The sequence below is a fragment of the Shewanella vaxholmensis genome, assembly GCF_031932135.1.
In the GTDB taxonomy this organism is placed as follows: Bacteria; Pseudomonadota; Gammaproteobacteria; order Enterobacterales; family Shewanellaceae; genus Shewanella; species Shewanella hafniensis.
The window spans coordinates 1-57,671 of sequence record NZ_JAUOEV010000013.1 but is presented as its reverse complement, the minus strand read 5'-3'; the positions used below and the strand labels follow the sequence as shown (position 1 = coordinate 57,671).

Genomic DNA, 57,671 nt, shown 5'->3' with positions numbered 1-57,671 from the left:
TTTACCGATCGTCAAGGTAAAAACAGACAGACTTTTTCAAAACGTACAGAAGCCATCAGCTTTATGAAATGGTTATTGTCCGCAAACAAATAAGTCAAAAAATAAATTAGACGATAAGTTAGAAATAAGTACTGTAATACCCCGTTTGCTCAAGTGTATTTAATCGGTTTCCATTCTCTTCGCAGTACCGAACACTTAAGTAAACTGATAGCCGAATGTCACGAACACGCTATCCTTTTTTACGTCATCATGACGAACACATTTGGTTCAGGCTGTATCTCTCTCACACAGATACCTGCCGAACCAAATGAGTCAAATCCAGCTTAGATCACCCACTTCCACTGCAGCATCCGCTAATATTCATTCCCATGAATACTGTTAAGTACCTCTTCTATGCCAAAACCCAATACCCAAATCGCCATGCAAAGCTTGATAAACCAGATCAAAGCGACTATTCCACTCAACTTAGAAGAAGCACAATTGTGCCAGGGACAATGTTTAGGTTGTTCGAAAAAAATGCTTGAAATGCTCGATGCAGAAATCAGCTATTGGCAATATTCAGATGCGATACCCAGCCTAAAAGATTTAAAAAACCTCGAAAAGATAGGCCAACGTACCTATAAAATCCTTAAGCGAAACCAGTTGCTGCCTTAATCGCTTGTATTTGCATTTAACTATTGATGGGGCGTTTTACTTATACGACTGAACATAAATTCATAACTGAACTGAACTGAACTGAACTGAACTGAACTGACAATATGATCCTGATAGAAATCACATTGCCAGTTTTATCTTAGCTATTGTCTATAGCCGTTAAAAATTACAACTCTATAGGCTCAACGTCTGGACTCTGCCAACCTTGCGCGAATATCTGCCAAAGAATATTCAGTTAAGAGTTCACCATCGGCAAATACGGGGACAAACTCGCAATTGTTAACATCTTGCCAGCTCGCTTGATCTTTAAGATAAAATTGCCCTTGCTCATCTTTAAACACCGCAACCAGTCCCTTAGCTGATTTTTTAGTACCGTCATCGGTTTTAGGATCTTTAAATATTTCTCTGTCTTTACCATCAACTTTCGCAAAGGTCGCTTTCACCGCGTAACCGTCGGTATCTCGGGTCACGTGTTGATAGGTAAAACTGCCAATCCCAAACACAATATTGGTTGACGCAAAACCTTTGGCCTTTAAGCCGGCACAAATGGCTTCAGCCCGCTCAATGGTGATTGAATCGCCATAAATCAGTCCGACATGGCTATCGAGTAATTTGTAACCTTTTGCAGTTGTGCTGCCCCCAAAGACATCCCACAAACACTCGATAGCGCCTTTATACTCAGGGCTCCCCACAGCTGCTTGTGGATCACCACAAATGATCTTCACCGGACAACCCGTATCAGGCCTAAACACCACTTTGCCCTCACGCGCAAGAATACGGTCTTTTAAGGCAACGGTGAACTCTGTCATCACCTGCCAAAAATCCCAAGAATCAGAAACGATACTGACAATGCCGCTAGGATAAATATCTTCAATCAGACGGCGGAACGTCTCTAATTCATTCTCCATACCACCCGCACACATCACACTGTGCTCCGTTGCGGCCACACTGCCACCGACAAGTTCATGATCACTATCGGCACGGTAATATTGCTCAAGAAAATCAATCGCGGGAATGGTATCTGTACCCGTAAAACTGAGTAAATGGGCGGCGCCGCTCATTACCGCAGCCTCTGCACCATACATGCCGCGGAAACTAAAATCATGGCCCTGCCAATCAACAAATGCGATGTCACCATCGGTTTCTAGCGCGTAAGTCTCAAATATTTTGCGGTATTGCAGCGCGGTTGTAGCACTGGTACACATACCCCACACATTCGCGGAAAGGATGGTTTCGAGGTAATTGGTCAACCAAAAGAACCGCTCATCGGTATTGTACAAAACCAAGCAAGGCACTTTTAGTGGATACACTGAGCCTTCAGGTAATGCCATGATTTTTACTGGTAAATAACCTAAATCATGCAACTCCTCAATATGCTGAGTACCGACATTATTTGGCCCGAGATAGTTATTGATACGGCGGGAGAATTGGCGAATGATCTGATCCTTGGGTTGTTGAAAGAAATCACGGTTCCAATTGTCGATCAAGAAATGCTTGATAAAATACTGCAAGCCAAAAAACACCATTTGGTCTGTATAACCACGACGGGATTTACGGGCGGTCAAGTTACTAAAAATCACTTGAGTATTATCGGGATACTGACGACGGTGGTCGACTTTGTAGCCATCAATGGCGGTAACGGGATTCAAGTACATAATATTTTCCTTAATGATTCATATAACTCAAAACAGCATGGCAATCACAGAACTCGCTCGAAATATGTGCAGGGACACCTAAACTATCGGTACAAAATAATCTGTCGATGCCCGCCTCGCGCAGAGCCGATTCGCTGGCCTTATCTTCATAATGTGACACGATCAAAATGACGCTTTGGGCCCCCTTTTGCTTTAACTTGATGGCAAGTTCGATAAAGGTTCTGCCACCAGCACAAATGTCATCGACGATTAAGCAGGTTTTGCCCGATAAATCATCACAGAACACTTCAGTAGCGATAATATGACCATTGACCACATCACGATGCTTATCGGCCCTGATCACCGGCATTCCCTGTAACGCTTTAGCTAAGCCGAATACTTTCTTATTCGCCCCCGCATCGGGTGAGACTAACACTAGCTCACCCGATAATTGAGCTGCAATCGCGGCGACAAAGCTGTGGTTGTCAATAACTTGCACTCGGTCTAACAATGCGGCGGTGACATCGCTGTGCGGGTCAAAAATGCTGACTGAAGCATATTGCTGCTGATTAATCAGGCTGGCATAGACTTTTACCGATAAGGCCTCGCCCACATTACACACTCTATCTTGGCGGGCGCCCGGCATATAAGGCAGTAACAGATCGATTTGCTCTGCACCGCTGCGGCGTAATGCATCAGTTAACAACAAGAGCTGCATGATGGAATGATCGCCACGATAGCCGAAGAAAAGTGTGACGCGTTTCGCTGGAGGAACCAGTAGTTGAACATGATTCTCCCCCGCGCCAAATTGAAATAAACGGTAATGAGCCTCATCACTAGCTGCGGGTAACTGATAAAAATCGGCTTGCAGTTGTTGAGTGTTAACTGTGCCTTGATACGCTTGAATGCTTTTAGATGCTTGAATACGTTGAGACATACTAACCTCCTGTCTATGGCAAGATTACCGCAATTAACGGCGCCCTTGTTGTCTACAGAACCAATAGTGTCTTAAAGACATTATTATGTAAAGTTGATTTTTAGACTATTTATGACGAAATAAAAGCCATTGATATACCTAAATTGCATATAGTGTCCTTTAGACACTATATGCAATTTAGGTAACTGAATAGGAAAAAAGCTGTTGAGTAATATCAAAATCTAAAACATAAGCAGTTGTCATTAGCCCCATGAAAACGCGTTTCAATCTGCAACGACTTTGATCAACATTCTAAATTTCTTAAGAATCGGTACGATGCGGTATCGGGTTTCAAGCGGTATAAATTCGCAGGACGCCCCCGTTCAGTGCGCTTTAATCCGGTATCGATCAATAAATCGGCCTGTTCAACCCGCCGACGAAAAGATTTACCTTGGATAGGCTTACCCAGTAAAACTTCATGTACATGCTGCAGTTCTGGCAAGGTAAAAGGTTCAGACAGTGCAAAGCCTGGCACTAAAGAATATAAGGCTTTCTGTGTTAAGCGTTCCCGCGCTTGCTCAATTAACTGCAGATGATCAAACGCTAAGGTCATCTTTAACACATCCTCTAATGGCCACCACTTAGCATCACTCACTGAATCAATCTGGATTTGGCAGGCTTGATAACTCATCAAGGCGGTGTAACACACTGTCACCGACCAACCTCTCACATCGCGACAGCTATTACCCACAGTGCAAAGCTGCTCAATATAAGGTGGCACTACCGCGGTTTTCTCATGCAGTTTACGTAATACGGTTTGTTCTAAGGATTGATCGCAATTTTCATCGATAAAGCCTCCGGGTAATCCCCACAAACCTAAAAAAGGATGGTTTGAACGTTGCACTAAGAGTACTTTAAGCTGCTGATCATGGTAGGTAAACAATACGGCATCCACTGTCAGTAGCTGAGCCTTGAAAGCCTTAGGATCGTAATTGGCAAGATATTCCGCTTCAGTCATGAGTATTCCCCATCATTCAATATCATAAGCTTAACTTAGGCATGACACAGCTTCAAACACATTATGTCTTAGCGTCACTAAGTAAATATCCTGCACCGTGAGCATAGCTACTTTGGCCAAATTTACGCTGATAACGCGGCAACATAGTCTCGTTCCCCAATAATCCGCCTTGATGCAAATACATCACATGACCTGGTTCACTACGCTGTAAATAATCCTCAAGCACAATAAAACCTAAGGGATCGTAGAGTAATTCAAATTGAATACCTGAGGCACAAACGCGCTGCCACATGGCATAGAATTCAGGGTAGAGTTTACCAAAGTGATATTTTTTGCCGACATTCACTATCTGTGGATGCTCGAGAGTATTTGGATTAAGCATAGAGAATTGCAAACGTAAATAATCATCGCCGCCCACCACGGCGCAAGTCACGACACGAATCGCCGTTTGCTGACGAATAAAGTACTGATTTAAAAATAACGCCGTCGTCCCCGTCCCCGACGGTAAAAATACCGTTAAATCGACTAAATCATTCGCCTGCGCAAATTGCACTATTTCTTGCGCTAATACATTTACCCCGTATTCAGCGTAGGAACAACGCCCGCCCTCTGGGATAAAAAGCGCCGTCGGCTCATTCGCGAGTACCTGAGTCTCAATATACTCTTGGCAACTCAGTCGCGCACTACCCGTTTGCAAAGCAGGTTCACAACTAACGTTGTGGCCAGATAAAACCTGAGGTTCACCCTGCGACTGAGTAAACGCCAGCTTTTGCGCCATTAACTCACTTAAGTCGATAATATTGGCGCCATTTGCCAATGCCGCAGCGTAATTCCCCGTGGGATGCTTAACAATCTGGCTGGCAATATGGTCAACATAAAAATCACACTGCCAGCCTTTCATCTTGGCCAATGTAGATAGGGAATACAAAGAGTTTGCTAAGGGTGAGCCATGACCTATCACCTTGTTGATGCCTGCAAACTCATGATCTAAAAAGTAGCCGAATTTACGCGCTTTATTGCCGCTAAACGCTGGATGCAATAAATCATCACGTTTTAGAAATATTTCTCGACCAGCAAAGGCAAAAATATCGACGGGGGAATTTGCAAACATCAGGCTACTCAAACGATTAAATACTCAGGCTTTTAAGCCATTGGATGGAATGGCTAGTGTAACGCCGCCTTTGCTCTTCTGCTCTTAAGAAATTAGCAATTTAGCGAAGAATTAGTAAAAATCACAAATGAAGCTTAAACAGGCGGATGTAAGATATTGATTTTTGAAAATAAAATAATTGGCACGTTTCTCGCTTAGTCATTGGCATATATTCAGTTTATCAAAGCTAACAGCATTCATTACAGCTAACGATAATGGCTAAAAAAGTAACATAAGGAGTTTTCAATGGCAGTATTACGCTTAATATTCAACATAGCTTGGTTTGTGCTCGGTGGATTTGTAATGGGACTCGCTTGGTGGCTCGCAGGTATCCTGTGTTTTATCAGCATTATTGGTATTCCCTTTGGCCGCGCCTGCTTTGTTATCGGTGAAATGACCTTCTGGCCCTTTGGTCAAGAACAAATCAGCCGTCGTCACTTAACCGGACGTGACGATTTAGGCACAGGTGCCCTAGGCATGGTGGGAAATATTATTTGGTTCTTGCTGTTTGGGATCTGGTTAGCCATAGGCCACCTGGTCCATGCCTTAGCCTGTTTTGTGACTATTATCGGTATTCCCTTTGGAATACAGCATCTTAAACTGGCATTACTCAGCCTAACACCGATAGGACAAACCGTCGTGGCTAAAGCCTAATCGGCAGTGAGTTATCCGTCTTAGCGCTGTTCATTGCCGATGATTTACTGTCGATGATTTACTGTGGAGAATGGATAGGGCTTTTTCATCCCACACTGAAAATATCGCCTCGTTAAAGGCCATTTCTTCCTCCAGTAAATCGTTGCAACTGTATTGAGTATGGACATATTGCGCATGGGCAGGTTCATCATCCTCTTGAACCTCAGTTTGCGACTTAGTCGGCGCCACAATTGCCAACAGATAATGTGCCAGTTTTGCAGGGGCATCAATGGCCGCATCATGGCCGCAATACGCTAATACTATCAAATCCGTGTGAAAGTGCTGTGCCAAGGCTTTGCTCGATGCCATGCTCACCAACGCATCACGGTCGCCACAGAGTACACTTATCGGCACTTCCACGGTCAATGGACACTGATATTGAAAAGCCGCCCACAGTTGCCGCCAGGCGTTACGAATAGTTGGCGACGATTGGCGGCGAAATTCACTCCATTCGGCAATTAAACTGCAGTCTCGCCGATGACGAAAACTGGTTAAACGCACTATCGTCGACTCGATGGGATGTAAGGCTTTACCTCGAGCCCGCAAGAAAAACGCCTTCAATGCATTCAGTGGATTAAATCTTTGATACCAAGCCGATAAATTAGCCGCACTGCTGTTTAGTACAAATACATGCCTTATCTGCCAAGGTCGCTGACGCGCCATTTCCAGTGCCAACATACCGCCCATAGACAAACCGAGAAGGTAAATGCCTTCTCCTTCTTGTACCTGCTCATCCAATTGCTGCCACACTGCATGGGCATAGTCAGCAATCTTAAGCGGACTGGCCTCGGTTGATAGCGTTCCATTGCCCGGCAAGTCAGGAGTCAGTACTCGCAGCCCCTTTTGTCGCAGTCGCTGATCGAAGCCATTCCAGTGGCGCTGATCACGCATTAATCCCCGCAATAACACCCAAGTTGTCATGACTGTGGCTCCCGATACCAATACTGCCGCGCGCACTCAGTGAGTTCAGCCAAACGTTCAGGCGTTAACTGCTCTAACGATTGGGCGTAGGCCGCTTCCATCATAAATTGCATCAGCACTGTGTGCCTGCGTAAAATTCTGTGATGACGATGTGTTTTCTGCGGATTGAAAAAACCTGCAAAATTAAATATTTGTCTGGGATTTTTCTTAATCCAAGCCCAGGATCCCATCTCTAATGTCAAAGGCAGAAACGGTACCTGCGCATGGGGATCGGCCACTTGATGTTGGCGATAGAGGTAATCCCAAATATCCCCATGGGTGCGATAAAACTGACTCTGGGGTGCGAGCCGATAATGGCCATGATGGGGATAACTCTGTTCAAATAATTGTTTTAGATGAAAAATATAATTGGCATTTTCGAAGGCGGTACGCGTATGGGCGTAGGGGAACCAAATATGATCACTCAAGCCAAAGCCTGAGTGAGCATCGAGGGAAATCAAACTAGTGCTGCGGCTCAGCAATTGCTGTACATAGGCAACTAAGCCAGTAGTTTCAAGCTCCATTCCCCCCATGCCGCGATACCAAGGCAGCCGCGACGATATCCGCTGCCCTCCCACCATAAAGGAGACTTTTTCGCTGGATTCTATCGGGGCGTTACGCATCAAATCCACTTGATTGCCATTACCCCGCGTTCCCATAAATAAACCAACGGGATTCACCACAGGCACAAAAGCTAACCGCACGCCCGTTAACATCTGTTGTAGATGTTTATCCCACACCAGCCGCTGCAACAAACTGTTCAGCAATGCCAAGATGACTTGAGAGCCAATACGTTCAACCCCATGCACGCCGCCCACAAAGAGTACTGTCGGACAGGGCTTATCTCCCCCGCCCAGTTCAACACTGTAGAGAGGAAAATGTTCGTGACGAAATGGGATGTCGGCAAGAATTTGATACTGCAACTTAAGATGATGAGTATCAATGAGTTGTTGCAGCGTATCTAACTCAAAGGGAAGTTTATTCATGTCACCTTAAACAATAAAATGAGAAAGCAACTCATGCCGTTAAGGTGATGCTAATAGTGAACAAAGACAGAATGATGACAAGCGGAATATCTGATGTAATTTTGAGAGGAATTGGCTGAAAATAGAGGAAAAAATAAGGGGTAGAATAGAGAGTTCACTAACCTAAATCATGCATTAGTCTTCACGATACAGTAGCTCTCCGATGATGGTTTCGACGTCTATTTGCGCCAAGCCTTGGTCGAAAATATCCCGCCAACGTCTGCCTTCTTCGGTATTACGAAACGCGATATAAAGCTGCTTATTCGCTAAAATTTGGCGGTTGATTTGCAGTTTGTCCGCCAGCGGTTGTAAAGGCTTTTGCTTAAGTAAATAGTGCAGCACGTTGACATCGATTACCGCCGCATCAATACGGCCGGCGGCCACTTTCTTAATATTGTGCTCATCTGAAGTAACGGCTTCAGTCGGCTGAACGCCTGTGGAAATCATGCGATCTAACGCCTGAGTATTCACATAATCTTTCACCACACCTAAGGTATAGCGATTCAGATCTTCGACATAATTCCAACTCACAGGATGGGCTTTTTGCTCCACCAGTCCCAAAGGACCGTCGCCAATCGATTTAGAAAAAACAAACTTTTCAGTCTCAAAGTAATACTCAGGGAAATAACCCAGATAGTCAGAATTAGGCATACTGGCGAGCTTTACAGCGCGGCTCCATGGGTAAAAATCCACTTCTAATTGGTGCCCCATCACTTTGAGCGCCGCCCGTGCCACAGCAATACTCGCGCCCTGCTCGGATAATTGCTGCCCAGAATAAGGCGGCCAAAGTAAGGATGTCAGCATTAAGGTATCCGCTTTCGCTGTGCTCAATCCCATGGAGGAAAGGCAACACGCAAGGAGCATTGAACGCCATCGAACCATTTGGGACTCCTTAGCCTGCAGAATGGATTGACTACTAAATCATCGACAAATTGAGCTTTAGTTTTTATCTGCCAAGATTTTTTCTCTGGTTTTAGTATAGCCATGAAGCCACTGCGGGGAAGTGAAGTTTTGTTACAATTAGGCTGACGACATAAGCTGCCAATAAATGAGCAAAGGATTAGACTGAAAACTGATATACAGTTAGCACACAACTGATAGTCAGCTGACAGTAGATCTTGATTCAATTAACTCACCATGAGGCCAACTCCTATGCGCAAAGTTACCTTTTTCAATCTCGCGCCGTCCTCCCATGCAAAAGGCGCGATAACTAAAGCAGGGATCACTGTGATTGGCGCAGCTTTAACCTTGCTCGGGCTGGTCTTTTTACTCTTACCTGGCCCAGGTTTACTCTTGTTCATCTTAGGGTTAGCGCTGCTCAGCACACAATATGCCTGGGCAAAGCTGGCGCTACGTCGCAGCCAGCGAAAGTTAACTCAAAGTGCGGCTTGGCTTGATGGCATGACTCGTCGACTCTTCCGTTAACTCGTTAACTTGTCGGTTAAACGACACCTATAGACTGAATAAAATTCAAGCCGCATTGTGCGGCTTGAAGTCAAAAAAGCAGGCTCGCCAAATCACATCACTTAAGCATTAATATCTTCATATAACTCTTGATACATCAGCTCGCGCATTTTGAATTTCTGAATTTTCCCCGTCACAGTCATTGGGTACTGATCCACAAACTTGATGTAACGCGGTACTTTAAAGTAGGCAAACTTCTCGGTGAGGAAATGGCGAATATCTTCCTCGGTAATCGTCGCGCCAGAGCGGACTTTAATCCAAGCACACACTTCCTCCCCGTATTTATCGCTTTGAACACCAAAGACCGCCGCATCCTGCACATCTTTATGGGTGTAAAGTTTCTCTTCAATCTCACGGGGATAGATATTCTCGCCACCGCGAATGATCATATCTTTAATGCGACCCACAATTTGCACATAACCTTGCTCATCCATTTGGCCGATATCGCCCGAATGTAGCCAACCCGCACTGTCTATGGTCGCCGCTGTTTTTTCTGGATCGTTCCAATAGCACTGCATTATGCAATATCCCCGACTACAGACTTCACCGGGTTGATTAATTGGTAACACTTCACCAAATTCATCGACAATTTTCACTTCGGTATGGGGCAAAGCACGGCCAACAGTGAGCACCCGTTTCTCAACTGGCGAATCGATTTCGGTAATATGATTGAGCGGACTGCACTCAGTCTGACCATAACCAATCAGTACTTCCTTCATATACATGAGATTTTGTACTCGGCGCATCACTTCTTCTGGGCAAGTAGCCCCCGCCATCACGCCGGTTCGTAAAGAACTCAAATCAAAACGCGTAAATTCAGGATGCTCAAGCTCGGCAATAAACATGGTCGGTACGCCATGTAAAGCGGTGCACCGCTCTTGTTCAACTACTTGCAATGTCGTCAAAGGATCGAAGGATTCGCCGGGGAATACAGCCGCTGCGCCTTTGGCTAAGCAGACTAAACTGCCGAGCACCATGCCAAAACAATGGTATAAGGGCACAGGAATACAGAGTTTATCGTGGCAGGTAAACTTCATCGCCTCTGCGACTAAATAACCATTATTCAAAATGTTATAGTGGGATAAGGTTGCACCTTTAGGGCTACCCGTAGTGCCAGAGGTAAACTGGATATTAATCGCATCATACGGGCTTAATGCTGTGCCGATCTTCTCGAGTGTTGCCTTATCATCGGCGGTCACATCGACGAGCAGGTCATCAAAATTCAACATACCGACGGATTTTTCAGCGCCCATGCGGATCACAAATTCGAGCTCAGGAACGGCCTTCGCCTGTAATTGACCAGCAGGGCAAGAAGTTAGTTCAGGTGCCAATTCGTATAACATTTCGAGGTAATTGCTGGATTTAAACTTGTCGGCACAAATTACCGCGCGGCAACCCACGTTACTCAGCGCATATTGCAATTCTTCAGGCCGATACGCAGGGTTAATACACACCATGATGGCGCCAATTTTAGCGGTCGCATATTGGGTTAAACACCACTCGATATTGTTAGGAGACCAAATACCCACCCTATCACCGGGCTGAATGCCAAGCTTCAATAACCCTGTGGCGAGCGCCTCTATTTGATCTAGATATTGGCGGTAGTTCCAGCGGATATGTTGATGATGTACGACAACGGCTAATTGGTCGGGATAGGTTGCCGCAATCTCATCAAGATATTGACCTATGGTTTTCTCAACGAGTTTCGGTGATAACTCGCCTCTAAACTCGCTGACGTTGAGCGGACTGATAACTTGGCTTGTTGGAACAGACATTAAGGCCTCCGTGCATTTATTATTATGATTAGCGAGGTCCAAACTAACCAATCCACGGATCATGTCACAAGCAAAAAAACACTTTATTAGACTAAAGAGTAAGATAATCGATTAGATAACAATCCATTAAAGTGCGGGGTTAGCGGCTGATAAATTCAAGATGAGTGCTCGACTTAGGCACATTTAAGCTTTGCAAGCGCTCAACAATGGCCAGTAAAATCCCTTGGCGGCGCATATTTTCTAATACGCCAGGACTAAAGACCTCAAGTCGCGTCATGGCGGTCAGCAGCAATTTGCATTGTGCTATGCTCGCTTCACGAATGTAGGCGGGTTTATCGACTAAGTAACTGTTGTTATACCAATAGTCCCAAGTGAAATTTGCCAATAACCAACCTTGGGTTGTCAGGTCATTAATAAATTCCAGCATCCGCTCATGGCTTAGGATCACATCACCCGCTGTAAAATCCTTAAGATATTTAGTGTATAAACCACAGTCGGACGTCATTGTTGAAGTTCCCATAACACACCTCACAGGTTTTGATTGCCACTGCTGCCACAACTTATAGGGCACCAATCACAAACCGAGATCGAATTTGACGCTTTGCCTTAGAAACGAGAATTTGCATAAGGCATACCAAATAAGATTGCTGCCCACAGGCTAAGCCACCTTATCTGAACCGAAACTTAATCAAACTCACAATGCTTGATCTGAGTGACGAACTGGGGTGTTCGATAAAATTAAGATAAACTCACGGATATTGAAGCGCTTAACGGCCACTATGAATTAAGGAAACCCAATGAACTACTGGCTTATGAAATCGGAACCCGACGAATTTAGCATAGATGATCTTAAGGCTTGCCCGAACCAAACCGAAGCTTGGCATGGAATACGTAACTATCAGGCGCGTAACTTTATGCGCGATGCGATGCAGATTGGCGACAAGGTATTTTTTTACCATTCAAGCTGCAAAGTACCCGGTATTGTCGGTATCGCAGAAGTCGTGACCAATGCGTATCCCGACAGCACGGCCTTCGATCCCGAATCAAAATATTTCGACCCTAAGTCAGATCCAACTAAACCAAGATGGTTACGAGTAGATATCCGCTTTGTCGAAAAATTTAACGATATTATCCCCTTAAGCTTGATTAAAAACCTGCCGCAATTAGCTGACATGTATTTAGTGACTAAGGGTTCAAGGCTAAGTATCCAACCTGTGACCGCCGAGCAATGGCAAGCTGTGCTAATGTTAACCCCTTGAGTTAGCATCTCAACGTAAAACGTTCAGCTAAGGTTCATTTAAGAGACTCTATTGTCACAGCATCGACTAAACACCTTTTGGAGCACAGATGAATAAATTCACGTCAATGGTTGTCGCAGGGCTAGTGCTCAGCTTAATGGCGCCTATCTCTGTTTTTGCTAAAGACGACCAAGAGCATAAACACCATAAAAATGATAAAGATTTACCACCGGGATTACAGAAAAAAGTTAACCGTGGTCAACCACTGCCACCCGGCTGGCAGAAAAAACTCCATCGTGGTGATGTGCTTGAGCATGATATTTATGACCGCGGCCGTATCATTGTGCCCTTAGACAAAGATGGGATTATTAGCATTCAAGTTGAAGGCGCATTGATCAAACTCGATAATAACAGCCGTAAAATCCTCGATATCGTCAATATTATTACCGAATAGTCACGCATAACATGTGCGAAATGGCTAATCACGGCAGTTTTATTAGCACGCCCAATTCTTATTAGGGCGTGCAAGCATTCAAAACCATGATGCTTGCACAGCTCGCTCCCTTATCTGAACTGCTATTTATCCCGCAATCGCTAGCGAATTAACGGCCGCAGTTACAATTAAGCAACATACTGATATTTATCATATCTTTACTCTCTGATGCTTGGTCACTCATGAGCTGAATGCTAGACTCAGCCAGTGCTAATATGTGTGTAAACTCAGATAAAACTTCTTCGGTGAGGTGAGACGTTATAGTCGAGACTGAAAACTAAGCTCCTGACATCGAAGTATTGATACCAAGTGCTCTGCATAAACTCATACGTATAATTTTGAGTAAGTTAAGCGTTATCAAAGCTCTCTTACAACTAAAGCAGCCAAAGCAGCGACTAATGCATAACCTTAACGCCACCCATAGCATATCTATTATTACTCTCCAATGACCGTAGACTGACGCTGGATTTTTGAAAATGAAACACACCTCACTTCAACGGGTTAAGCAGGCGATTATTGCGGGGTTCTGGGCTTCACTTGCCAGTATTTCTGTGGGTTTTCTTTTTAAGCTTTGGTTAGCACAATGGGTTGCCAAAGCCGATCTTGCGCTCTATCACACGGTTATCGATATCATCTCACTGTCGCTGATCCTGATGACAGGATTTCGCTCCTCTATGGTGGTGACCTACTCCCAGACCAAGCAAGATGTGGATATCACTAATATATTCCGCTACAGCTTAATTGCTATGGTGCTACTGACTTGGGGCTTAGTTTTGCCCTACATCAAACACAAACTTCAGCTCAATGTAGAATATTTTCAATTGGTTGGCATTATTTTGAGCATGGGGCTCAAAGTGTATTTTACCAATCAAATTGCTATGTACCGACTATACACCATCTCCAATCGAGTCACTTGGTTAGAGCCGCTCGCGCAAGTGACTAGCTTTTTCTTGTGTTTCTATGCGTTAAAACAAACGGCCATAGCGTCACTCTTTTACAGCATGACATTGTCATCGCTCATCGTTGCCTTATATATGTACTTAAAACGGCGCAAGGATATCGCCACTCCGCCCTTAAGTGCGGTGCATTTTGATACGGGTTTACGCAGTTTTATGAAGAAAAGCCTGACGGCGTCTATGGAGGCTGGCGCCAGTATCTTGATGATTTACATCACAGTACTGCTGACCATTGCCTATTTCAGCATAGATGAACTGGGTGATTTCCAAGTGGTGGTGCGGCCGATGATCACTTACCTCACCTTGCTGTTTGTCTTCCCCATCTACCGCTTTGTGCTGCCCGAAGTCGCGGTGTGTGTACGAGAAAAACGCTTTGACGAAGTCCAACAAATTAAGTCATGGCTGACTAAAGTTTCTTTGTGGATCAGCGGTATTTTTTTTGTCGTTATGGTCTTTGCGAGCAAGCCATTAGTCGCTTGGCTATTCCCCGAGCAATACATAAAAGCGGCCCCAGTATTAATGCATTTCTCCATGTTTTTTATATTCATGATGCTCAATGGCTATCAGTTGGCCTATATCAAAGCTCACGGCTATTTTACCCAAAGCCTGCTCATTCGCCTCGCCGGTATCGCAGTGCTAGTGGGTACTTTCTACGCTTATCGCCTATATACCGAGAATGTCGTCGCAGTGATTTTAGCCTTGGGCACAGGCTATTTGATGATGTATCTGATATCAAAAATTATAGAGAGGAAGATAAAATTAATGACATGAGTAATGATGTATCAATTTAAAAATAGCCTCTTACAGAATCAATCAGCATATAATTAAAACTTACAGTTAATACTTTTTAACGATTGACCTAGGAAAAAAAGGAAATATTCAATTAACATTTCCTATAACCAAGGAAATAAATACAAAATAAATACTCAGTTACAATTAACAAGTAACAGAAATAATTAAAATACCAAGTCAAACAAAAACTCAATAAAATCAATGTAAATAAAATAATCGATAGAAAGTACCGGCTGAAAAACGACATAAAATGTTATTAACAGTGAACAAAATTGTTACACAAAAGTTTAAATAAAGATAAATTATTAACCCAACCTTAAATACCTCACCTCTTAATTAATCATTAAAAAAACCAAACGTTGACATCTACGCAACTTTTAAATAAATATATGGATGATGTTGTTAAATAAGCATCATTTTTAAACCATAAATTTAACTAACAATAAATATAAATATGAAGGAGAGATGTATGAACTCTTTGTCACTAACGGCAAAAGCGGTTCGCTACGGTATATTTGCCGCAGCAAGTCTAACAGCTTCCACGTTTGTTTATGCCCAAGCTGAAGAGCAAACTGAAACGTTTGAACGAATTGAAGTTACAGGCTCAAAAATTAAGCGCATTGGTGAACTCACTCCTACGCCCGTGACAGTTATCTCTGGTGACGGATTAATTGATGCAGGTGTAGTGAACGTTGCTGATTTATTGCACAAAATGCCTAACACATTAGTAGGTTTATCACCTGAAACAACAAATAATACTGTATTTGCTAGTGGCTTGAATAATACAGATTTAAGAGGGTTAGGCTCTGACCGTACACTCGTTCTTGTGAATGGCCGTCGATTTGTTGCAGGCGCACCTGGCTCAGGCTCTGTAGATCTTAACAATATACCTACTGCAATGGTTGAGCGAATTGAAATCACAACTGGTGGTGCATCTGCAGTATACGGTTCTGATGCAATTGCTGGTGTTGTGAACATTATTACAAAGAAAAGCTTTGACGGCATTTCAGTAGACGTTTCGACTACGCAGCCAACAGAGGATGGTGGTGAAGAAAAATACGCTTCGATAACATTCGGCTCCGAAATAGGTAAAGCTAATTTTGTTACTAACCTTAGTTGGGCACGTCAGGGACAACTATCCTTTATGGATAGAGAGTTTCTTCGTGAAGCGCCTATTGTTGTACGTAACCAAAATGCAACGGGTCCTGATGATCCACAAGCTGTTGTATGGGGATATGGTCAGCAGGTTTTGGCTTCCTATAGCAAAACAGGGACATTTGTTTCGAAAGGGACTCGTTATTCATTCGATGAAAATGGCAATGTAAGACCGATGGAGTTAGGACAAGCTTTACCTCCTTTGACATCTGGTCGTGTCGATTATCTAGGTGGTGAAGGTTATAATTTTGCAGAAAACTCATTCATCAAAACGCCACTAGATCGTATTAACTTTTTCTCCGTAATGAGTTACGACATCAATGAAAACCATAAAATGACAATGGAAGCTAGCTTAAGCAAATCAGATGCTTATGGCGAAAGTTCTCCAGCATTTTTGAACTTTAAGTTACATGAAGATAATGGTTTCCTATCACCAGAAGCAGCAGCTTTAGTTGCGGCAGGTGAGTCAAAACCAGGAGCTGGAGTGACTCTTGGCTACTTAGCATCTGACTTTGGTAATCGAAAGTACAGCCAAGAACGCACCACAGCTCGAGTAGCACTAGGCTTTGAAGGTGAAATATCTGAAAATTGGACCTATGATGCCTATGCAACAGTAGGACATGTTCAAGCTGACACCGAATGGTACGGTGAAATGTTTGAACAACGCTTCTACGATGCTGTCGATACTGTCAAAGACGATAATGGTGATGTTGTTTGCCGTAGTGAAAGTGCACGAGATAATGGATGTCTTCCGCTCAACGTATTTGGGCGCAGTATTTTCGATAAAGACGCCTATGATTGGGTTAGTACAGATGCAATTCGTCGTTCATCTATCACTCAGTCAGCATTAGGTGCCTCCGTCAGTGGCGATCTTTTCGAATTACCTGCAGGTTTCGTATCCAGTGCATTCTCTCTCGAATATAGAAAAGAGCAAGCAGACACTTTACCAGATCCAGCGATGCGCGAAGGCTTACTATTCAACAACCAATCTCAGCCACTTAAAGGTGAGTTTGATGTAACAGAAGCTTCCGCAGAATTGTCAATTCCACTACTAAGTGACATTACATTAGTACAAGATCTAACATTGGAAACAGCTTTCCGTTATATGGATTACTCGACATCAGGTTCTGATACTGCTTGGAAAGTAGGCTTAAACTGGGCAGTTTTCGACGATTTGAGAGTCAGATTAAACCGTTCAAAATCTGTTAGAGCTCCCAACATAGGTGACTTGTATAGCCCACCTGGACAAACATTTAGATCTATGAAGGATTATTGCGCAACTAGCTACCGCAACCAAATCAATCCTGAATATCTAGACAATGTCTTGGCAAACTGTGCTGCACAGGGCATTCCTACCGATTTTGAACCATCTCAAGAGTGGTACGGTTCAACTCGTCCAGGATTTATAGTAGGAAACGAGGACTTACAAAACGAAGTGGCTGATGACATTACTATCGGTTTTGTCTACACACCGAGTTATATTGAAAACCTAAGCTTCACAGTTGATTACTGGAAATTTGACATGAAAAATGTCATTAACAGTTTTACTGGCCCAGATGTTGTGAAGTACTGCTACCAATCAAGTACTCTGGACAACCCATTCTGTCCATTGCTTGAACGTGATCCAAATACGCATGAGATCACCAACTACTATGAAAAACCAGTTAACTCTGCAACCAGCATTACTTCCGGTGTAGATATTGAAGCTAACTATAAGTTTGAAAGTAGCTTTGGTGATTGGGGCTTCCGTCTGTTCAGTACTTACCTTGAAGAACGTTCATTTAATTCAACAGGTTTTGCTGAAGATGTAGTTAAAGAAACTGGTGAGCAAGAGCGACCACGTTGGCGTCATCGTTTTACCACTGATTACACCTACGGAGATTTCTCTGCAGTACTCACAGCGAACTATCGTAGTAACACAGTACTAAGTAACGATTGGTCACCGAATCAAAACAACTATAATGATATTCCATCATATATAACGTTTGATTTAACCAGTCGCTATAACATCACTGATGCACTACAAGTTCGTGCGGGCATTCTCAACATGTTTGATGAAACACCACCTCGCCAACCAGGTGTGTATAACCAAGGTGCTTACTATGACATTTTGGGACAACGCATTACTGTAGGTGTTAACTATAAGTTCTAACCGACTCTGTTTGAGTTAATTTAAAATCTCCCATTTAAAGTGACATATCATCAATCTCGATATGTCACTTTTTTTTCATTAATATGAATTGTTTTATTATAAAACAATTCAATTAACGCCCATCAAGCATGCGACCAATACCACCTAGCACTGAGCCTTCACCGCGATCACTGCCACCCGCAGATGGGGCATGGGCGATAATGCGATCCGCCATACGTGAGAACGGCAAGCTTTGCAGCCAAACCGTGCCGTGACCTTTTAACGTCGCTAAAAACAAACCTTCACCGCCAAATACCATAGACTTTAACGAACCTGCGCGCTCGATGTCGTAATCTATCCCTGGCGTAAATCCAACCAGACAACCTGTATCAACCCTTAAGGTTTCACCTCGCAGCTCTTTCTTCACTAAGGTGCCGCCAGCATGGATAAAAGTCATGCCATCGCCTTGTAGGCTTTGCAGAATAAACCCTTCGCCGCCGAAAAAGCCCGTGCCTAAACGGCGATTAAATTTCATCGTCACCCGTGTACCTAAAGCCGCCGCTAAAAAACTGTCCTTTTGACAGATAAGCTCGCCGCCATACTCGGCTAAGTCGATCGCAAGGATAGTGCCCGGATAAGGTGCAGCAAAGGCGACTTTACGCTTTTGGTTGCCTTGATTGGTAAAGTGAGTCATAAAAATGCTCTCACCCGTCAGCACCCGCTTACCTGCGCCCATCAACTTGCCAAAAAAGCCGGACTCTGGTTCAGAGCCATCGCCCATTTTGGCCTCAAAGCTAATATCTTGCTCTAGGTAGTTCATCGCGCCCGCTTCGGCGACCACGGTTTCGTTAGGATCGAGCTCCACTTCAACCAACTGCATACTGTGTCCGATGATTTCATAATCCACTTCATGACAACGTCTAGACATACTGTTCCCCTTAACTGTCAGTTCCTTGTTACTAGCCTTTAGATTGACCACGATGGACGACTCTTTACCTATCGCGGCTCAATTTCACGGTTAATCTAGCGCTTAATCTATGACATAAAATGTCAAAATGCGATTATTTTATGCGATGACTTGTATCAAAAGATGACAAACGGCGACTTATCAACCTAAACCCACGCCATTAAACTGCTCAGCCTTAGCAAACTCTTCTAATATCAACTCGGTAAAAAGTTGTCCCGCACGGCCTAGCGGCCGCTCTAAGGTCGAGACGAGCTGTGGTATAAAGGTAAAACGGCTGCCACCGACAAAGTCGATTTCAACTAACTCCCCCTTCGCCAACTCTTCTTGCGCTAGAAAATCCGGCAACCAGCCAAAACCTAAACCTTTTAACAAGGCGTTCTTTTTCATGATAAAGCCTGAAAGATAAAACACTTTATCGCCGCCAAATTGCATTTCATCGCGGTAACTTTTATTGGGTGAAGAGTCTTCGATAGTCAATTCCACGTGTTGCTGCAGTTCAGACAAACTAATTTCGCGAATAAATGACAAAGGATGCGAAGCACTGGCCACCAGCACGCTAGTGATGGCTGGCAAAGGTTGCGGATGATAATAAGGACCTGTGCGATAATCTTTAACTAACATCAAGTCGGCATTATCCCGCTCGAATCTATGTTGTACGCCGCCTAAAAATTCCATATTGAGCTGAATTTTAGTGGGGATTTGATGTTCAGCCATACGCTTTAAAGCCGTCATAATTGGCTCCATTGGTAAGGCTCCGTCTATCACTAGCTCTAGCTTTGGCTCCCAGCCTTCACTGAAACGGCTGGCAAGATGTTCAATGTTTGCAAGGTGTTGCAACAATCTTCGCCCCTCGGCCAAAATCACCCGGCCCTCTTGCGTCAACTCTGCACGATATTGCTCACGGCTAAAAAGCTGCACGCCTAAGTGTTCTTCTAGCTTTTTAACTTGATAACTCACCGCCGATTGCGCCTTGTGTAACCGCTCCGCCGCCTTGGCAAAACTGCCCTCTTCCACCAGCACTTGCAGCACATTAAAAGCATCAATATCGATGCGCATGGTCACTCCTTGGCTCTTATGAACATGTCACGGAAACACTACGATTCGTAAAGATTAGAATACCATCTAATTTTTAGATTGAGATAACGGATTTATTATTCTTTTTTTTGTTCATTCAAGCAACTAAATTGATAACAAGATCACACTAATGCAACTTGCAGCATAACGACCAGCGATGTAGGTAACCCTGCAACGCAATATTGAAGGAATAACCATGCCATTTTATGTGAAACAAGGCCAGATCCCCCATAAGCGCCATATCGCATTTGAAAAGGAGAACGGCGAGCTTTACCGTGAAGAGTTGTTCTCAACCCATGGTTTTTCCAATATTTATTCCAATAAATATCACCACAACATGCCAACCAAAGCGTTGGAAGTAGCGCCCTATAGCCTAAGCCATGGTGCCAATTGGGAAGACTCGCTGGTCCAAAACTATAAACTCGATTCCCGCGATGCCGACCGTGAAGGTAATTTTTTCAGCGCCCGTAACAAGATTTTTTATAACAATGACTTAGCACTTTATACCGCCAAAGTCAGCGCCGATACCGACGAGTTTTACCGTAACGCCTATGCCGATGAGGTGGTTTTTGTCCACGAAGGCGAAGGCACACTCTACAGCGAGTACGGCACGATTAAGGTCCAAAAGTGGGACTATCTCGTGATCCCACGCGGCACGACTTATCAACTTAAATTCAACGATTACAGCAATGTGCGACTGTTCGTTATCGAGTCATTCTCTATGGTGGAAGTGCCTAAGCATTTCCGTAACGAGTATGGCCAACTGTTAGAATCGGCGCCATATTGCGAACGCGATTTATGCGTGCCCACATTGCAAGATGCTGTGGTTGAGCGCGGCGCCTTCCCCTTAGTGTGTAAGTTTGGCGATAAATACCAACTCACCACACTTGAATGGCATCCCTTTGATTTAGTGGGTTGGGATGGCTGTGTTTACCCTTGGGCATTCAACATTACTGAATACGCGCCAAAGGTGGGCAAAATCCATCTGCCGCCTTCTGATCACTTAGTCTTTACCGCCCATAACTTTGTGATTTGTAACTTCGTGCCGCGTCCCTACGATTTTCACCCGAAATCGATTCCAGCGCCTTATTACCACAACAACATCGATAGCGACGAAGTTTTGTATTACGTCGATGGCGACTTTATGAGCCGCACGGGCATTGAAGCGGGTTACATGACCTTACATCAAAAAGGCGTGGCCCACGGACCACAACCGGGCCGCACTGAAGCCTCGATTGGCAAGAAAGAAACCTATGAATACGCAGTGATGGTGGACACCTTCGCCCCACTTAAATTAACCGAACATGTACAAAATTGCATGAGCAAAGACTACAACCGCTCTTGGCTAGAAGACTAGCCCCAAGCCACCAGCACTCCCATGCGGAAGTCATTAGAGTGACGGCGTGTTGCACTAAAATAACGAGGAAAACAACATGGCAAGCGAACTAAATCCACTGGGCTTATTAGGTATCGAATTCACTGAATTCGCCAGCCCTGATACTGATTTTATGCACAAAGTCTTTATCGACTTTGGTTTTTCTCTGCTGAAAAAAGCCAAGAACAAAGACATCCTGTACTACAAACAGAATGACATTAATTTTCTGCTCAACACTGAGCGCGAAGGTTTCTCAGCTAAGTTTGCTAAATCCCACGGCCCAGCCATTTGCTCTATGGGCTGGCGTGTAGAAGATGCCGGCTTTGCCTATCGCGTTGCCGTTGAACGTGGTGCAAAACCCGCCGATGATGCCAACAAAGATCTGCCTTATCCTGCGATTTACGGCATTGGTGACAGCTTAATTTATTTCATCGACACCTTTAGCACAGATAACAATATCTATGCCGCTGATTTTGAAGATTTAGACGAGCAAATTATCACCCAAGAGAAAGGCTTTATCGAGGTCGATCACTTAACCAACAACGTCTACAAAGGCACAATGGAACATTGGGCTAACTTCTATAAAAACATTTTTGGTTTTACTGAAGTGCGCTACTTTGACATCAGCGGCGTACAAACCGCGCTAGTGTCCTACGCCCTACGTTCGCCAGATGGCAGCTTCTGTATCCCAATTAACGAAGGTAAAGGCAGCGATAAAAACCAAATAGATGAATACCTGAAGGAATACAATGGCCCAGGTGTGCAACATTTAGCCTTTAGAAGCCGCGATATCGTTAAATCTCTGGATGCGATGGAAGGCAGCTCAATCCAATGCCTAGACATCATCCCTGAATACTACGACACTATTTTCGATAAGTTACCTCAGGTCACAGAAAATCGTGAGCGCATTAAACATCACCAAATTCTGGTGGATGGTGATGATACAGGCTATTTATTGCAGATATTTACTAAAAACCTGTTTGGACCGATTTTCATCGAAATCATCCAACGTAAGAATAACTTAGGTTTTGGTGAAGGCAACTTTACGGCCCTGTTTGAATCAATTGAACGGGACCAAATGCGCCGCGGCGTACTATAAGTATTCATCCAACTAATAAAAAACGGTACGCACTGCGTACCGTTTTTGTTTCTACGATTATCTACATCGTCATCAGCTTTGACACCAATCACTCGGCTTTAACTTTCCTGCGCTAGTCCACATCGATAGGTTTGATAACCTTACAAGGGTTCCCCGCCGCCACACAGTTCGCGGGAATGCTCTTATTCACGACACTACCAGCACCAATGACACAATTATCGCCAATGGTCACACCGGGCAGTACAGAGACGTTTCCACCTAGCCAGACATTATTGCCGATTTGAATTGGCGCTCCGTATTCCGTCGTTTGCCGCGCAATGGGATTAATAGGATGCGTTGCGGTAGAAATCATCACATGGGGGCCAAACATCACGTTATCGCCAATCGAGACTGAGCAAACATCTAATATGGTTAGATTATGATTGGCGTAAAATTGTTTGCCAATATGGATGTTATAGCCGTAATCGCAAAAGAAATTAGGCTCAATATGAGCGCAGTGTTGAATATCAAGCAGGCCACGAAGATGCTCCATACGCGCATCAAGCTGGGTCGGTTCGGCCAGATTAAACTGATGACAAATGGATTTCGCCCGCATCCGCTCAGCCAATAACTCATCATCCCAAGCCTTATAGGGCTGGCCCGCCAACATTTTTTGTTTCTCAGTCATCGTATTGTCAACATTCCGTCCATGATGACCTAACCCTAACAATCGATTGATGAAAGTTCAAGAACTGCCTTATATGCTCTTGAATGAACTATCCGTCTTGCTGACAGAACATTTAGCTAACAGCCAATGTGAGTCACATTCAAGCATTCAATCTCAATCGAGACAAAGGTCATTGCCTTTGTTCGTCATCACAATAGAGTTCTGCAAATAAATACACTAGACACAAACTGTTAAGCGGCATGACCGGATTTGTCCAAATCATCCGGCTGTGACGCCCTGCTTCACCGAAGATTTCAAGCAATAAATCCGAAGCCCCATCGAGTGCTTTAGGATGTTCAAAGCAAGATTGATGCACATTTAGCACCCCTTCCAAGCGGTAAATTTGTTTTATCCGCGAAAGCTCACCGCAAGCCTGTTTCAATTGGGCAATGGCATTTAGGGTCGCAAGACGACAGGCAGCGTAGCCTTCGCTCACAGTATGATCGGCGCCCAATTGTCCTTGATACTGAAGCTCGCCCTCTAAATAGGGAAACTGACCCGAGGTCATTAACTGACTGCCAACAATTGAATAGGGTTCGTAATTCCCAAGAGCCGCAGCAACCTCAGGTAGTTCAAGCCCAGCGGCCACTAGCCGCGATTCAGGTGTGCTCATCATAATGTCACCTCCTGAGAGGAGGCATTCGCAGGATTAAGCAGCGGGGCTAACCAGGTCGTCAAATGCTGAGGATTGACTGTCAGCCAGTTCGCAGCGGCCTCATCTTCCGTCATTCCTTGTCGATTAACCGCATAATCGAGTTCTGCAACCATTTGATTCGATAATACTATGTTATCAAGCACCTGAATTTGTGCGGGCGAGAAATTAACCGCTAACTCGCGTTCACGGGCGAGCAATACCGCTTTATCTTTTCCCCCGAGTAAACCTTTAGGGTCCTGAAGATCGCGAATACCGTATTGATGGTGTAAAAATTGTGGATGCCACAAAGGAACGATCACCCACTCGTTTACCGCTACGGCAGACTCAAAAGCGGCGACACAGTCGGCCTGAGTGCCTGTTCTAAATTGATAACCCGCCACCGTTAATCCATATTGCGCCATAATATTTTTAGAAAATCGCGTGATCCCCGCCCCCTCACCAATCCCTTGAATGATGGGCCGCATACGTTGCTGCACGTCAGGTTTGAGTAAATCCTCAATGCTCGACACTTGCTCAGCAGGCACATAATCGGGTACGCCCCAGAGCGCATAGGGCTCATAATGCAGCCCGAGTTGCCGCGTAGCGACTCGCTCTTCGACACCTTGTCGATAAATCCCATGGCTATGGGGCAGCCATGCTGAACACAGCATATCCACTTTGCCTTCACCTAGCTGCTCAAAATTAGCCTCGTGCAATGCATAGCTTCGTTGCACCTCTTTGCCCATAATCCCTATCACATGGGCCACCACAGCGGCGGTGACGCGATGAAAACTTAAGTCTGTCACTCCCATGCGAATCATCGGCTTACCCTGTGAGCTCTCCATATTTGTACTCGTATTCAATGAATTCATACCTATCACACCTCGAGGAAATAATGCCAATGATGCCAAACTGCCCAATCCCAGCGTTTGCAATAATTGCCTTCTGAAGACATTAATCTCCGCCATGTTCAGGCTCCTTGGTGTCTAAAATAGTGAGCCTATCCATCACAATTCCAACAATGGCGTTGTCCTTTGCATAGGGAAATATCATCTCTACTTTGATGCCATTCGGATCTTCAAGGAACAACTGATGCTCACCAATCTCAGGCACAATTCGTTCCTGAAAAATCATCCTCTGCTGGCATAAATGCTGCTGCATCTGGTGTAAATCCGTACCACGAAACGACAAATGGTCAACACGTCCCGAGCCATAAATATTTCGGCTTTCCCCTAAGTAGGCATCTAGCGCCTGATCGCCCGCTTCCACCAAATGCAAAATGGGCTTATTTGAGGCATAAAGCCAATGTCCAGGAAAACCAAACTGTGGCCGCCACCCTAATTTCAATCCAAGGATGACTTGATAAAACAACAGCGTTTCAACCAGCTTGGGCGTTCTGATGGTAAAGTGATCCAATCCGATTATGTTCATATTGTCATCCTCTGGCAGTACTGACTCGGTATAACCAAGTGCGAATCCAAACCGTTTTAATCCGCAAAAATCGTGTGAATAAATTCAGTTCAGATAAGCACTTGCCGTAAGGTTATAAAATTAATTGATGAGATTAATTGTTCGGATTAATTACCACGAACGCCCGCCGCTAACGGCTTAAAACGGAAAATATAATAAGGTGGACTGTTTTCAGCTTTGCCATTATTTAATGGTGCCGATAACGGTAATTGCGCAGCCCCAGAGTACAAATAACCTTGCTTGCCATAACTCACACCGTCGGGCCAAACCATACGTTCATCATGGACATAAGTGCGATACTGGCGAGAATCTGCAGGGATCACGCCAATGGCCCGCTCTCCCACTTCCGTTAGATACAAATTATTCGCTTCATCAATACTTAAGCCACCGTTGTCGGGCTTATCGGCATAAGCTTCCACTTTGGCAGAGAGTGCCGCAGGCGTTAACGAAGGATTGATGAGATCTGTCATCCGCACACGGTAAACTTTGTCTTTATTCATCGGGGCAAAGTAGAGCCATGTTTGGGTTTTATCTAAAGCTATGCCATCGGCACCCACATAAACTTCAATCTGCTTTCTACCTTTTGAGTCTTTATCGATAATCAGTGGCCGCTGTAAGTCTGGCATCACACTGTTATCACCCTGTAATAGGCGCCGACTTTTCCCTGTATTTAAGTCCACAACCACCAGCGCAGCCTTTTCACCAATGGGACCCGTGCCAATCCCCTCATCAGCAATCACAATCGCTTGATGTCGAGATGAGATTACAAAGTCATTATGTTGTGACTCAGGAAGAGAGACTGGCGCGGGCAAATGAATAATGCGATCTAATTGGTTTTTCTTGGTATCCCATGCCACTAATTTAGGCTCAATACGTGGCGCCTGCTGGCCAGAATCTAATAGCCACACTCTGTCTTGATCGTCGGTTCGCAGCCCCAACACCCAATTAAGGCAAGTATCAGGTTCTTTCGCTTTGCCCTGCGGATCATGGCATTGCTGCCAATCCGAATTAGGAAATGGCTTAGTACTACCATCCGCTAAAAGTTCAGCCACCTTAATATTAGGTTGATAGAAAGGGTGATAACTGAAAATCAATCGTTCATCTGATGTGAAAGTAATACCGCCCACAGCCCCATCAAGTTCGGCAAAGACTTCCATTTTTGCCAGCGGCTCAGTCTGTGTCGCCCATGAGTGAGAACACAACAAACTGGTTGCCAGTAGAGTAAAAGCCTTTGATAACATTGGGTATGTAATGCGCGTAGATAATATGGTCATCTTCATTCCTCCTAACGTGGGCCAGCTAAAAGCGTTAAACTTGCTTCGCCTAATCTATGCTGCCAAAGATAGAATCCCACCAAAGCGGGTGTTGATCCCTTGTCTATCGGCAACTGCGCCACATCCAAAGCATGCACTGTCCATACATAGCTGTGTTCACGTCCCTCTGGTGGACAAGGTCCAAAGAATCCAGGTTTACCTAAATCGGTATTAGCTTCAATGGCACCACTGGGTAGTGCTCCGCCATTCACACCACCTGCGAGAGTCGACACCTGTGCCGGAATGTCATACACAACACGGTGCCAAAAACCACTGCCAGTAGGCGCATCTTTGTCATATAAAGTGACAGCAAAGCTCTTGGTACCGGCAGGTACATTTTGCCAAGTTAATCGCGGCGCAATATTTTCGCCCGAACAACCAAATTGATTCCAAAAATACTCAGGAGGGAAGCTTGAATTATCGGCAAGATTACTTTGTAAACTAAACACTTTGGTACTGTTGTCAGCCATAACGTTATTAATGCTGGCAGCCAAAATAACACTCAGTAAGAAGGTATATTTACTTGCGGATAGAGATGATTTGATCATATGCAGAATCCATTATTAAACTGTTCTATAACAGTTATTGATAATTAATTTAAGAATGGGGTTAGCATATCAATCAAATAAATATTGATAAGTCGTGTCTCACTGATATGAGTTTCAAAAATTATTAGATAATCTAAACATGCTTCAGCGTTATTTTTCGATTATAGTATTGGCGGCACGAGTGAATGAATAACGGTAAGCCGCAAGATAACGATAATTAAGCGAGTAACCTAATGACCGAACAAGAATGCGCTATGACTCAGACAAGCTATCAGCCTTGGTTCCCCGCAGAAAGAAAGCTTAAACCCCATCCTGATTTGAGCTGCAGATTAGAGGGATTATCGTTGACCTTACTGTGGCAAGAGCCTAATGACAGTGCGTTCTCGATGGAAATTCACTTCCCAATGATCGCAGGAATTCTGGTGATTGATGAATCAAGTTATCAAACTTGTTCAAATAGCATCCATGTTAATCTTAATGATGATTTAGGCAGTAATATCAATAATGAAAAAATCAATACGCCATTCCCTATCGATACCGATTTAAATATGACAAACCCATCCAGGTCCGATTATTTTTCTTTACCTTGGCCAATATGGAAGTCGGTAAAAAATGCACGTCGTCCTTATTATGGCGAATTAGGCGAACATATTTACCAGAGTCTATACAGTTATTATATTGTGGGTGCCGATAGCGTGTATTTGATCGATACTGAAACAAAACCTGAAATCAAAATCTTATCTTGTTAGCAGCAGGATGACTCTGCACATAATTCACGCCAGTGCACTAACCGCTCACACCCCAAATGGGTAACCGACAAAAAATATCGTTCGCTAACACAACCGATTACATTTATGTGTTGTCAGGCCAAAACAAGCGCATTGGCTAAACCCGCAGTTTTCATTACACTATCGGCCTTCCCATCTTCACCCAAGACAGACCAAACCATGCCAGATTTTGCCTTACTTGCAGTGTTTATCCCGACCTTCTTCTTTGTTTCTATCACCCCGGGCATGTGTATGACGCTCGCCATGACCTTGGGCATGAGCATAGGTGTGCGCCGCACCCTGTGGATGATGCTGGGTGAACTGGTAGGCGTAGCGTTAGTGGCGACAGCCGCCGTGATGGGCGTTGCCAGTATCATGCTCAACTATCCCGAAGTCTTTCAAATCTTTAAATGGGTTGGCGGAATTTATTTAGGCTTTATCGGCGTACAAATGTGGCGCGCCCGCGGTAAGATGGCCATGTTAAGCGATGACGACACTAACCCCAGAGCCAGCAATGTTACCTTGATCTCCCAAGGCTTTATTACCGCCATTGCCAATCCTAAAGGTTGGGCATTTATGGTGTCGCTACTACCACCTTTTATCAATGCCGAGCGCGAAGTCGCGCCGCAGCTGCTCGCACTGCTGAGCATTATCATGGTGACCGAGTTTACCTCTATGCTCGCCTACGCCAGCGGCGGCAAAAGCCTGCGTATTTTCCTAAGTCGTGGCGATAATATTCGCTGGTTAAACCGCATTGCAGGCAGCCTGATGATAGGTGTGGGCGTGTGGTTAGCCCTGAGCTAACATTCATAGCTAACCGTTTGAATTAACAGCTTAGATAGAACTGCTTAGGTTGTACTATATAGGTTGAACATGCACGACATAAATGAGAGCCCAATAATGTCCCGTTAACTCGGTCTTTTATTAGGGCTCTTTTTTGTAGGGCAAAACAGCTCGCATCTGCGCCATATATTGCTGCATTTGCTGTGCTTCTTGCTCTACAAAATCGGCAATCGCCGCCCTAAATCCTAAGTGGGTGATATTATGGTAGGAATACATTTCAACAGGTTCAAAGCCGCGCAGCACCTTATGCTCCCCCTGTGCGCCCGCATCAAACATCTGGAACCCATGTTCAATACAGTATTGAATACCTTGGTAATAACAGGCCTCAAAATGCAAGCCGTCGAGCTCAACCGTTGTCCCCCAATAACGGCCATATAAGCATTTTTGCCCTTGAGTATTCTCGCCTTTGAGATACAAGGCGCCGGCTACCATCTCGCCCTTGGCATCTTCGACCACCAACAGTAAGACTTGCGCGGCGAGTTGTTCCCCCAACAGCTGAAAAAAGGTCGGCGTTAAATAGCCGCGATGACCGGAGCGCTTAAGGTAAGTTAATTGATAACATTGGATAAACGTCTGCCATTGTGAAGCGGTAATGTGTTCACCTTCGACAAAGTGAAACTTAAGATTAAAAGGCTGTAACTGCGCCCGCTCCTTCAAGATATTCTTACGTTTGCGCGAACTAAAGCCCGCCAGAAAATCATCAAAGTCGCGATAACCGCGATTATGCCAATGGAACTGCGTGCCTAAGCGTTTTAACAGCGGATTGGGCAAGCCTTCAAATAACGGCGTTTGGCTTGGGGTAACAAATAAGCTATGCCATGAAGAAATCGGGCTGTCGCCCTGATCTTTAACGCTTTGCATTGACCCATCAAGATCAGCTTCATCAACAACGGACTGATTAAGCTCTGACTCATCAAAAACCGCATCACCTTGCTCTAACACACAAGGCTCTGACGCAAACAGCTCTGATGTTAGCCGGCGATTCAATGTCAGCAGCAGTAATTGCGCCACGCGCAGTTGCTCAACGCTATCTAATGCAGAATGAATGCCCATCCTTCGCCCTTGCACTGGGGTAAAAGGGATTGCATTCACCCATTTGGGATAATAATCGAGTCCATGGCGCTCATAGGCTTCGGCCCACGCCCAATCGAACACGTACTCGCCGTAGGAGTGAGACTTTTGATACAAGGGCATCACCGCAACCAGCGATAATGGCTTGAAGTGCTTAGCCGCTTGCCGGCTTATCAGGGCTCCAGCAGCCAAAGGCGACAAACTTTTATCCAAACTTGCAACATCATTTAATCTGTCACCCACATCAAACACGCATAAATGCCGCGGCGTCCAACCCGTTGCAGCGCAGGCCGAATGGCTCTGCTCTAGCGCCAACAAAAACTCATGGCGACAGAAGGGATTCGCCTCCCCCATAACGGCATTCCACGCACTGGCCGATATGTCCGACATTGAGCTCGCAAAGGCCAAGATAAGCTGTCTCATTGGGTAAATTCTCGTCCTTTACGGATCTTAACTAATATACAAGGTTGCAATTAAGCCTAATTCTCGGCACATTGCATAGCCATAATGAAAATAAATTCAGGATTGAGTATGCGTCCAACAAGACCTTTTAGACCTCTTATTCTCGCCATTGCCATGGCGCTTCCCCTACTATCATCACCCAGTCTGCTTGCCGAAGAATCGTCAATTTTCAGCCAGATGGCCACAGCACAACCTGTGTGGGCCAAGCATGGCATGGTTGCCAGCCAAGAAACACTCGCCAGTCGCACCGGCGTTGAGATCCTAAAACAAGGGGGCAATGCCGTTGATGCGGCCGTGGCCGTGGCTTTTAGTTTGGCAGTTACCTTACCACGTGCCGGCAATATCGGTGGCGGCGGTTTTATGTTGGTACATATTGCCAAAGAAAACAAAACCATAGCAATCGATTACCGTGAAATGGCGCCATCTAAAGCCAAGAAAGACATTTTCCTCGACGAGAATGGCGATGCAGTTGAGAAGCTGAGCCGCGAACACGGCCTTGCTGTAGGTGTCCCAGGTACAGTCATGGGCATGAGCTTAGCCCTTGAAAAATATGGCACTATGACACTCGCACAAGTCACTGCTCCTGCAATTAAAATGGCGCAGGAAGGCATTAGCGTGACGCCAGATCTTGCCCAATCCCTTGCAGGTCTAAAACGCCGCATGACCCAATGGCCAACCACAGCCGCTATCTTCTACAAAGCCGACGGCAGCGATTATCAAGTTGATGATATTCTTAAACAACCTGAGCTTGCCCATTCATTAAGTCTGATCGCTGAAAAAGGCACCAAAGGATTCTACGAAGGTGAAACCGCCACTAAACTCATCAATGCGGTGAAAGACGCTGGCGGCATTATGACCTTAGACGACCTTAAAAATTATAAGGTTGTGGAACGTGAACCCGTACGTGGCGAATACCGTGGCTACGAGGTTGTGTCTATGCCACCGCCATCATCGGGCGGCGTGCACATCATAGAAATGCTTAATGTGTTGCAACAATTCCCGATTGATAAACTCGGCCACAATACGGCGCAGACGATTCATCTGATGGCAGAAACCATGAAGCATGCCTATAGCGATCGCAGCGAATACTTAGGCGACCCCGACTTTTATAAGGTGCCCGTCAAAGCCTTAACCAGTAAAGACTACGCCCAAAAAATCGCCAGCCAAATCGCGATGAATAAAACAACGCCCAGCGCCGAAATCAAGCCAGGTAAACTCGCGCCCTATGAGAGCGACCAAACCACTCACTTCTCGGTAGTGGATAAATGGGGCAATGCAGTTTCAAACACTTACACCTTAAACTTCAGCTACGGCTCAGGTTTAGTGGCCAAGGGTACTGGCATTTTGCTCAATAACGAGATGGATGATTTCTCGGCCAAACCCGGCGTGCCAAACGGCTACGGTTTAGTTGGCGGTGATGCCAATTCGGTCGAAGGCAATAAGCGCCCATTGAGCTCCATGAGCCCAACAATAGTGATGAAGGATGGCAAGCCCTTCCTCGTCACTGGCAGCCCTGGCGGTTCACGCATTATCACCACCACACTGCAGATCATCATGAATGTGATCGACCATGGATTAAACATCGCCGAAGCCAGTAATGCGGCGCGGGTGCACCATCAATGGCTGCCCGATGAACTGCGAGTCGAATCCAGCTTAAACCGCGATACCATTTCCCTGCTCGAAGCCAAAGGCCACAAAGTGAAAGTACAGTCCGCTATGGGCAGTACACAATCAATCATGGTGACCGAACAAGGAATTTTTGGCGCGTCTGATCCACGCCACTCGGGTAGCGAAGCCATCGGCTACTAGCATCTCCATGATGCCGATTTTAGTGAAAGAGATGAGTGGAAATGAGAAGAAGATATGACCTATTCGATCTAGGTCATAAACCCTGAGTACAGCTTGTCCCTCCGCTCAGCGAATGCAGACTCGCAATCAAAAAGCCCTGCTATACATCACTGTATAGCAGGGCTTTTTATTGCGTGGCAACAAGTAATCGTACTGAACATAGCTGACTTTTAGACCTAATAGTTTAGGCAAACTGTACTGGGTGACCTGTTATTTCAGTCGTTGGGATTTTAGCGTTGGCTGGTATCCAATCATATAGGCTTGCCATGGCATTCACTCTCCGACACGCAGCTAGTCCGTCCTTGGATGCTCGACCGCCCCGTCCATGGGGCGGACGGTCGTCTCGCAAATCACCATGGCTCACCTTTTTGGCACTAATGTAACCTGTCTGTATGAAGGAGATACCCAGCACGCTTTTGGACAGAAATGAGTTTCGGAAAATTGAACATTAGCAAAGCATGAATAACTTGAGGTATGGCAAAGTGAAAAAGCCCACTGTCAGACTGGGCACGAGACGTTCCTTGTGGAATTAACCAGTCCTCCTTTTTGGTCATATCAAGGAGAAATAAGCCGAACCTATTTCGAGTATGTTCGGCTTACACTTTTATAACTTAGTCACAGAAAGCAAACTCAATAATCTCTTTTAAAGTGGCTTTACTCTCAACAGATAAATCATTGTCACCATCTAAGAACTGTCTTATCCTTTTCCATGAATGGAATGGTTTGCTACTAGCTTTGATGTTGTCAGTCTCAACATTCCATAACACGTGTTCAAATGTGTCTTGTACTAAGAAAACATTTTCGCGTAGAGCAATTTCCTCAATCTTCGCATTAGCTTTAAAAGGATGTAGGTTACCTGTCGCGGCAAGTTCAGCATCAGTGAGGCCTTTTCTGTCCGTGTCATGGATTACTTTGTAGTCTATCCCAAGCCCTTTTAGAACTTTAACTATAGCGGTAATTGTCCATTTACCTCCTGCTGAAACAACCGTTGTATCTTTGTGTTTCGAGCCTAATACGTTCAGTTCTTCGACTAACTCTCCAATCATAGAGAACACAGCAACTTCGGTGTCGCCTTCAACCACAACAACTCGTTTGGCGAATAGACTTTCACAGACTGATGGATGAAAATCTAGGACAGCCCTTAACATGACTTTTTCGTCATATTCTGCACTTTGCTCGAACAGCTCGTTTGGTAACTGTGAAACGATACGTCTATTGTTGTCAGCTCGTTTAATTAATTTAATCGACTCCGGTCTATTTGCTAAATCAATTAGAAATGGTGAGTGGGTCGAACAAATTACTTGCCATAGTGGACTACCAGATCTTGTTTGAAGTGTATCTCGTAATCGACGCATTAGGTGAGGGTGGATATAAAGTTCCGGTTCTTCATACAAAACAATCGTTGTTCTTTGAGCACCATCGACTTGTGCTTCGGTCGCGGCATTGCTTTCTAACATTGCAAATGCGAGTGCTCGTTGTACACCACTGCCTTGATATTGAAGGCTAGTTTCTAACTCTTCATCAATCAAGAATGTCGCAGCTTTCATGAATAATGGTTCAATATCGATATCTCCAACAGCAAGTTTAACCTTGGTATCAAAGTCCAAAATATCATTCAAGGTAGTAGAAACAGCTTCCAAAGCAGTTGATAGACCATCAATTTCAGTACCATCTTCAGCCTGACCTTTAAGCTTTTCTTGTAGCTTCTGAGCCTTCTCAATATAAAGAGTGTAGGATTCATCAGATTTCACTTTAGGAAAAAGTTTGGTTTTAAATAAGTATGCAAACGGGGAAGTACCAGTCGTTTTTAGCTCGTCTTCAATCTTGAAGCTAGCAGGTACATACATGACGTGAGGTATTGCTTGTTGAAGAGAGTTTGCGAATGTCTTCTCATGCCAATCTAATTCACGAATAATAGTTTCTGGATGATTATTGACCATATATTGGTCTATTTCACTTTTTCGCTCTTTATATATAGCAGCCGATGTTACCTCAAGTTCAACTAGGATGGCATTCAGTTGCTCATCAGCACGCGCTTGGGAAATGTTCTTACCTGTAAAAGGAGTGGTCGTAGGTGCGTGATGCACTAAGTACTTGCAGCTTGGCGCATCTGTATCTTCTGTCCAAGTGGCTTCCATTTTTAAAACTAATTGGTCGCCATTTAAAAGTTGAGATATAGCAGGCTTATTACGCTCCCACTCTTCAAGTTCAGAGAATGTACAAGTAATAGACATAACATCATCAGTTTGCTTCTGACTTGGCCAGTCATCGGCTTTTGGCTTTTTGTTGTCTAAGACTAGGTTTAGTGCCGCCAAGATTGTTGATTTACCAATATTGTTTGGACCAACTAGAGTGGTAAAGTTGTTTAAGTCGATTACGGCTTCAGTAATACCACGGAAGTTCTCTATTTCTACCTTATTGATTTTCATATATTTTCCAACAGTGAGTTTGTGTCGATAATATATGATTACCCGTTATGTTTAATGAATTATATCAACATGTTGAGTAGTGGGAGAGCTTTGTTTGAATAATTGCCGTAACGCCTACACATTTTAAATCTAAAAGTTGACACATTGGACAAAGAGATGTAGGTCAAAACAAAAGAATGGAGCGACTCATACGCTTTAGATTGGTCGAATTTATCCCCGTGATACAACGCGGGGATTTACGACGAACAGCATTAAAAAAATCTGGCCACCCATTTTAGATCAACAACATAATGCACTTTTGGTTTGTCTACAACTTGTACGAGCTAAAATTGCTTAAATGAGAGTCATCAAAAGTTGAAGGGCTAAAGCTAAGGCATAAAAATGAGCTAACTCATTAAAAATAGTGTATTTAAGACATGCTAACCCACCCAATAAAACACATGGGCAGTGATTGGTTTGGTTAAGCAGGATTACAGTTAGTTGCTGTGAAAGTGCTGACAGCTTGCCGCAAAGTGCCGTCGTCGCTTTTCTAGATGTTCGCAGTAATCAGTGAGTGCTTGCAGCGTACCCACCGGACCATGAAATAGCTTGCCAAACTCAGTGGCGTGAAAATCTTGCCACCCATTTTAGATCATCAACATAATGCACTTTTGGTTTGTCTACAACTTGTACGAGCTAAAATTGCTTAAATGAGAGTCATCAAAAGTTGAAGGGCTAAAGCTAAGGCATAAAAATGAGCTAACTCATTAAAAATATTGTATTTAAGACATGCTAACCCACCCAATAAAACACATGGGCAGTGATTGGTTTGGTTAAGCAATATTACAGTTAGTTGCTGTGAAAGTGCTGACAGCTTGCCGCAAAGTGCCGTCGTCGCTTTTCTAGATGTTCGCAGTAATCAGTGAGTGCTTGCAGCGTACCCACCGGACCATGAAATAGCTTGCCAAACTCAGTGGTGAGCTTGAGCCAATTGTCATGTGGGATATTTAATCTTGCCAGTAACTTAGCGCTATTTATACTGATTGCCCCACGTTTATCACTTCGAATAATTCGACCTGTATCATCGACCAATTCAAGGTAATCCGATAATAAAAACGCAATGCCATTGGGCTGGTTGTCGCGCTCATTACTGATAAAAGGCAGTAGATTTTTAGGTTGCTCACCTTTTAATGCAGCCCGAATACGTAGTTGAATACTGGTATGGTCGGATTGTTCTGGTGTATCAGCCAGTTGCGCTCTAATCGGATTTAAATCGACGTAAGTCATACAGGCTAACACCGCAGCTTCATCGAGTAGGGCTTGCGATTTAAAGCGACCTTCCCAGAAACGACCTGTACAGTTATCTTCTTGATTCGCTTGTCTTGCGATGGGTTCGTTGAGGCAGCGCATAAACCAACTGATATCACATAAACGACTGCGATAAATGGCAATTGAATGCTTTAATCTGTTGACCTCGTGAACTTCAACTAACTCACCTTTGGCGAATTTTTGCGTTAATTCATCGCCTTTAAACAGCTTATGCCACTGCTCAAGTACTTCGCGGTCAGTCCAACAATTTGCACTGTCGATATCGACCCGTAGCACCACATGCAGATGATTCGACATTACCGCAAAGGCTGCCACATCAATAGCAAAAACCGCTTCAAGTTCAAACAGTAGTGACTCAACCCAACCACGGCGATGGTCATAGTTTTTCCCCGAATAGGCATCATCGCCACACAAAAACGCACGCCGAACAACGCGGCTACAGCAATGGTAATATGGAGTGTCTTCAACACTTATCTGAGTTCTGCGAGGGCGCGGCATACAAACCTCCTCGTTAAATGCATAACCAAGCATAGTCGGAGGTTAATTACCATGCCATTAAGACTGGATGTCCATTTTTCTTTACCGTTGGCGACATGGATGTCGCCGTCGAGCCCTCAGGGATGAGTTTACGGCGTGTCACTGGGAAAACAATGACAATTAATGCTGCGTAACTCAGTTGTCTTGCTTTGGGGCAATAGCTTTTTAGCTAAACGAACAGCGAAAGGGGCAGTGAGGATTAGCATTGTTGCAACAGTGACCGTTGGCGGCATGTTAAGTAAAGCCCTCAGGGATACTTCTTATTAAATAAAAAGATGGCGTGTCACAGGGGAAACAATGACAATTCATGCAGCACAACTGACGATATAACTCACTAGCTTTGAGCCTTTCTGCCTTTGAGTATTTAGAGTTGGAATGGCGGAAATCTAAGATTTAACCGCCATTGTTCTATTAACCCTTAATGCTTGGCTTAATACTTAATAGCAGACTTTATTGCTCCCCTACACTTTTATGCCATTCCACAATCACTTTAACAAAGAGCACTATTTCACCGCCGATAGTTCGATAAATGCTGCGGTGTACATTTGTAGGTTCAGCATAAATTGCTTATGGGTGATGAACTCTTTTTCGGTATGGCCAGTGTATTCCACGCCCGGCATGGCAGGGCCAAAACTTAACGCATTGGGGAATAATTTACTGTTGGTTGAGCCGCCGATTGCAACGGGCTTAGGGTCGACTATGCCAGTGAAGTGGGCAAACACGTCGAGCAGGGTTTGTTGCTGCGGCGCATCTTTCATCACCATAGGCTCACCCCAATAACTTTCGATATCAGCAAGCTGCACTTGGTGTTTATCCTGCCACAAAGCTAAGGCTTCACGGGCTTGCTGAGCGAGTAACTCTGGTGTTTTACCGACTGGACGACGCAAGTTAATGGTCACCTCTGTGCCTTTTTGCGTTTGCACCACCACAGTTGGGGCTAAGGTCAGCGGTCCCATAAAATCATCTTTATAAGCTAAGTCACCAAACTGCTCAGCATAAATCCCTAAACCCACCAGCTCGTTCATGGCGGCGACAGTTAAGGAGGCGCTAGTTTTCGGCCAAGGTTTATCATTCAATTCGGGACTTAACAATGCCGCCAAATGGGTCACAGCATTCACTCCATCTTCAGGAGTGGATGAATGGGCGGCTTTACCGTCGGCAAAGATATGCAAGTTGCACTGTTTATCGACGCAATGGTTTTCAAAACGATATTTCATCCCCTGCTGCGCGGCGGCTCTGGTCTGTAACTTTGTCAGTAATGCGGGTGAAACCGCCTCAATTTCCGCCTCGGCCTGCTGCGGTACTTGGCTGGCAAAATAGCCGCCAGAGAAAGCCGTTAACGTGGGAGTTTGGGTTGAAGCCTCTGCTTTAGCTTCTATATTGGAGATCGTAATATTGGGCACTGTAAAGGTAATCTTGCTCCAGCCTTTCTCGGCGGTGACCACGGGGTATTCGGCATCGATAGTAATGTTCATATCCGCTGGCGTGTAGCTGGCTAAAAAGGTTTTCAGTGGTTCCCAGTCGGACTCTTCAGCAAGATAAACCAAGAGTTCAATGCGTCTATCTCGCTTAATGTGTTTATCTTTAATCGCCTTCATCGCATACATGGCAGTGACAATGGCGCCCTTGTCGTCCTCTGTGCCGCGGCCAATCAGTTTGCCAGGTTCCGATTGAGTATCAAGCAGATAAGGGCTCTGCGCCCACAAGGCAGGATTAGCTGGTTGCACATCGCCGTGGGTGACTATGCCTAACTTTTTAGATTCATTGTTTACAGCCGAATTGGTATCTAAGCCAATCAACACCACATAGCCATGATCGGCATAATCTAACCCGAGCTCCTGACTGAGTTGTTTCAAACTCGACTTAAAGCCTACAAAGGCGGGATTGGTATCTGGCGTTTGCCCTTCAACCGCTTGGGTATTAAAACTCACCAACTGAGTCAAACTCTGCACCATAGCCGCATCGTATTTTGCGACCGCATAATCGGCGACCTTGAGTGCATTTTGGCTTAACTGGAGGACGTTTGTTTGAGCCGTTGTTGTTGCTGGCGCTGCAATACACTGCGGCATAACCCAGCTGGACGCAGTCAGTAATGCCAAGGATAACGCTCGGCGCACGCGAGCATGTTGAATACCAGATTGAGACATAGAAGATCCTATTATTGTTATTCGTGTTTTAGGACCGTACTGCAAGAGACGGTTGAAAATGGATTAAGCTGGTTTAGTGCAAGGTGTGGCTTACACCAATCATCTGCGATGTGTTTGCGGCTATTATCTTCGACTACAGCCTTGACCAATGATGTTGCCAAGAAAGCGCACCGAGACGCGATATCATCCGCAGCCAGTTTGCCATATTATTTTGCTTAAAAGCCTGAAACAAAACATTTGTTACAAACTAAACACAAAATCGATGGAACCCCTAGTCCGATACATGTTAAACAGTCACATTAAGATAAATTAATGGTTTTAGCCGCGCGTAGACTTCAATTTTTGCTGAAATCCATGGCCATCATCAAACAATCACCCATAACAATAATCGACCTAACGGGGAACAAATAATGAAGGGACTAACCCTTAAACCGCAAGCCCGCACGGCTAAGCTCACGCTAAGTGCCATCGCTTTAGCCTTAACTTTGGGCGCTTGTAGCACGCAACAACCCGAAGCCAGTGTTCAAGCCAACGCAGCACCCAATGCCGTGTCAGCGCAGATTATCAGTCAGAATGCGACCAATCCATTCTTCAAACCCTATGATACGTTTATGGAAATTCCGGCCTTTGATAACATCAAGCCAGAGCATTTCCTCCCAGCCTTTAAGGCGGGCGTAGCTCAGCAACACGAACAAATTCAAGCGATTGTTGATAATAAAGCCAAACCCACCTTCGCCAATACCATTGAAGCCATAGAGTTTTCTGGCGATCTAGTGACCCGCGTTTCTAACGTCTTCTTTAACCTGACAGGCGCCGATACTACGCCAGCATTGCAAGCACTCTCCAAAGAAGTGTCGCCTATGTTATCGTCCGCCGAAGACGATATATTGCTCAATGACAAACTGTTTCAAAAAGTCAAAGCCGTTCACGACGCGAAAGACAGCCTAAAACTCAGCACGGCCCAAGCCAAATTACTGGAAGATACCTATAAATCTTTCACCCGTGGCGGCGCTAACTTAAGCGAGCAAGATAAAACCAAACTGCGCGCATTGAACGAAGAAATCGGTAAACTCAATTTAGCCTTTGGTGACAATCTATTAGCCGAAACCAATGCCTTCGAATTAGTGGTTGATAGTAAAGCCGATCTCGCAGGCTTACCCGCTGATGTGGTTGCAACCGCCTTTGAAACCGCGAAAAAACGTGGCCATGAAGGCAAGTGGGTATTTACCACGTCTCGCCCTTCTATCACGCCGTTTTTAACCTATGCCGATAACCGCCAGTTACGTGAAAAACTCTATAAAGGCTATATCGAGCGCGGTAACAACAATAACGCCAACGATAACAAGATTATCCTCGCGAAGATTGCCGCCCTGCGTGCTGAACGTGCTCAACTGATGGGCTATAAAACCCATGCGGATTTCGTGTTAGAAGAACGCACAGCTAAAACGCCAGAAAACGTCTACGGCTTGCTCAACAAAGTATGGCCAGCGGCATTGGCCCAAGCCAAAACCGAAGTGGCTGATATGCAAGCCATGATTGACGCACAAGGTGGCAAATTTAAGCTGCAAGCGTGGGACTGGGATTACTATGCTGACAAAATTCGTGTCGCTAAGTACAGCTTTAACGAGCAACAAACCCGCCCGTATTTCTCTCTCGACAGTACACTAAAAGGTGTGTTCTACACGGCTAACCGTTTGTACGGTTTGACCTTTAAAGAACGTACCGACTTACCCAAATACAATGCCGAAGTCCGTACTTGGGAAGTTTACGATAAAGACGGCAAGCTGATGGCCATCTTTATGGGTGACTATTTCACCCGCGACAGCAAACGTGGCGGCGCTTGGATGAATTCATTCCGCAAACAATACAATATGAATGGCGTTGATTCTAAACCTATTATTGTTAACGTATTGAACTACCCTCGCCCAGCGGGCAATGAGCCAGCGCTGCTGACCTTCGATGAAGCCAGCACCCTATTCCACGAATTTGGCCACGCACTACACGGCATGTTATCGAACGTGGAATATCGCTCACAGGGTGGCACCGCCGTACCTCGCGATTACGTTGAGTTCCCATCGCAAGTGAATGAAAACTGGATGACTCAGCCCGAAGTGTTAGCCCAATTTGCCAAGCACTACAAAACCGGCGAAGTGATCCCGCAAGAGCTAGTGAAGAAAATCCAAGCGGCCAGTAAGTTCAACCAAGGCTTTGCCACCGTTGAATACATGGCGGCCACTAAGCTCGATTTAGATTGGCACACATTAACCGACACCACGCCAAAGGATGCGGCCAAGTTTGAAGCAGACTCGTTAGCGGCAATGGGACTGATTGAAGAAATCAGCCCACGCTATCGCAGCACTTACTTCTCGCATATTTTCGCGGGTGGTTATTCAGCAGGCTACTACAGCTACCTGTGGTCGGATATTTTAGGCGCGGATGCTTTCGAAGCCTTTAAAGAAAACGGCATTTTCGACAAGGCCACTGCGGACTCCTTCCGTAATAATATTCTGTCGAAAGGCGGCAGCGATGATCCTATGCTGATGTATAAAAACTTCCGCGGTAAAGAAGCCGGCATAGAGCCGCTACTGCGTAGCCGCGGATTACTGGCCGAGTAACATCACCAATCATCATTTGCCAAAGGCAAGATAAACAACGGGAGCTTCGGCTCCCGTTTTCTTATAATTTTATTCAGCAACTTCTACAATAACGTATTAATTGGCTCAATATTTTAGTACTGTGTTGCCGCATATAAGGATATTTTTAAAATTATCAATGGAAATGATTATGTCTAATGCCCTACTAAGCTCTCCATTTCAAGCAAATAAAGAAAAACTTCTCACACTGCGATGACAGAACGAACTCAATACCACTCGAATATTCAAAGCTCTGGATGCTTCCCCAAATACAATTGGTGCCGAAGTGGTTTTTATAGACCATGAATATTCCCTATGATTCCTTTATGCCACTAATATCCCATTCGATTAATATTACGAGAATGTAAAGATACAGTAAGTACCAGCTTTAGCCTTAGCAATAAGGCGCACCGGTGGAAAAATCAACAACCTAACAATAGTCAGCTATAAGGAATTCAGAGTCTATGTCAGATAATTTTTTTGAGAAACATGACTTATCTATCGGCGTGTTTGTCGTTGGTATTGCAGTCATCATGTTCCTTATGTTTGGTGCGGGTGCTATCGGCCCTTTACTTTTTCTTACGATTGAAACGCTATTCGGTAAATTAACAAACGAAGAGTATGGTATCCTTTTCGCATCAAGTATAGTGATCATGACCCTGAGTATTGTTATACCAAATGTATTAATTATACGAGGTAGACCTCGAGCAGTTAAAATCAATCAAATAAACGTCTATTTTCAACTCATTTGTTACTTACTGTTTTTATTAGTACTTGAACACCAAAAAACCTGGATTTTTCTCTGCTTTGTTATTTTCCCGTTATTAGCGAACTGGTTAATGTCGTCTGCTAAATATCTAACCTTCCTTGCCTTTTACGAAACTCTTCGCAAGGACCCAATTAGGTTTAGACAAAGCTTAGCAAACCGAATATTTAAGTAAGCACAGTAAATACAAGCTCTATTGTCTGATATTAGTTTAAGTATGTTTATCATTAGAAAATATTAACAACACGCCATAATATAACCCAAAAAAGATAATGGGTGACGATGAGAAATTAGGTGCCGATGTCAGATAAATTTTGAAAAACATAACTTTTCTATCATAATTGTCGACAAGGTTACTGCGGATCCCGTCCGTAATCATATCCTTTTTAAAGGCGGATTCGTAAATATTGGTACGTTTCCGCTTCACATTTTAACCCACTTTAATTCACCGCTTAGGCGACATTAAATCTTCAATAGAGTTATATGATGAATATTGAGATGGTAGAAAAAGCAGATCATCTTAGTCTGCTCGATATTTGGGAAGCATCGGTAAGAGCAACCCATGACTTTTTAGCAGAAGAAGATCTACAGCAATTGAAGCCGCTGATCCTCGAACAGTATTTTGATGCCGTTCACTTAAAGTGCGCTAAAAATGACAATGGAGAAATACTCGGATTCTGCGGGGTACATGATGGCAATATTGAAATGCTGTTCATCTCACCTGACGCGCGCGGAAAAGGTATTGGTTCCATGCTAGCGACACATGCCATTGAAGAACTGGGAGCCACAAAGGTGGATGTTAATGAGCAGAATGAGCAAGCATTAGGTTTTTACCAGCATATTGGTTTTTCAGTAACGGGTCGCTCACCCGTTGATGGACAGGGTAAACCTTATCCACTGTTGCATATGACGTTATATTCCATTGAAGGATTGTAGATGTATCCTGATTCAATCGATGAGAATAGGGTTAGAGAGTATCCGGCGGAAACAAAAATGATGAATAAATCCGCCCCGACATCAATAAAAAAGGCTTGCTAGGTTTCCCTAACAAGCCTTTGGGCCTTTTTACAACGAATCGATTAGTCGACTAAACCGCGGCGCTTTAACAGTGCATCTGTTGTCGGTTTTTTACCGGTAAAGTGAATGTAATCTTGCATGAGATCTTCACTGTTACCTTTAGATAAGACTTCCTTACGGAATTTGTCACCATTATCGGCTTTCAATCCACCATGCTCGCCCATATAGGCAAAGGCATCGGCGGCAAACACTTCGGTCCACAAATACGCGTAATATCCAGCTGAATAACCACCGGAGAAGGCATGGCTAAAGTAACTCGATTTATAACGCGGGGGAATTGGCGCAAAATCGAGGCCGTGTTTAGCTAACACTTGGTGCTCAAACTTCTCTACATCGCTAATTTGAGTATCGGCGCTGATAGAGTGCCATTCCATATCTAACAAAGCAGCTGACAGATACTCAACGGTATCAAAACCTTGGCCAAACTTATTTGAGGCTAAGATTTTATCAAGCAGTGCCTTAGGAATTGGCTCACCCGTCTTGTAGTGTTTGGCATAGTTAGCAATCACAGCAGGATCGATATTCCAATCTTCGTTAACCTGGGATGGGAACTCAACAAAGTCACGTGCGGTTGATGTGCCAGCCACGCTTGGGTATTTCACCTGCGAGAATAAACCGTGAACCGCATGACCCATTTCATGGAACATAGTGGTCACTTCATCGAATGTCATTAACGTTGGGCCATCGGCTGGCTTAGGAATATTCAGCGCGTTATAAACAACGGGCTTAGTGCCAAGCAGACCGCTTTGGGTGACGAACTCATCCATCCACGCGCCGCCGCCTTTGCCTTCACGGGCATAAGGGTCAAGGTAGAATAAGCCAATAGAGCTGTTGTCTTTATCAAAGACTTCAAAGGCTAAAACATCGGGATTCCACACGGGTAAATCGGTACGCGCTTTTAAGCTGATGCCATACAGTTTATGCATCGCGAAAAACAGCCCGTCTTGCAGCACAGTATTAAACTCGAAATAAGGCTTGATGCTGCTTTCGTCGAGATCGTATTTCTCTTTACGTACTTTGTCGGCGTAGTAAGCCCAATCCCAAGGTTGCAGTTCGAAATCACCGCCCGCCTTTTTGATTTCGGCTTGAATATCAGCTGCTTCCACTTTGGCACGAGCCAAGGCTTTTGGCGCTAAATCATCGAGGATTTCATACACAGCGGCAGGGGTTTTCGCCATTTGATCGGCAACCGCATAGGATGCCCAAGTATCGAATCCCAATAAGTTGGCTTTTTTAGCCCGAATTTGCGCCATTTTAACAATCAATGGGCCATTGGTTGCAACAGCTCTGTGCGCCGAGGTTTCCCACACTTTTTGGCGCAGTTCACGGCTGCTCAGGCTAGAAAGCACCGGCTGGCGAGTCGTGTTCACTAAGGTAATCAAATAGCCCTCTTTTCCAGCAGCTTTAGCGGCAGCGGCTAAGGTGGCGATTTCGCTGTCAGATAAACCAGCTAACTGGGCTTTATCAGTCACAACAATCACATCATCTTTAAATGATTTTAAGCTGTTTTGTGAAAAGTCCGTCGCTAAGGTTGCAAGCTCGGCGTTAAAGTCGCGCATTTTAGCTTTATCTTCAGCCGACAATTTCGCGCCAGCTCGAACAAACTGCTCATAGTAGTATTCAACTAGACGCTGATCTTCCGTATTTAAGCTGCTTTTTTGTTGATATACCGCTTCAACACGGGCAAATAACGTCGGATCGAGATAAATATTATCGCGATGGGCAGATAGCTTAGGTGCAAGATCTGCTTCGGTTTTCTGGAAATCATCATCAGAAATCAGACCGGCGAGATTAAAGAAGGTCCGCGACACCCGCGTTAATAATTCACCCGAGGTTTCCATCGCCAGAATGGTGTTGTCAAAACTGGCCGCTTGCTTGTTATTCACAATGGCAGCGATTTCAGCATCATGGGCTTTAATGCCTTGCTCGAAGGCAGGAGCATAATCTGCTGTATGGATAAGGTTAAATTGTGGCGCTTGATCCTGCAGTGGACTCTTGCCCAGCAACACATTGGTTGCTTGTGCTTTAGCAGCAGTTTGAGTCGCTACGGCATTTTTGGCTTCATTGGCACTGGCGGCTGGCTTGTCTGAACAAGCGCCAAGTAACAAAGCCGCGGCCACGGCTGTGGTTATAACGGACTTACGCATATTAACTCCCTTGGATGTTGCTGCCCTTTCGTTTGTATTTTTAAGGTGAAAGGTGCGCGCTAACGGATTTTGGCTTTCAGTTTAAAACAGTCTGAGTCAACGAACGCTTGTTGCTACGGTCGTCAATTTCGATGAACTACCTTAACAAGTTACGCGCATTTCAGCCAAGTTTTACCCCGCCACTGCGGCGCTAATTTGTATCACTTTATGTGTATTTAGAGTCTATATGTGCCTATGCCAACGCTAAGCTACACCTAAGGCGCTGCAATCAGTGTTAAGCGCTTGCAAGCAGAAATGATGAGGATTAGCTAAAATTCAATGTAAAAATAATTATTTAAAACAATCCAATTGGATTTTTTAAGCCAAATATTCTCAACATAGAAAGCAGCATAAGCAAATAAAACACCGTTTCTATAACAAATATTAATTCTTCTTAATAAACTTTTTGCTGTGCTTATTTAAACCTCAATGTAACAAATACACAGGCCAAATGGCTCATTATTTAGGCAGACGCACTCTGAGTCACAATTTGAAACAGCTTTTCTCCGATTAATGTCACATTCAGATCATCAAATGTCTTTATAATTCCCGCTCGTTAACTTAGCGACAAATTAACATAACAGTTAAATGACGCTGAATTAACGGGATGATGGGCATGCTCTTGACGGAACATGCGTTGGGGTCAAATAAATATAAATAGAGATAACTATGTTAAATAAGAAAATACTCGCAGTGATGATCACTGCCGCCCTTGGTGTCAGCGCCTGTAATTCTGATGACGACAAAGTCGTTCAAGCCGATTTACGGGTACTCGAAACCACAGATCTGCACACAAATATCATGGATTTCAACTACTACAGTGGTAAAGACGATCCGACTATCGGTCTTGCCCGTACTGCAAGCTTGATCCACGCTGCACGCAACGAAGCCAAGAATAGCGTCCTCGTTGATAACGGCGATCTACTGCAAGGCAGCCCTATGGGCGATTATATGGCCAAAGTTGGCCTGCAAATGGGCGATGTTCACCCTGCTTATAAAGCCATGAACCTATTAGATTATGAAGTCGGCAATATCGGTAATCATGAATTTAACTATGGTTTAGATTTCTTAAATAAATCCATTAGTGGTGCAGATTTCCCTTATATCAACTCAAACGTTTATTGCGCCGACGATAATGGTTGCTGGAAAGAAGTTAAAAAAGGTGAGCATTTATTCACCCCTTATATCATCAAACAAAAAATTATTATCGACAGCGAAGGCAATAATCAAACCATTAACATTGGTTATATTGGTTTTGTGCCACCGCAAATTCTATTGTGGGATAAACAAAATCTGACGGGAAAAGTGACGGTTGAAGATATCGTTACCACCGCGAAAAAATATGTCCCAGAAATGAAAGCCAAAGGGGCCGATATCATTATCGCCATTCCACACTCTGGCATTGGTTCGACGGAAAATCCTGGCGATCCTATGGCTGAAAACGCCACCTACGCTTTGACTTATGTTGACGGTATCGATGCGATTCTATTCGGTCACAGCCACTCTATCTTCCCAGATGCTAAGTATGCTGACTTGCCCAATACCGATGTCACTAAAGGCCTACTGAACGGCGTCCCCGCAGTGATGCCAGGTCGTTGGGGTGATAACTTAGGGGTGGTTGACTTTAAACTTGAGCGTAGAGATGACAAGTGGCATGTCCTTAGTGCCAAAACGCAAGCTCGCCCTATCTATGATGGCGCAAATAAAGCCCCATTAGTTGAAGCGGATGCTGCTATTCACGATGCTGTCGCAGCCGAGCACCAAGGTACCCTCGCCTTTGTGGATGAACCTATCGGTGTCGCCGCGGCGGACATGTATAGCTTCCTTACCTTAGTGCAGGACGACCCAACGGTACAAATCGTTTCCGATGCGCAAATCGCTAACGTGAAAGCGAAATTACCTGCAGCATTAAAAGGGCTGCCAGTACTTTCAGCTTCTGCACCTTTTAAAGCAGGCGGTCGCCACGGTACAACCAGCGACGCAGATCAATTTGTGCAAGTCGATAAAGGTCCACTGACCTTCAAAAACGCCGCCGATCTGTACCTGTATCCCAATACTATGGTGGCAGTCAAAGCAACGGGCGCCGAATTGAAAGATTGGCTTGAGTGCTCAGCCAACCAGTTCAATCAAATCGACCCAGCAAAAACCACCCCACAAGAGTTAATCAACTGGGATGGCCATCCAACCTATAACTTCGACGTACTCGATGGCTTAACTTACAAAATTGATGTCACTCAACCGAACAAGTTTGACCGCGATTGCGCCGTCGTTAATGCCAACGCAAACCGTATCGTTGATTTAAGCTATAAAGACGAAAACGGTAAAGTCATCACAGGTGAAGAATTTGCCGCGAAAGAGTTTATCGTCGCCTCAAATAACTATCGCGCCTTTGGTGGTAAGTTTGCCGGTACGGGTAGCGACCATGTCGTGCTTGAACTGCCCGATACCAACCGTGAAGCGTTAGCGGCTTATATCACAGCGCAATCTCAATACAACGAAACCACGGGTAAGTACGAAGGTATGGTCAATCCAAGTGCCGATTACAACTGGGATTTCAAAACCATCACTACTAACGTCACATTAGACGTTCGCTTCGAAACCCAAGACAGTGACAAAGCCGCTGCCTTTATCGAAGCCAATAAACAACGTGAAATGAAGAAGATCAGCAAGGATGAACTGGGTTTCGCCGTTTATAGCATCAACCTAACCAAATAAGCGTTCAATCCCGCAATATCATGCTCAAAAAGGCTCCTCGTGAGCCTTTTTTATTCCCTACAGATTAAATTAACGCTAATCTGCGCGCTATAAACGGCGTGTCGCCATTTAGTTCATCTTGCTCCACACTAAAGGTTAAACCTGCTTTGTGTCGTCAGAAATCTACCTTATTATTTAGCGGCGTCCTCGCAACAACAGAGAAAGCTTATGAAATATCAATCAATCTTATGTGCCACCGCGTTAATGCTGGTTGCAGTGCAGCCTGCAACGGCCGATGTTAATCTCAATCTGCCTAAAAATGCTGAAGTATTAACGGTCAATGGCAAGCCAGCCGTAAAGAGTGGCAACCTCGTTTTAGCCGATGGTATCAATCAGATAGCCTTTCGCTATGCCGCGCAATACAGGCAGCAAGCTGACTCAGTGCATTATCTATCCGACGTGCTCATCGTCCGTTTTGATGCGTCAGCACAAACACTTACCCTGACACTTCCCGCCATCAACTCAGCCAGAGATGCCAAGAAATTTGATGAGTCACCCAAGCTGACACTATCAAATGCTCAAGATGAAGCCGTGAGTTTTACCAGCGATAAATTGATTAAGAATGGGATCCAACTGGGACGGGATTTCGAACACGAGATACTGCAGTACAACCTTAGCAATCTTCCGGCTTCATTCAATCTCACTATGAATACCGCGACAACACAAGCAAACGACGTCATTGCACCAGTATTGGCAAGCCAGCCACAAATACGCCAAACAGCAGCAGTCACATCCACGAATTTGATAGCACCAGCAGTAGTGTCGTCAGCAGCCGCAACAGTCAATGACAAGAGCAAACCAACCACTTCTGTGTCTTCTACAACCACACCTAGCCAAGCTGAAATCAGTCAAATGCTGGACTACTGGTACAAACAGGCCAACGACAGTACCAAAGCCAGCTTCAAAGCCAAAATCAATAAAGAATAACCCATAGAACACGCCCGCGTTGTAGAGGATATTTGTCCTCTAACCACAACTATCTATTTCAGACCGCCAGCTGAGTATCACTATAAACTGGCGGTATATTACAGTTCATAAAATGAGAACTGAGTAAAATCGAATAGTCTATAGTCTTCTGTCCTCCCTCCAACATAATTATCTATTCGCAATGCGTTATCTTAATAGTTAAATATTATTATAAATCAAATGCTTTACAAAAAAATAAAGAATATTTAGCTCCAAATTTAACAGTCTGAATTATGATTTACGCTATATATTTGGGCTAAATCCAAAAAAATGTAACAAAAAATGTCATAAAGGCATTATTTAGCAAGAGTCATTATCAGCTTCAAAGCCTCACTAAGCATGAAAAGATCAATGCTCTAATCCTATTCCATAAAAAACATTCAACCTTTAGACTTATTCAACCTTCAACCTGCTCATTCTTTATACTGATTTAAACTCTCCCCATCAAATGTTAGAAATAAGTTGCCTAAATGATAGGGCGAAAAATTACTAATCAAGTAAAAGGAATAACATGATGGAACTTAAATTAAAAAAAGCTGAGTTAGTGAATCTGTCCCATGATAAAAAAGTATTACCTAGCGAATTAACACCACAAGTTGCTGGTGGTGTGATAACTCGTGCTTGCGGAGAGTTGACTGCAAATGCATACACCTGCCCTTCTGATCGTACAGGTAGCACTCAGCGCTGCTGTCAAATCCCTTAATACGGGGTTCAAGTAACCAAATAGGTTGTGACGTCACAATATAACACAGCATTTATTATCGGTAGATGTGTAAAGGGCATATCCACTATGCCCTTTTGACTTTCTAAATGAGCCAGTATGTAGAAGCTGTACTTCATGGAAATAAAGGAAGGTGGTTCAGTGCAATTTAATCAACCCCAACAATCTAGCCTTGCTAAACAGGCATTGAACGATATCGCTTCGCTATTAGCGAAAGATGCCAAGCAATCGTTAGAGCAGCAAGGGGTTGGTTTGTTAACTGGCTTGGCTGGGCAACAATTATTTTTCTGGCAATTACATAAACAGTTTCCTGAACTAGCAAGCCAACATGAATTTTCAGCACGAATGACGTTAATAGAAGAGCAGATACCGTTTCTGCATTCACAGTTAGCGTTTGGCTATGGACTGACTGGTGTCGCTTGGCTATATGAATGTTTTTTGCATGAAGGGAATTACCAAGCGGAGTTTAACCACAATACTGATGTGCTCTTACTGCAACACTTACAACAGAGCGACTGGACTGGAGAATTAGAATTTATTCGCGGACTAAGTGGTTTTGCAGTCTATATAGCGCGGCGTCAAACTGCGGAATTAGGCTTACCTTTGGCCCAAGCGTTATTGACGCGACTGGAACAGCAATGGCATCAATTTGCCGATGGTACTGGTGCCTGGGAAGTGGCGACAAACTCTTTCTTTAGATTTAATCAGGCAACAGATGACTCTGAGTTTAATTTAGGATTAGCTCACGGTGTCCCTTCAATCATTGCCTCCCTATTACCATTATTAGCGCATCAGCAACTGCATAGCCAAATTAAGACGTTGTTGCAAGCCAGTTGTCAGTGGTTAATTCAGCAGCAACAGGCATCCGAGAAATTTGGTAGTTGCTTTGCGTACATAACTGATCAACCGTGCCAGTCACGACTCGGTTGGTGTTATGGAGATGCCACCATAGCCTTAACATTAATGCGAGTGGGCAATGCAATAGACAGTGATAACTTTACCGCCGCAGGTAGGAACATCGCCTTAAAAGCTGCTCAGCGTAGGTTAACAAGTAGCCAAGTTCAGGATGCAGGTATCTGTCATGGTAGTGCAGGTTTGGCTTTAATCTTTCAAGTCATAACGCGCTATTACACCGAATCTTCTCTTTCACAGGCTGCACAATATTGGTTTGAACATACGTTAGCACTATATCAAACATCAGGACTCGACGGTTTTAATGCCGTACGCGAACAAGATAACTCAACGTGCCGCCTACCAGACCATGGCTTACTCGGCGGCTACGCCGGTATAGGTTTAGTGCTATTGATGGCCTTTGACGTAGAAACTAATTGGCTAGATGCGCTTTTATTAACCAATAGTTAATTTCGATGTATTGGCTATTTTTATAACAAGGGATTGTTTATGAGTTTAGAGGTTTTGCAAGCCGCGGATTTTTTTGTTATCCGGGCACCTAGATCAAGTTTGTCTCAACTACGAAAAATACCAACAGAGCCTACGGCCTTAGTCGATTTTCTCGCCAGTTGGTTAGCAAACCCAGCAGTACAAGAAGCCTTATATCTTGCTAGCCCTTCACTGATGGAACGATTGCCTAATTGGCAACAGCAGCCAAACAGTAAAGCGGCAATTAAAATAACTAACTCCTTGTTGAAATATTTTATTCGGTTTAGCTCTAGAGCTACTCCATTTGGGTTATTTGCAGGTGTAGCCTTGGGGCAAGTAGCAAATGAAACGCACTTACAGTGTAATACCATGCTGCGAGATAAGCGCCATACCCGCTTTGACATAGCCTATTTAGCTGCGATTCGTGCCCAATTTAGTGAACCAAATGAGGCAGAGAAGTGGCCGTTATTGTGCTATCAAGCTAATCCGACGTTGCAACAACAGGCTGATGGTCTGCATTACATTGAACCGTATTTTTCAGATACTGAGCAAAAATATCGTTTAAGTACCTTGGTATTAGATGAATATTTGCTTGCTATGCTGCAACTGACGAAGAAGGGAGGGAACTTTGCTTCGTTACAAGATGGATTTCAACAACTCTATCCTACGGCGAATGCTGCGAGCATACAGGATTATATTAAGCAGTTACTTGCAGCGGGAGTGTTGCAAGTCAAATTACCACTAGCGTTAACTTCTGGATCTCCAGATCAGACTTTTATTACAGCGTTACAAAGTATGGGCGCCACAGACAGTGCTGATATATTGCAACGAGCTCTAACTCAGTTAAACAGCATGGATAAACAACCTGTTAACTCGCTTAAGCGATATCAAGAAATTTACCGTGGCTTGCAAACACTGCCGTATCCTGTAAGCGAGAATCGCCTATTACAGACTGATATTTTGCGCTCATTTTCACAGTGCCAATTAGCACAAGCGGAAGTCTCCACCCTGATGCCTGCATTATTAGCATTATTAGCGATGCGAAAACCTTATAAAACGCCACTTAATGACTTTAGCCAAAAATTTGAAGCAAGATTTAGTAGCCAGTATGTGCCATTGTTGACCTTATTAGATGACGAAGTTGGTATTTCATTCTCCAGCGATATTGGCTACCACACTTCTTTGTTAGCGGGGTTAAATATCACCAATCGTTCCCCCTCTTCACAAGATATTATCGAACCATTACAACAGACGATTATCGCAGCTCTAAGCCATGTATCCCCAAGCGAAACTGTGCTGAAATTAACAAGTGACTCGTTATTGTCTAAGCATGAAAGTGCGACATTAATGGCTAAGTTACCCGCTTCCTTCGCTATTAATTTGTCAGCGTATCAACAAGAGGATGGCCGAGTTGTTTACTATTATCATGGTTGCTATGGTCCCTCTGCAGCGAATTTACTCGGACGTTTCTGTCATTTATCAACCGATATGCTGCAACAGGTCAAACAACATTTATCTCAAGAAGAAGCACATTCTCCAGAAGTCATTTTTGCAGAAGTACTACATATGCCCGAGGGGCGTCCAGGCAATGTCATCGCTAGACCGACATTAAGAGCATATGAGATTGTTTTTCTTGCTGACAGTCACTTAGCAAACGAGTGGCAAATCCCAATCAGCGATCTATTGGTCTATCAAGAAAATAACGTGTTATGTTTATGGTCACAGCGACTACAAAAAAGAATAATTCCCCGTTTATCCTCTGCCCATAACTTCAGTGATCGTAGTTTAGGAATTTATCGGTTTTTATGCTCACTTCAACATCAAAACTTACAAATGCCTCACTTCTCCTTACCTGATAGCCTGTATAAAGCAAAACGAGTTCCAAGGATCATGTTAGATAATCTGGTCCTGCAAGAGGCCCACTGCAATATTCCAGTCGCACAATTGAAACGCTTATGGCAAGAAGGCCAGTTCGTTAAATCCCATTGGCTGCAACTGCAGCAAGAATACGGTTTAGAGCGTTATATGAGCTATGCCATAGCCGACCATGTGTTACTGATCGATCTGCAAAATAATATGATGTTCCAAATGTTGTTGGCAGAGGTAAATCATAAAAGCCACATTAGGTTGAATGAAGTGCTCGCGATGAAATACCAACCTTTGCTGCAAGGGCCAGATGGCCCTTATCAACATGAAATAATTGTACCGCTGTCAAATAGTGCAGCAATCCCATACTTAGCACCACTCATAGCACCATTGACGAGCTCAATCAATGACAACTGTAGGCAGTTCGCGCCTGGCTCAGAATGGCTCAGTGTCAAATTGTATGCCGGACAAAGTAGTGTGGAGCAACTGTTACTAAAGCAATTGGCACCATGGCTAACGCAGATGCAGCAAGATGGTGTGCTCAAGCATTGGTTCTTTATACGCTATGGCGATCCTGATTGGCATCTACGGCTACGATGTTTTGGCGAGCCGGAACGATTATATGGGGAGTTACTACCCGCACTAAATCGTTTATTAGCGCCATCTCTAGCCAGTGCAGGCTTACATCGCATTGAGTTGTTCACTTACATGCAGGAGACAGAACGTTACGGGGGCGAGCATATGATGCCTTTGGCTGAGCACTTTTTCTGTTTGGACAGCCAGTTTGTGTTGCAGGCAATATTATTCAGTCAACAAGATGACAGCTTGAGGTGGCGCTTAGCCATTTTAGCGATAGATTTAATTTTAACTCAATTCGATTATTTACCCGCCGAGAAATTTAAACTGATCGATAATTTGCGGACAGGATTTGCACAAGAATTTAAAGAAGGCTTAGAGTTACGCCAGCAAATGGGCGATAAATATCGATACTATCAGTCACAATTACAACAAGATCGCCAATTATTAGATTGGCATAACCAAGCTATTGAGCCATTCAAACAACAAATTCAGCAGAGTTTACAGCAGTTTTCATCTTCGATTACACCATGTTGTCAGGCAATGTTGGCATTATTTGAGTCCCAACAAGCGAAAGGTAGTCGCGATAGTTTACTAGGCTCATTATTACATATGTTTACTAACCGTTTATTCAAGGCTTATGGTCGAGAGCAAGAGTTTGTCGTTTATGACATGTTACGCCGTATCTATCTAAGCCAGCGCGCACAACCAGTACGAGGTTTATCGCAATGAGCGATTTATTTCGAAAAGAAGTTATCGTGCAGCAACAGCAAAGATTGCGAGGGGAAGTAAGTTTAACTCAGCCAGTTAGTTTTATTGGCTTCACAGTATTAATTAGCGCACTTGTTTTATGTGCCTTGCTTTTTTTGTATTTTAGCGAGTATCAACGCAAAGAACATGTGCAAGGTTCCATCGAGCCAGCCATGATGAGGATTCGTTTATCCACTCCTAAATCAACCAATGCAGAGCATCTTTTAGTACAAGTTGGCGAGCAAGTACAGCAGAATCAGCCTTTAGTACAGCAATTGCACAGCCCAAGTACGATGGAAAAATCATTTACACTGAAAGCTCCTTTTGCAGGAACGGTTACCGAAATTTTATGGCCGTCGGGTGAGGATATCGGCCCATCAAAACCCTCAATATCGTTATTACCCCAACCTGAAACCTTATTCGCAATTGTATATGTGCCCTCAAGAGTTATAGGACAACTCACATTGGGACAAGTGCTACAAATGCGCATAGAGGCATTTCCCTATCAACATTTTGGTGCGCAAACAGCCACTCTAGTTGAGATAGGAAGTCAGCCTATAACCATAAATGAATCGCAAACCTTATCGGAGCCGAGTTATAGAGTCATTTTAGCATTGACGGAAAACGCAAAAAAATTGCCACTAAGAGCAGGAATGGAATTAGAAGTTGATATTAGTTCCCCGCCACGCAGACTATTGTCGTGGTTGTTTACACCGAATGTTGATGATAAGGGTCAAACCTAATGGCAACACTGCAAGAGAAGTTTAAAACTTGGTCTGGCCGCCGTTTACCCATGATAGTTCAGACTGAGGCGGCAGAATGCGGCTTAGCCTGTGTAGCTATGGTAGCAAGTTTGCATGGCTATCAAACTGATTTAAATAGCTTAAGACAACGTTTCTCGCTATCGCTAGAAGGCTGTACCTTACTGGATCTGATGCATATTGCAGAGCAGTTGCAACTCAGTAGCCGCCCATTGAAAATTGAATTAGAAGAATTATCCGACTTAGCTACGCCATGTATCTTGCACTGGGATCTCAATCACTTTGTGGTACTAAAGTCAGTAAACGCTCAACACTGTATTATTCATGACCCAGCTTTAGGAGTGCGGCGAATATCCCTAACAGAGGTGTCAAAATCATTTACTGGTATCGCTTTAGAATTGACACCGACTGCTACATTTACTGCAGAGCAAGCTAAACAATCGCTAACATTCTCATCCTTTTTCTCTAAGATCACTGGTTTAAAGCAATCGTTAGGGCTGTTATTAAGTTTGTCCGTTTTTTTACAGCTGTTTATTTTAGCCTCACCTTATTACATTCAACTCGTAGTAGACGCCGTTATTATCAGTAATGATGGTCAGTTGCTATTAGTGTTGGCATTAGGCTTTGCCTTGTTACTATTATTTGATGTTGCCACCAATGCCTTACGCAGCTTAGTACTACTAAATTTCAGCAGCCAACTTAGTGTTCAACTAGCCAGTAACCTCTTCCATCACTTAGTGCGGTTACCATTGGCCTATTTTGAAAAACGTCATATGGGGGATCTGGTATCACGATTTGGTTCTTTAAGGCAATTACGAGAACTGCTGACTACCGGCATTATTGAAGCCATTATTGATGGTTTTATGGCGCTAGGTGTTCTATGCATGATCTTCTTTTACAGCCCGTTATTGTCCCTCGTCGTGCTAGTGGCAGTGCTAGCATATTGCGCCTTAAGATTAGCGTTATATCAGTCCTTACGCTTAGCCTCAGAGCAACAAATTCTAGCCTTAGCAGGTGAGCAATCTAACTTTATGGAGACGATCCGAGCAATTCAAACGGTTAAGTTATTCGGTTTTGAAAGTCAGCGAGAAGCGATTTGGCAAAATCACTATGTCAAAGCAACGAACAGGACCATTACGCTCGGAAAATATGAGATCTCGTATCAAGTAATGAACAAATTATTATTTGGTACAGAAAATATTGTGGTTATCTATCTCGCTGCAGAATTAGTCATGGCGGGTAGTTTTACCACAGGAATGTTATTTGCATTTATTGCCTATAAAGCCCAATTTATGGAACGCATGAGCAAGTTGATCGAAAAGTTGATTGAATATCGCATGCTGAGTTTACATTTTGAACGGATTGCTGATATTGCCCTAACAGCCAAAGAGCAAACTTATCCCCCACAACCAATGCTGCATAAAGTGGCCGGAAATATCTGTCTACAACAGGTCAGTTTTAGTTATAGCTCCGTCGCCGAGCCAGTGTTATACAATCTAGCATTACAAATAAACGCCGGTGAGTCGGTTGCAATTATAGGTCCATCCGGTTGTGGTAAGAGTACCTTAATGAAACTGTTATTAGGGCTATTAACACCATCCGAAGGTGAGATTTTAATCGATGACATACCGTTGGTGAAATTAGGATTAGCTCAATATCGCCAGCAAGTCGCAGCTGTAATGCAAGAAGACCGATTACTTGGTGGGACAATAGAAGATAATATTACTTTTTTTTCGGAAAAAATTGACGTCGAAAAGCTCACTCGTTGTGCACAAATGGCAGCAATACACCAAGATATTTGTCAAATGCCAATGGGCTATAAAAGTTTAATAGGCGATATGGGCTCAGCACTATCCAGTGGGCAAAAACAACGGTTAATTTTGGCAAGAGCGCTGTATCGGGAACCGAAGATTTTATTTATGGATGAAGCAACAAGTCACTTAGACATAGTCACTGAGTCTGTTGTTAATCAAGCGATGAAAAATTTAAATATCACCCGAGTGGTAATCGCACATCGGCCCGAAACCATTAAAGCTGCAGATAGAGTCATCGATTTAACACAACTTCTACAGCGACCAGCAATTAACAAAGTAAGTTAAATAAAATCAAAATATTGCACCGATGAAATGAATTGTTTACGCCCTCTATCGACTTAAGCGTGTCAGAAGGCTACTTTTATAGTCACACCCGTGATTCAGAAAATAACTTGGTCAATTCGATAGTTGAGTGACTTATGACATAACTGACAGGAATAGACCAAACCCAAGATAAGCAAGCACCTAAAAGCTTGTTATACCATTCCGCATTGAAGTCTGATCTAATAGCAAGCAACCCAACAGCTTGAAATTGGATTATGAAACCTGAAACTGCTGAAAGTCTGCTTAGCCTCTCCAAAAGAGAAAAAAATCCGCATAAGCGCATGCGATTGCTCGCTGTATCGCTATTTTTGCAATGCCATAACCGCACTCTGGTGGCAAGCCAGTTGAAGGTGGCCAGATCTAGCGTCAACTTATGGGTCTCCAGCTATCTTGGGCAAGGACTGGCTGGACTTGAAGATAAACCACGCCTAGGGAAGAAGCCGTC

46 protein-coding genes and 1 pseudogene (1 of these 47 running past the window's edge) are annotated in these 57,671 nt (G+C 44.2%); 24 read left to right on the top strand and 23 right to left on the bottom strand.

What is annotated here, in order from left to right:
• Both Q4Q46_RS12565 and Q4Q46_RS12560 read left to right on the top strand, forming a co-directional pair.
• Positions 1–93: the 3' portion of a hypothetical protein gene (locus Q4Q46_RS12565; protein WP_006082106.1), read on the top strand. Its footprint begins 81 nt before the window's first position; the window shows 93 of its 174 coding nt (coding positions 82–174); its start codon lies beyond the left edge, outside the window; it ends in the stop codon at positions 91–93.
• Between the two features lie 300 nt (positions 94–393).
• Entirely contained in the window at positions 394–654 is a 261-nt protein-coding gene (locus Q4Q46_RS12560; protein ID WP_220590521.1) for a hypothetical protein, read from the top strand.
• A gap of 182 nt (positions 655–836) precedes the next feature.
• Here Q4Q46_RS12560 and Q4Q46_RS12555 read toward each other — a convergent pair whose 3' ends face one another.
• The 4 genes from Q4Q46_RS12555 to Q4Q46_RS12540 form a co-directional block, all read right to left on the bottom strand.
• Positions 837–2,309 carry a nicotinate phosphoribosyltransferase gene (locus Q4Q46_RS12555; RefSeq protein ID WP_311906098.1) on the bottom strand — a complete coding sequence of 491 codons (1,473 nt, stop codon included), beginning with the start codon at positions 2,307–2,309 and terminating at the stop codon, positions 837–839.
• Between the two features lie 10 nt (positions 2,310–2,319).
• Positions 2,320–3,225, bottom strand: coding sequence for a ribose-phosphate diphosphokinase (gene prs, locus Q4Q46_RS12550; protein ID WP_311906097.1), 906 nt, complete (start codon positions 3,223–3,225; stop codon positions 2,320–2,322).
• A gap of 283 nt (positions 3,226–3,508) precedes the next feature.
• On the bottom strand, positions 3,509–4,222 hold the full coding sequence (locus tag Q4Q46_RS12545) for an NrtR DNA-binding winged helix domain-containing protein (protein WP_261273826.1): 714 nt from the start codon (positions 4,220–4,222) through the stop codon (positions 3,509–3,511).
• Between the two features lie 61 nt (positions 4,223–4,283).
• On the bottom strand, positions 4,284–5,333 hold the full coding sequence (locus Q4Q46_RS12540) for a pyridoxal-phosphate dependent enzyme (RefSeq protein ID WP_311906096.1): 1,050 nt from the start codon (positions 5,331–5,333) through the stop codon (positions 4,284–4,286).
• 285 nt (positions 5,334–5,618) lie between these two features.
• Between Q4Q46_RS12540 and Q4Q46_RS12535 the strand changes: the two genes are divergently transcribed.
• Entirely contained in the window at positions 5,619–6,026 is a 408-nt protein-coding gene (locus Q4Q46_RS12535; RefSeq protein WP_006086172.1) for a YccF domain-containing protein, read from the top strand.
• A 30-nt stretch (positions 6,027–6,056) separates the two neighbouring features.
• Here Q4Q46_RS12535 and Q4Q46_RS12530 read toward each other — a convergent pair whose 3' ends face one another.
• From Q4Q46_RS12530 to Q4Q46_RS12520, 3 genes are all read right to left on the bottom strand, one after another.
• Complete coding sequence (locus Q4Q46_RS12530; RefSeq protein ID WP_371824895.1) at positions 6,057–6,986, bottom strand: alpha/beta fold hydrolase; 930 nt, start codon at positions 6,984–6,986, stop codon at positions 6,057–6,059.
• Entirely contained in the window at positions 6,983–8,011 is a 1,029-nt protein-coding gene (locus Q4Q46_RS12525; RefSeq protein WP_311906095.1) for a M14 family zinc carboxypeptidase, read from the bottom strand. The genes Q4Q46_RS12530 and Q4Q46_RS12525 overlap by 4 nt, the downstream gene beginning before the upstream one ends.
• Before the next feature lie 174 nt (positions 8,012–8,185).
• Positions 8,186–8,932 (bottom strand): substrate-binding periplasmic protein, encoded by a 747-nt coding sequence (locus tag Q4Q46_RS12520; RefSeq protein ID WP_311906094.1) that lies wholly within the window; start codon positions 8,930–8,932, stop codon positions 8,186–8,188.
• A gap of 270 nt (positions 8,933–9,202) precedes the next feature.
• On the opposite strand from Q4Q46_RS12520, the gene Q4Q46_RS12515 reads away from it, so the two are divergent.
• On the top strand, positions 9,203–9,475 hold the full coding sequence (locus Q4Q46_RS12515; RefSeq protein ID WP_311906093.1) for a PGPGW domain-containing protein: 273 nt from the start codon (positions 9,203–9,205) through the stop codon (positions 9,473–9,475).
• Positions 9,476–9,576: 101 nt separating this feature from the next.
• Here Q4Q46_RS12515 and Q4Q46_RS12510 read toward each other — a convergent pair whose 3' ends face one another.
• Entirely contained in the window at positions 9,577–11,289 is a 1,713-nt protein-coding gene (locus tag Q4Q46_RS12510) for an AMP-binding protein (protein ID WP_311906092.1), read from the bottom strand.
• Between the two features lie 139 nt (positions 11,290–11,428).
• Positions 11,429–11,809 (bottom strand): DUF6508 domain-containing protein, encoded by a 381-nt coding sequence (locus Q4Q46_RS12505; protein WP_006082114.1) that lies wholly within the window; start codon positions 11,807–11,809, stop codon positions 11,429–11,431.
• 277 nt (positions 11,810–12,086) lie between these two features.
• Here Q4Q46_RS12505 and Q4Q46_RS12500 point away from each other — a divergent pair, with 277 nt between their 5' ends.
• The 4 genes from Q4Q46_RS12500 to Q4Q46_RS12485 all read left to right on the top strand — a co-directional run bounded on the left by Q4Q46_RS12500 (position 12,087) and on the right by Q4Q46_RS12485 (position 18,075).
• On the top strand, positions 12,087–12,548 hold the full coding sequence (locus Q4Q46_RS12500; RefSeq protein WP_311906091.1) for an EVE domain-containing protein: 462 nt from the start codon (positions 12,087–12,089) through the stop codon (positions 12,546–12,548).
• Positions 12,549–12,636: 88 nt separating this feature from the next.
• On the top strand, positions 12,637–12,981 hold the full coding sequence (locus Q4Q46_RS12495) for a hypothetical protein (protein ID WP_106650843.1): 345 nt from the start codon (positions 12,637–12,639) through the stop codon (positions 12,979–12,981).
• 515 nt (positions 12,982–13,496) lie between these two features.
• The gene (locus Q4Q46_RS12490; RefSeq protein ID WP_311906090.1) at positions 13,497–14,747 is read left to right on the top strand and encodes a hypothetical protein; all 1,251 of its coding nucleotides are present in this window, start codon (positions 13,497–13,499) and stop codon (positions 14,745–14,747) included.
• A 490-nt stretch (positions 14,748–15,237) separates the two neighbouring features.
• Entirely contained in the window at positions 15,238–18,075 is a 2,838-nt protein-coding gene (locus Q4Q46_RS12485) for a TonB-dependent receptor plug domain-containing protein (protein WP_311906089.1), read from the top strand.
• Positions 18,076–18,187: 112 nt separating this feature from the next.
• Here Q4Q46_RS12485 and Q4Q46_RS12480 read toward each other — a convergent pair whose 3' ends face one another.
• Together Q4Q46_RS12480 and Q4Q46_RS12475 are read right to left on the bottom strand one after the other, a co-directional pair.
• A complete protein-coding gene (locus Q4Q46_RS12480) occupies positions 18,188–18,982 on the bottom strand; it encodes a TIGR00266 family protein (RefSeq protein WP_300479965.1) in 795 nt (264 codons plus the stop codon).
• A 180-nt stretch (positions 18,983–19,162) separates the two neighbouring features.
• Complete coding sequence (locus Q4Q46_RS12475) at positions 19,163–20,077, bottom strand: LysR family transcriptional regulator (RefSeq protein ID WP_006086162.1); 915 nt, start codon at positions 20,075–20,077, stop codon at positions 19,163–19,165.
• Positions 20,078–20,291: 214 nt separating this feature from the next.
• Between Q4Q46_RS12475 and Q4Q46_RS12470 the strand changes: the two genes are divergently transcribed.
• Together Q4Q46_RS12470 and hppD are read left to right on the top strand one after the other, a co-directional pair.
• Entirely contained in the window at positions 20,292–21,452 is a 1,161-nt protein-coding gene (locus tag Q4Q46_RS12470; protein WP_311906088.1) for a homogentisate 1,2-dioxygenase, read from the top strand.
• 76 nt (positions 21,453–21,528) lie between these two features.
• Complete coding sequence (gene hppD / locus Q4Q46_RS12465) at positions 21,529–22,569, top strand: 4-hydroxyphenylpyruvate dioxygenase (protein ID WP_261273813.1); 1,041 nt, start codon at positions 21,529–21,531, stop codon at positions 22,567–22,569.
• 112 nt (positions 22,570–22,681) lie between these two features.
• Here hppD and Q4Q46_RS12460 read toward each other — a convergent pair whose 3' ends face one another.
• The 6 genes from Q4Q46_RS12460 to Q4Q46_RS12435 all read right to left on the bottom strand — a co-directional run bounded on the left by Q4Q46_RS12460 (position 22,682) and on the right by Q4Q46_RS12435 (position 27,240).
• Positions 22,682–23,236, bottom strand: a complete 555-nt coding sequence (locus Q4Q46_RS12460) for a sugar O-acetyltransferase (protein ID WP_311906087.1) — start codon at positions 23,234–23,236, stop codon at positions 22,682–22,684.
• Between the two features lie 169 nt (positions 23,237–23,405).
• A complete protein-coding gene (locus Q4Q46_RS12455; RefSeq protein WP_105252180.1) occupies positions 23,406–23,891 on the bottom strand; it encodes an Atu1372/SO_1960 family protein in 486 nt (161 codons plus the stop codon).
• Positions 23,888–24,877 (bottom strand): glycine betaine ABC transporter substrate-binding protein, encoded by a 990-nt coding sequence (locus Q4Q46_RS12450; protein ID WP_311906086.1) that lies wholly within the window; start codon positions 24,875–24,877, stop codon positions 23,888–23,890. Before Q4Q46_RS12450 ends, Q4Q46_RS12455 begins: the two co-directional genes overlap by 4 nt.
• On the bottom strand, positions 24,864–25,340 hold the full coding sequence (locus tag Q4Q46_RS12445) for a VOC family protein (protein WP_028759587.1): 477 nt from the start codon (positions 25,338–25,340) through the stop codon (positions 24,864–24,866). The genes Q4Q46_RS12450 and Q4Q46_RS12445 overlap by 14 nt, the downstream gene beginning before the upstream one ends.
• A gap of 146 nt (positions 25,341–25,486) precedes the next feature.
• The gene (locus Q4Q46_RS12440) at positions 25,487–26,653 is read right to left on the bottom strand and encodes an L-dopachrome tautomerase-related protein (protein ID WP_311906085.1); all 1,167 of its coding nucleotides are present in this window, start codon (positions 26,651–26,653) and stop codon (positions 25,487–25,489) included.
• 11 nt (positions 26,654–26,664) lie between these two features.
• Entirely contained in the window at positions 26,665–27,240 is a 576-nt protein-coding gene (locus Q4Q46_RS12435; RefSeq protein WP_311900419.1) for a YbhB/YbcL family Raf kinase inhibitor-like protein, read from the bottom strand.
• Positions 27,241–27,473: 233 nt separating this feature from the next.
• Between Q4Q46_RS12435 and Q4Q46_RS12430 the strand changes: the two genes are divergently transcribed.
• The gene (locus tag Q4Q46_RS12430) at positions 27,474–27,989 is read left to right on the top strand and encodes a hypothetical protein (RefSeq protein WP_311900418.1); all 516 of its coding nucleotides are present in this window, start codon (positions 27,474–27,476) and stop codon (positions 27,987–27,989) included.
• Between the two features lie 198 nt (positions 27,990–28,187).
• Complete coding sequence (locus Q4Q46_RS12425) at positions 28,188–28,811, top strand: LysE family translocator (protein ID WP_311900417.1); 624 nt, start codon at positions 28,188–28,190, stop codon at positions 28,809–28,811.
• Between the two features lie 120 nt (positions 28,812–28,931).
• On the opposite strand, the gene Q4Q46_RS12420 is transcribed toward Q4Q46_RS12425, so the two are convergent.
• Complete coding sequence (locus Q4Q46_RS12420) at positions 28,932–30,344, bottom strand: GNAT family N-acetyltransferase (protein WP_311906084.1); 1,413 nt, start codon at positions 30,342–30,344, stop codon at positions 28,932–28,934.
• 108 nt (positions 30,345–30,452) lie between these two features.
• On the opposite strand from Q4Q46_RS12420, the gene ggt reads away from it, so the two are divergent.
• On the top strand, positions 30,453–32,192 hold the full coding sequence (ggt, locus tag Q4Q46_RS12415; protein ID WP_311906083.1) for a gamma-glutamyltransferase: 1,740 nt from the start codon (positions 30,453–30,455) through the stop codon (positions 32,190–32,192).
• A 650-nt stretch (positions 32,193–32,842) separates the two neighbouring features.
• Here ggt and Q4Q46_RS12410 read toward each other — a convergent pair.
• The 4 genes and pseudogenes from Q4Q46_RS12410 to Q4Q46_RS12395 all read right to left on the bottom strand — a co-directional run bounded on the left by Q4Q46_RS12410 (position 32,843) and on the right by Q4Q46_RS12395 (position 38,652).
• Positions 32,843–34,660 carry an ATP-dependent nuclease gene (locus tag Q4Q46_RS12410; protein ID WP_311906082.1) on the bottom strand — a complete coding sequence of 606 codons (1,818 nt, stop codon included), beginning with the start codon at positions 34,658–34,660 and terminating at the stop codon, positions 32,843–32,845.
• Positions 34,661–35,136: 476 nt separating this feature from the next.
• Positions 35,137–35,262 (bottom strand): annotated as a pseudogene (locus tag Q4Q46_RS12405) (transposase); the annotation flags it as partial.
• Positions 35,263–35,488: 226 nt separating this feature from the next.
• Positions 35,489–36,466, bottom strand: coding sequence for a transposase (locus Q4Q46_RS12400; RefSeq protein WP_311906081.1), 978 nt, complete (start codon positions 36,464–36,466; stop codon positions 35,489–35,491).
• 542 nt (positions 36,467–37,008) lie between these two features.
• A complete protein-coding gene (locus tag Q4Q46_RS12395) occupies positions 37,009–38,652 on the bottom strand; it encodes a dipeptidase (RefSeq protein ID WP_311906080.1) in 1,644 nt (547 codons plus the stop codon).
• A 410-nt stretch (positions 38,653–39,062) separates the two neighbouring features.
• On the opposite strand from Q4Q46_RS12395, the gene Q4Q46_RS12390 reads away from it, so the two are divergent.
• The 3 genes from Q4Q46_RS12390 (at position 39,063) to Q4Q46_RS12380 (ending at position 42,987) form a co-directional block, all read left to right on the top strand.
• Positions 39,063–41,267 (top strand): M3 family metallopeptidase, encoded by a 2,205-nt coding sequence (locus tag Q4Q46_RS12390; protein WP_311906079.1) that lies wholly within the window; start codon positions 39,063–39,065, stop codon positions 41,265–41,267.
• Positions 41,268–41,749: 482 nt separating this feature from the next.
• On the top strand, positions 41,750–42,226 hold the full coding sequence (locus tag Q4Q46_RS12385; RefSeq protein WP_311906078.1) for a hypothetical protein: 477 nt from the start codon (positions 41,750–41,752) through the stop codon (positions 42,224–42,226).
• A gap of 311 nt (positions 42,227–42,537) precedes the next feature.
• Positions 42,538–42,987: an acetyltransferase gene (locus Q4Q46_RS12380; protein WP_311906141.1), complete on the top strand. Its 450-nt coding sequence runs from the start codon at positions 42,538–42,540 to the stop codon at positions 42,985–42,987.
• A 143-nt stretch (positions 42,988–43,130) separates the two neighbouring features.
• Here the strand turns inward: Q4Q46_RS12380 and Q4Q46_RS12375 are convergent, their stop codons facing one another.
• The gene (locus tag Q4Q46_RS12375) at positions 43,131–45,275 is read right to left on the bottom strand and encodes a M3 family metallopeptidase (protein ID WP_311906077.1); all 2,145 of its coding nucleotides are present in this window, start codon (positions 45,273–45,275) and stop codon (positions 43,131–43,133) included.
• A gap of 708 nt (positions 45,276–45,983) precedes the next feature.
• Between Q4Q46_RS12375 and Q4Q46_RS12370 the strand changes: the two genes are divergently transcribed.
• The 8 genes from Q4Q46_RS12370 to Q4Q46_RS12335 form a co-directional block, all read left to right on the top strand.
• On the top strand, positions 45,984–48,029 hold the full coding sequence (locus Q4Q46_RS12370) for a bifunctional 2',3'-cyclic-nucleotide 2'-phosphodiesterase/3'-nucleotidase (RefSeq protein WP_259508574.1): 2,046 nt from the start codon (positions 45,984–45,986) through the stop codon (positions 48,027–48,029).
• Positions 48,030–48,236: 207 nt separating this feature from the next.
• A complete protein-coding gene (locus tag Q4Q46_RS12365) occupies positions 48,237–48,995 on the top strand; it encodes a DUF2057 domain-containing protein (RefSeq protein WP_311906076.1) in 759 nt (252 codons plus the stop codon).
• Between the two features lie 550 nt (positions 48,996–49,545).
• Complete coding sequence (locus Q4Q46_RS12360; protein ID WP_219235258.1) at positions 49,546–49,737, top strand: hypothetical protein; 192 nt, start codon at positions 49,546–49,548, stop codon at positions 49,735–49,737.
• A 135-nt stretch (positions 49,738–49,872) separates the two neighbouring features.
• Positions 49,873–51,117 carry a lanthionine synthetase LanC family protein gene (locus tag Q4Q46_RS12355; protein ID WP_311906075.1) on the top strand — a complete coding sequence of 415 codons (1,245 nt, stop codon included), beginning with the start codon at positions 49,873–49,875 and terminating at the stop codon, positions 51,115–51,117.
• Positions 51,118–51,156: 39 nt separating this feature from the next.
• Positions 51,157–54,309 (top strand): lantibiotic dehydratase, encoded by a 3,153-nt coding sequence (locus Q4Q46_RS12350; protein ID WP_311906074.1) that lies wholly within the window; start codon positions 51,157–51,159, stop codon positions 54,307–54,309.
• Positions 54,306–55,070 (top strand): beta-barrel domain-containing protein, encoded by a 765-nt coding sequence (locus Q4Q46_RS12345; protein WP_311906073.1) that lies wholly within the window; start codon positions 54,306–54,308, stop codon positions 55,068–55,070. Before Q4Q46_RS12350 ends, Q4Q46_RS12345 begins: the two co-directional genes overlap by 4 nt.
• Positions 55,070–57,187 (top strand): peptidase domain-containing ABC transporter, encoded by a 2,118-nt coding sequence (locus Q4Q46_RS12340; RefSeq protein ID WP_311906072.1) that lies wholly within the window; start codon positions 55,070–55,072, stop codon positions 57,185–57,187. Before Q4Q46_RS12345 ends, Q4Q46_RS12340 begins: the two co-directional genes overlap by 1 nt.
• A gap of 254 nt (positions 57,188–57,441) precedes the next feature.
• The coding region (locus Q4Q46_RS12335; RefSeq protein WP_311906071.1) for a helix-turn-helix domain-containing protein at positions 57,442–57,671 on the top strand (230 nt) is incomplete at its 3' end.

Excerpts from the sequence above, each read along its gene's own strand:
- Q4Q46_RS12560 (WP_220590521.1), top strand. The coding sequence starts at position 394 with ATGCCAAAACCCAATACCCAAATCGCCATGCAAAGCTTGATAAACCAG.
- Q4Q46_RS12555 (WP_311906098.1), bottom strand. The coding sequence starts at position 2,309 with ATGTACTTGAATCCCGTTACCGCCATTGATGGCTACAAAGTCGACCAC.
- prs (WP_311906097.1), bottom strand. The coding sequence starts at position 3,225 with ATGTCTCAACGTATTCAAGCATCTAAAAGCATTCAAGCGTATCAAGGC.
- Q4Q46_RS12545 (WP_261273826.1), bottom strand. The coding sequence starts at position 4,222 with ATGACTGAAGCGGAATATCTTGCCAATTACGATCCTAAGGCTTTCAAG.
- Q4Q46_RS12540 (WP_311906096.1), bottom strand. The coding sequence starts at position 5,333 with ATGTTTGCAAATTCCCCCGTCGATATTTTTGCCTTTGCTGGTCGAGAA.
- Q4Q46_RS12535 (WP_006086172.1), top strand. The coding sequence starts at position 5,619 with ATGGCAGTATTACGCTTAATATTCAACATAGCTTGGTTTGTGCTCGGT.
- Q4Q46_RS12530 (WP_371824895.1), bottom strand. The coding sequence starts at position 6,986 with ATGACAACTTGGGTGTTATTGCGGGGATTAATGCGTGATCAGCGCCAC.
- Q4Q46_RS12525 (WP_311906095.1), bottom strand. The coding sequence starts at position 8,011 with ATGAATAAACTTCCCTTTGAGTTAGATACGCTGCAACAACTCATTGAT.
- Q4Q46_RS12520 (WP_311906094.1), bottom strand. The coding sequence starts at position 8,932 with ATGGTTCGATGGCGTTCAATGCTCCTTGCGTGTTGCCTTTCCTCCATG.
- Q4Q46_RS12515 (WP_311906093.1), top strand. The coding sequence starts at position 9,203 with ATGCGCAAAGTTACCTTTTTCAATCTCGCGCCGTCCTCCCATGCAAAA.
- Q4Q46_RS12510 (WP_311906092.1), bottom strand. The coding sequence starts at position 11,289 with ATGTCTGTTCCAACAAGCCAAGTTATCAGTCCGCTCAACGTCAGCGAG.
- Q4Q46_RS12505 (WP_006082114.1), bottom strand. The coding sequence starts at position 11,809 with ATGGGAACTTCAACAATGACGTCCGACTGTGGTTTATACACTAAATAT.
- Q4Q46_RS12500 (WP_311906091.1), top strand. The coding sequence starts at position 12,087 with ATGAACTACTGGCTTATGAAATCGGAACCCGACGAATTTAGCATAGAT.
- Q4Q46_RS12495 (WP_106650843.1), top strand. The coding sequence starts at position 12,637 with ATGAATAAATTCACGTCAATGGTTGTCGCAGGGCTAGTGCTCAGCTTA.
- Q4Q46_RS12490 (WP_311906090.1), top strand. The coding sequence starts at position 13,497 with ATGAAACACACCTCACTTCAACGGGTTAAGCAGGCGATTATTGCGGGG.
- Q4Q46_RS12485 (WP_311906089.1), top strand. The coding sequence starts at position 15,238 with ATGAACTCTTTGTCACTAACGGCAAAAGCGGTTCGCTACGGTATATTT.
- Q4Q46_RS12480 (WP_300479965.1), bottom strand. The coding sequence starts at position 18,982 with ATGTCTAGACGTTGTCATGAAGTGGATTATGAAATCATCGGACACAGT.
- Q4Q46_RS12475 (WP_006086162.1), bottom strand. The coding sequence starts at position 20,077 with ATGCGCATCGATATTGATGCTTTTAATGTGCTGCAAGTGCTGGTGGAA.
- Q4Q46_RS12470 (WP_311906088.1), top strand. The coding sequence starts at position 20,292 with ATGCCATTTTATGTGAAACAAGGCCAGATCCCCCATAAGCGCCATATC.
- hppD (WP_261273813.1), top strand. The coding sequence starts at position 21,529 with ATGGCAAGCGAACTAAATCCACTGGGCTTATTAGGTATCGAATTCACT.
- Q4Q46_RS12460 (WP_311906087.1), bottom strand. The coding sequence starts at position 23,236 with ATGACTGAGAAACAAAAAATGTTGGCGGGCCAGCCCTATAAGGCTTGG.
- Q4Q46_RS12455 (WP_105252180.1), bottom strand. The coding sequence starts at position 23,891 with ATGATGAGCACACCTGAATCGCGGCTAGTGGCCGCTGGGCTTGAACTA.
- Q4Q46_RS12450 (WP_311906086.1), bottom strand. The coding sequence starts at position 24,877 with ATGGCGGAGATTAATGTCTTCAGAAGGCAATTATTGCAAACGCTGGGA.
- Q4Q46_RS12445 (WP_028759587.1), bottom strand. The coding sequence starts at position 25,340 with ATGAACATAATCGGATTGGATCACTTTACCATCAGAACGCCCAAGCTG.
- Q4Q46_RS12440 (WP_311906085.1), bottom strand. The coding sequence starts at position 26,653 with ATGACCATATTATCTACGCGCATTACATACCCAATGTTATCAAAGGCT.
- Q4Q46_RS12435 (WP_311900419.1), bottom strand. The coding sequence starts at position 27,240 with ATGATCAAATCATCTCTATCCGCAAGTAAATATACCTTCTTACTGAGT.
- Q4Q46_RS12430 (WP_311900418.1), top strand. The coding sequence starts at position 27,474 with ATGACCGAACAAGAATGCGCTATGACTCAGACAAGCTATCAGCCTTGG.
- Q4Q46_RS12425 (WP_311900417.1), top strand. The coding sequence starts at position 28,188 with ATGCCAGATTTTGCCTTACTTGCAGTGTTTATCCCGACCTTCTTCTTT.
- Q4Q46_RS12420 (WP_311906084.1), bottom strand. The coding sequence starts at position 30,344 with ATGAGACAGCTTATCTTGGCCTTTGCGAGCTCAATGTCGGACATATCG.
- ggt (WP_311906083.1), top strand. The coding sequence starts at position 30,453 with ATGCGTCCAACAAGACCTTTTAGACCTCTTATTCTCGCCATTGCCATG.
- Q4Q46_RS12410 (WP_311906082.1), bottom strand. The coding sequence starts at position 34,660 with ATGAAAATCAATAAGGTAGAAATAGAGAACTTCCGTGGTATTACTGAA.
- Q4Q46_RS12400 (WP_311906081.1), bottom strand. The coding sequence starts at position 36,466 with ATGCCGCGCCCTCGCAGAACTCAGATAAGTGTTGAAGACACTCCATAT.
- Q4Q46_RS12395 (WP_311906080.1), bottom strand. The coding sequence starts at position 38,652 with ATGTCTCAATCTGGTATTCAACATGCTCGCGTGCGCCGAGCGTTATCC.
- Q4Q46_RS12390 (WP_311906079.1), top strand. The coding sequence starts at position 39,063 with ATGAAGGGACTAACCCTTAAACCGCAAGCCCGCACGGCTAAGCTCACG.
- Q4Q46_RS12385 (WP_311906078.1), top strand. The coding sequence starts at position 41,750 with ATGTCAGATAATTTTTTTGAGAAACATGACTTATCTATCGGCGTGTTT.
- Q4Q46_RS12380 (WP_311906141.1), top strand. The coding sequence starts at position 42,538 with ATGAATATTGAGATGGTAGAAAAAGCAGATCATCTTAGTCTGCTCGAT.
- Q4Q46_RS12375 (WP_311906077.1), bottom strand. The coding sequence starts at position 45,275 with ATGCGTAAGTCCGTTATAACCACAGCCGTGGCCGCGGCTTTGTTACTT.
- Q4Q46_RS12370 (WP_259508574.1), top strand. The coding sequence starts at position 45,984 with ATGTTAAATAAGAAAATACTCGCAGTGATGATCACTGCCGCCCTTGGT.
- Q4Q46_RS12365 (WP_311906076.1), top strand. The coding sequence starts at position 48,237 with ATGAAATATCAATCAATCTTATGTGCCACCGCGTTAATGCTGGTTGCA.
- Q4Q46_RS12360 (WP_219235258.1), top strand. The coding sequence starts at position 49,546 with ATGATGGAACTTAAATTAAAAAAAGCTGAGTTAGTGAATCTGTCCCAT.
- Q4Q46_RS12355 (WP_311906075.1), top strand. The coding sequence starts at position 49,873 with ATGGAAATAAAGGAAGGTGGTTCAGTGCAATTTAATCAACCCCAACAA.
- Q4Q46_RS12350 (WP_311906074.1), top strand. The coding sequence starts at position 51,157 with ATGAGTTTAGAGGTTTTGCAAGCCGCGGATTTTTTTGTTATCCGGGCA.
- Q4Q46_RS12345 (WP_311906073.1), top strand. The coding sequence starts at position 54,306 with ATGAGCGATTTATTTCGAAAAGAAGTTATCGTGCAGCAACAGCAAAGA.
- Q4Q46_RS12340 (WP_311906072.1), top strand. The coding sequence starts at position 55,070 with ATGGCAACACTGCAAGAGAAGTTTAAAACTTGGTCTGGCCGCCGTTTA.